Source organism: Henriciella mobilis (assembly GCF_003576315.1).
GTDB lineage: Bacteria > Pseudomonadota > Alphaproteobacteria > Caulobacterales > Hyphomonadaceae > Henriciella > Henriciella mobilis.
This window is the reverse complement of the sequence record NZ_QWFZ01000013.1, coordinates 1-52996: the sequence shown is the minus strand read 5'-3', so window position 1 is coordinate 52996 and position 52996 is coordinate 1. Positions and strand designations below refer to the sequence as shown.

At 61.2% G+C, this 52996-nt stretch carries 71 protein-coding genes and 1 tRNA gene (1 of these 72 cut by a window edge); 47 read left to right on the top strand and 25 right to left on the bottom strand.

Features of this window, described 5'->3' with window-relative positions:
* The 25 genes from rplD to rplQ form a co-directional block, all read left to right on the top strand.
* Nucleotides 1–56, top strand: partial view of a 50S ribosomal protein L4 gene (rplD, locus tag D1227_RS08090; RefSeq protein WP_119376174.1) — the final stretch only. 589 nt of this gene lie to the left of the window's left edge; 56 of the gene's 645 nt are visible here — the last part of the coding sequence; its start codon lies beyond the left edge, outside the window; it ends in the stop codon at nt 54–56.
* A gap of 3 nt (nt 57–59) precedes the next feature.
* Nucleotides 60–359 (top strand): 50S ribosomal protein L23, encoded by a 300-nt coding sequence (locus D1227_RS08085; protein ID WP_119376175.1) that lies wholly within the window; start codon nt 60–62, stop codon nt 357–359.
* A gap of 9 nt (nt 360–368) precedes the next feature.
* Nucleotides 369–1199, top strand: a complete 831-nt coding sequence (gene rplB / locus D1227_RS08080; protein WP_119404461.1) for a 50S ribosomal protein L2 — start codon at nt 369–371, stop codon at nt 1197–1199.
* A gap of 14 nt (nt 1200–1213) precedes the next feature.
* A complete protein-coding gene (gene rpsS / locus D1227_RS08075; RefSeq protein ID WP_119376177.1) occupies nt 1214–1492 on the top strand; it encodes a 30S ribosomal protein S19 in 279 nt (92 codons plus the stop codon).
* 3 nt (nt 1493–1495) lie between these two features.
* Nucleotides 1496–1885: a 50S ribosomal protein L22 gene (gene rplV / locus D1227_RS08070; protein ID WP_119376178.1), complete on the top strand. Its 390-nt coding sequence runs from the start codon at nt 1496–1498 to the stop codon at nt 1883–1885.
* The gene (gene rpsC / locus D1227_RS08065) at nt 1885–2619 is read left to right on the top strand and encodes a 30S ribosomal protein S3 (RefSeq protein ID WP_119376179.1); all 735 of its coding nucleotides are present in this window, start codon (nt 1885–1887) and stop codon (nt 2617–2619) included. The genes rplV and rpsC overlap by 1 nt, the downstream gene beginning before the upstream one ends.
* A gap of 3 nt (nt 2620–2622) precedes the next feature.
* On the top strand, nt 2623–3039 hold the full coding sequence (gene rplP / locus D1227_RS08060; protein WP_119376180.1) for a 50S ribosomal protein L16: 417 nt from the start codon (nt 2623–2625) through the stop codon (nt 3037–3039).
* Between the two features lie 2 nt (nt 3040–3041).
* On the top strand, nt 3042–3245 hold the full coding sequence (gene rpmC / locus D1227_RS08055) for a 50S ribosomal protein L29 (protein ID WP_119376181.1): 204 nt from the start codon (nt 3042–3044) through the stop codon (nt 3243–3245).
* A 10-nt stretch (nt 3246–3255) separates the two neighbouring features.
* Complete coding sequence (gene rpsQ, locus D1227_RS08050) at nt 3256–3501, top strand: 30S ribosomal protein S17 (protein ID WP_119376182.1); 246 nt, start codon at nt 3256–3258, stop codon at nt 3499–3501.
* Complete coding sequence (rplN, locus tag D1227_RS08045) at nt 3498–3866, top strand: 50S ribosomal protein L14 (RefSeq protein ID WP_119376183.1); 369 nt, start codon at nt 3498–3500, stop codon at nt 3864–3866. Before rpsQ ends, rplN begins: the two co-directional genes overlap by 4 nt.
* A gap of 2 nt (nt 3867–3868) precedes the next feature.
* Nucleotides 3869–4186: a 50S ribosomal protein L24 gene (gene rplX, locus D1227_RS08040; protein WP_119376184.1), complete on the top strand. Its 318-nt coding sequence runs from the start codon at nt 3869–3871 to the stop codon at nt 4184–4186.
* On the top strand, nt 4179–4733 hold the full coding sequence (rplE, locus tag D1227_RS08035) for a 50S ribosomal protein L5 (protein ID WP_119376185.1): 555 nt from the start codon (nt 4179–4181) through the stop codon (nt 4731–4733). The genes rplX and rplE overlap by 8 nt, the downstream gene beginning before the upstream one ends.
* 19 nt (nt 4734–4752) lie before the next feature.
* Nucleotides 4753–5058 (top strand): 30S ribosomal protein S14, encoded by a 306-nt coding sequence (gene rpsN / locus D1227_RS08030; protein WP_119376186.1) that lies wholly within the window; start codon nt 4753–4755, stop codon nt 5056–5058.
* Between the two features lie 15 nt (nt 5059–5073).
* A complete protein-coding gene (rpsH, locus tag D1227_RS08025; RefSeq protein WP_119376187.1) occupies nt 5074–5469 on the top strand; it encodes a 30S ribosomal protein S8 in 396 nt (131 codons plus the stop codon).
* A gap of 17 nt (nt 5470–5486) precedes the next feature.
* Entirely contained in the window at nt 5487–6098 is a 612-nt protein-coding gene (gene rplF / locus D1227_RS08020) for a 50S ribosomal protein L6 (RefSeq protein WP_119376188.1), read from the top strand.
* Nucleotides 6099–6103: 5 nt separating this feature from the next.
* Nucleotides 6104–6466: a 50S ribosomal protein L18 gene (gene rplR, locus D1227_RS08015; protein WP_119376189.1), complete on the top strand. Its 363-nt coding sequence runs from the start codon at nt 6104–6106 to the stop codon at nt 6464–6466.
* 9 nt (nt 6467–6475) lie between these two features.
* Nucleotides 6476–7069 carry a 30S ribosomal protein S5 gene (rpsE, locus tag D1227_RS08010; RefSeq protein WP_119376190.1) on the top strand — a complete coding sequence of 198 codons (594 nt, stop codon included), beginning with the start codon at nt 6476–6478 and terminating at the stop codon, nt 7067–7069.
* A gap of 21 nt (nt 7070–7090) precedes the next feature.
* Nucleotides 7091–7285 (top strand): 50S ribosomal protein L30, encoded by a 195-nt coding sequence (gene rpmD / locus D1227_RS08005; protein WP_119376237.1) that lies wholly within the window; start codon nt 7091–7093, stop codon nt 7283–7285.
* Nucleotides 7286–7328: 43 nt separating this feature from the next.
* Nucleotides 7329–7808, top strand: a complete 480-nt coding sequence (gene rplO, locus D1227_RS08000; RefSeq protein WP_119376191.1) for a 50S ribosomal protein L15 — start codon at nt 7329–7331, stop codon at nt 7806–7808.
* Nucleotides 7809–7894: 86 nt separating this feature from the next.
* Nucleotides 7895–9256, top strand: coding sequence for a preprotein translocase subunit SecY (gene secY, locus D1227_RS07995; RefSeq protein WP_199288206.1), 1362 nt, complete (start codon nt 7895–7897; stop codon nt 9254–9256).
* The gene (locus tag D1227_RS07990; RefSeq protein WP_119376193.1) at nt 9253–9822 is read left to right on the top strand and encodes an adenylate kinase; all 570 of its coding nucleotides are present in this window, start codon (nt 9253–9255) and stop codon (nt 9820–9822) included. Before secY ends, D1227_RS07990 begins: the two co-directional genes overlap by 4 nt.
* A 137-nt stretch (nt 9823–9959) precedes the next feature.
* Nucleotides 9960–10328: a 30S ribosomal protein S13 gene (gene rpsM / locus D1227_RS07985; protein ID WP_119376194.1), complete on the top strand. Its 369-nt coding sequence runs from the start codon at nt 9960–9962 to the stop codon at nt 10326–10328.
* Between the two features lie 11 nt (nt 10329–10339).
* Complete coding sequence (gene rpsK, locus D1227_RS07980; RefSeq protein WP_119376195.1) at nt 10340–10729, top strand: 30S ribosomal protein S11; 390 nt, start codon at nt 10340–10342, stop codon at nt 10727–10729.
* Between the two features lie 60 nt (nt 10730–10789).
* Nucleotides 10790–11809, top strand: coding sequence for a DNA-directed RNA polymerase subunit alpha (locus D1227_RS07975; protein WP_119376238.1), 1020 nt, complete (start codon nt 10790–10792; stop codon nt 11807–11809).
* Nucleotides 11810–11845: 36 nt separating this feature from the next.
* Nucleotides 11846–12268 carry a 50S ribosomal protein L17 gene (rplQ, locus tag D1227_RS07970; RefSeq protein WP_119376196.1) on the top strand — a complete coding sequence of 141 codons (423 nt, stop codon included), beginning with the start codon at nt 11846–11848 and terminating at the stop codon, nt 12266–12268.
* A gap of 57 nt (nt 12269–12325) precedes the next feature.
* On the opposite strand, the gene D1227_RS07965 is transcribed toward rplQ, so the two are convergent.
* Both D1227_RS07965 and D1227_RS07960 read right to left on the bottom strand, forming a co-directional pair.
* Nucleotides 12326–13534 carry an acyl-CoA dehydrogenase family protein gene (locus D1227_RS07965; protein ID WP_119404460.1) on the bottom strand — a complete coding sequence of 403 codons (1209 nt, stop codon included), beginning with the start codon at nt 13532–13534 and terminating at the stop codon, nt 12326–12328.
* A gap of 95 nt (nt 13535–13629) precedes the next feature.
* Nucleotides 13630–14358, bottom strand: coding sequence for an alpha/beta fold hydrolase (locus D1227_RS07960; protein ID WP_119376198.1), 729 nt, complete (start codon nt 14356–14358; stop codon nt 13630–13632).
* A 140-nt stretch (nt 14359–14498) separates the two neighbouring features.
* Here D1227_RS07960 and D1227_RS07955 point away from each other — a divergent pair, with 140 nt between their 5' ends.
* Together D1227_RS07955 and D1227_RS07950 are read left to right on the top strand one after the other, a co-directional pair.
* A complete protein-coding gene (locus D1227_RS07955; RefSeq protein ID WP_119376199.1) occupies nt 14499–15497 on the top strand; it encodes an NAD(P)H-dependent flavin oxidoreductase in 999 nt (332 codons plus the stop codon).
* A 34-nt stretch (nt 15498–15531) separates the two neighbouring features.
* Nucleotides 15532–15984 carry a hypothetical protein gene (locus tag D1227_RS07950; protein ID WP_119404459.1) on the top strand — a complete coding sequence of 151 codons (453 nt, stop codon included), beginning with the start codon at nt 15532–15534 and terminating at the stop codon, nt 15982–15984.
* Between the two features lie 7 nt (nt 15985–15991).
* On the opposite strand, the gene rnhA is transcribed toward D1227_RS07950, so the two are convergent.
* From rnhA to radC, 10 genes are all read right to left on the bottom strand, one after another.
* Nucleotides 15992–16438, bottom strand: a complete 447-nt coding sequence (gene rnhA / locus D1227_RS07945; RefSeq protein WP_119376201.1) for a ribonuclease HI — start codon at nt 16436–16438, stop codon at nt 15992–15994.
* Nucleotides 16439–16489: 51 nt separating this feature from the next.
* Complete coding sequence (locus tag D1227_RS07940) at nt 16490–17080, bottom strand: hypothetical protein (protein WP_119404458.1); 591 nt, start codon at nt 17078–17080, stop codon at nt 16490–16492.
* Between the two features lie 90 nt (nt 17081–17170).
* On the bottom strand, nt 17171–18142 hold the full coding sequence (locus D1227_RS07935) for a homoserine kinase (RefSeq protein ID WP_119404457.1): 972 nt from the start codon (nt 18140–18142) through the stop codon (nt 17171–17173).
* Nucleotides 18143–18151: 9 nt separating this feature from the next.
* Nucleotides 18152–19636 (bottom strand): spinster family MFS transporter, encoded by a 1485-nt coding sequence (locus tag D1227_RS07930; RefSeq protein WP_119376239.1) that lies wholly within the window; start codon nt 19634–19636, stop codon nt 18152–18154.
* A 183-nt stretch (nt 19637–19819) separates the two neighbouring features.
* Nucleotides 19820–21331 (bottom strand): spinster family MFS transporter, encoded by a 1512-nt coding sequence (locus tag D1227_RS07925; RefSeq protein ID WP_119404456.1) that lies wholly within the window; start codon nt 21329–21331, stop codon nt 19820–19822.
* A 139-nt stretch (nt 21332–21470) separates the two neighbouring features.
* Nucleotides 21471–22406 carry a cyclase family protein gene (locus D1227_RS07920; protein WP_119376205.1) on the bottom strand — a complete coding sequence of 312 codons (936 nt, stop codon included), beginning with the start codon at nt 22404–22406 and terminating at the stop codon, nt 21471–21473.
* 86 nt (nt 22407–22492) lie between these two features.
* Nucleotides 22493–23467, bottom strand: a complete 975-nt coding sequence (locus D1227_RS07915; protein ID WP_119376206.1) for a glutathione S-transferase family protein — start codon at nt 23465–23467, stop codon at nt 22493–22495.
* 163 nt (nt 23468–23630) lie between these two features.
* Entirely contained in the window at nt 23631–24842 is a 1212-nt protein-coding gene (locus D1227_RS07910) for an RtcB family protein (RefSeq protein WP_119404455.1), read from the bottom strand.
* Nucleotides 24843–25301: 459 nt separating this feature from the next.
* Complete coding sequence (locus D1227_RS07905) at nt 25302–27215, bottom strand: DEAD/DEAH box helicase (protein ID WP_119404454.1); 1914 nt, start codon at nt 27213–27215, stop codon at nt 25302–25304.
* A 148-nt stretch (nt 27216–27363) separates the two neighbouring features.
* The gene (gene radC / locus D1227_RS07900) at nt 27364–28098 is read right to left on the bottom strand and encodes a RadC family protein (protein WP_119376209.1); all 735 of its coding nucleotides are present in this window, start codon (nt 28096–28098) and stop codon (nt 27364–27366) included.
* Nucleotides 28099–28219: 121 nt separating this feature from the next.
* Here radC and D1227_RS07895 point away from each other — a divergent pair, with 121 nt between their 5' ends.
* Nucleotides 28220–28819: a cupin domain-containing protein gene (locus D1227_RS07895; protein ID WP_158586604.1), complete on the top strand. Its 600-nt coding sequence runs from the start codon at nt 28220–28222 to the stop codon at nt 28817–28819.
* Between the two features lie 4 nt (nt 28820–28823).
* On the opposite strand, the gene map is transcribed toward D1227_RS07895, so the two are convergent.
* The gene (map, locus tag D1227_RS07890) at nt 28824–29645 is read right to left on the bottom strand and encodes a type I methionyl aminopeptidase (protein ID WP_119404464.1); all 822 of its coding nucleotides are present in this window, start codon (nt 29643–29645) and stop codon (nt 28824–28826) included.
* A gap of 187 nt (nt 29646–29832) precedes the next feature.
* Between map and D1227_RS07885 the strand changes: the two genes are divergently transcribed.
* The 4 genes from D1227_RS07885 to D1227_RS07870 all read left to right on the top strand — a co-directional run bounded on the left by D1227_RS07885 (nt 29833) and on the right by D1227_RS07870 (nt 33525).
* Nucleotides 29833–30684: a TauD/TfdA dioxygenase family protein gene (locus D1227_RS07885; RefSeq protein ID WP_119404452.1), complete on the top strand. Its 852-nt coding sequence runs from the start codon at nt 29833–29835 to the stop codon at nt 30682–30684.
* A gap of 94 nt (nt 30685–30778) precedes the next feature.
* Nucleotides 30779–32152, top strand: coding sequence for a serine hydrolase domain-containing protein (locus tag D1227_RS07880; protein ID WP_158586603.1), 1374 nt, complete (start codon nt 30779–30781; stop codon nt 32150–32152).
* Between the two features lie 99 nt (nt 32153–32251).
* Nucleotides 32252–33019 (top strand): competence/damage-inducible protein A, encoded by a 768-nt coding sequence (locus tag D1227_RS07875; protein WP_119376213.1) that lies wholly within the window; start codon nt 32252–32254, stop codon nt 33017–33019.
* Nucleotides 33016–33525: a hypothetical protein gene (locus tag D1227_RS07870; RefSeq protein ID WP_147373284.1), complete on the top strand. Its 510-nt coding sequence runs from the start codon at nt 33016–33018 to the stop codon at nt 33523–33525. Before D1227_RS07875 ends, D1227_RS07870 begins: the two co-directional genes overlap by 4 nt.
* Here D1227_RS07870 and D1227_RS07865 read toward each other — a convergent pair.
* Nucleotides 33497–35197, bottom strand: coding sequence for an FAD-dependent oxidoreductase (locus D1227_RS07865; protein WP_119404450.1), 1701 nt, complete (start codon nt 35195–35197; stop codon nt 33497–33499). The genes D1227_RS07870 and D1227_RS07865 overlap by 29 nt on opposite strands.
* A 78-nt stretch (nt 35198–35275) precedes the next feature.
* On the opposite strand from D1227_RS07865, the gene D1227_RS07860 reads away from it, so the two are divergent.
* The 4 genes from D1227_RS07860 to D1227_RS07845 all read left to right on the top strand — a co-directional run bounded on the left by D1227_RS07860 (nt 35276) and on the right by D1227_RS07845 (nt 37944).
* Nucleotides 35276–36049: an enoyl-CoA hydratase gene (locus D1227_RS07860; protein ID WP_119404449.1), complete on the top strand. Its 774-nt coding sequence runs from the start codon at nt 35276–35278 to the stop codon at nt 36047–36049.
* 89 nt (nt 36050–36138) lie between these two features.
* A complete protein-coding gene (locus D1227_RS07855) occupies nt 36139–36501 on the top strand; it encodes a hypothetical protein (protein WP_119404448.1) in 363 nt (120 codons plus the stop codon).
* A gap of 75 nt (nt 36502–36576) precedes the next feature.
* Nucleotides 36577–37788, top strand: coding sequence for an acetyl-CoA C-acetyltransferase (locus tag D1227_RS07850; RefSeq protein ID WP_119376218.1), 1212 nt, complete (start codon nt 36577–36579; stop codon nt 37786–37788).
* Between the two features lie 69 nt (nt 37789–37857).
* Nucleotides 37858–37944 (top strand) — tRNA-Leu (locus D1227_RS07845).
* A 28-nt stretch (nt 37945–37972) separates the two neighbouring features.
* On the opposite strand, the gene D1227_RS07840 is transcribed toward D1227_RS07845, so the two are convergent.
* The 4 genes from D1227_RS07840 to D1227_RS07825 form a co-directional block, all read right to left on the bottom strand.
* Nucleotides 37973–38299, bottom strand: coding sequence for a hypothetical protein (locus D1227_RS07840; protein WP_119404447.1), 327 nt, complete (start codon nt 38297–38299; stop codon nt 37973–37975).
* A 123-nt stretch (nt 38300–38422) separates the two neighbouring features.
* Nucleotides 38423–39079 (bottom strand): hypothetical protein, encoded by a 657-nt coding sequence (locus tag D1227_RS07835; RefSeq protein ID WP_119404446.1) that lies wholly within the window; start codon nt 39077–39079, stop codon nt 38423–38425.
* 69 nt (nt 39080–39148) lie between these two features.
* Nucleotides 39149–39547 carry a hypothetical protein gene (locus D1227_RS07830; RefSeq protein WP_119376221.1) on the bottom strand — a complete coding sequence of 133 codons (399 nt, stop codon included), beginning with the start codon at nt 39545–39547 and terminating at the stop codon, nt 39149–39151.
* Between the two features lie 8 nt (nt 39548–39555).
* Nucleotides 39556–39900: a DUF883 C-terminal domain-containing protein gene (locus tag D1227_RS07825; RefSeq protein ID WP_119404445.1), complete on the bottom strand. Its 345-nt coding sequence runs from the start codon at nt 39898–39900 to the stop codon at nt 39556–39558.
* A 238-nt stretch (nt 39901–40138) separates the two neighbouring features.
* Here D1227_RS07825 and D1227_RS07820 point away from each other — a divergent pair, with 238 nt between their 5' ends.
* A complete protein-coding gene (locus D1227_RS07820) occupies nt 40139–40591 on the top strand; it encodes a hypothetical protein (protein WP_147372764.1) in 453 nt (150 codons plus the stop codon).
* Between the two features lie 26 nt (nt 40592–40617).
* On the opposite strand, the gene D1227_RS07815 is transcribed toward D1227_RS07820, so the two are convergent.
* The gene (locus tag D1227_RS07815) at nt 40618–41409 is read right to left on the bottom strand and encodes a response regulator (protein WP_119376224.1); all 792 of its coding nucleotides are present in this window, start codon (nt 41407–41409) and stop codon (nt 40618–40620) included.
* 142 nt (nt 41410–41551) lie between these two features.
* Here D1227_RS07815 and D1227_RS19780 point away from each other — a divergent pair, with 142 nt between their 5' ends.
* The 3 genes from D1227_RS19780 to D1227_RS07805 are packed head-to-tail and all read left to right on the top strand — an operon-like array spanning nt 41552 to nt 44056.
* A complete protein-coding gene (locus D1227_RS19780; RefSeq protein WP_147372766.1) occupies nt 41552–41746 on the top strand; it encodes a NepR family anti-sigma factor in 195 nt (64 codons plus the stop codon).
* Between the two features lie 8 nt (nt 41747–41754).
* A complete protein-coding gene (locus tag D1227_RS07810) occupies nt 41755–42363 on the top strand; it encodes a sigma-70 family RNA polymerase sigma factor (RefSeq protein WP_119376225.1) in 609 nt (202 codons plus the stop codon).
* Complete coding sequence (locus D1227_RS07805) at nt 42335–44056, top strand: sensor histidine kinase (RefSeq protein ID WP_119404444.1); 1722 nt, start codon at nt 42335–42337, stop codon at nt 44054–44056. The genes D1227_RS07810 and D1227_RS07805 overlap by 29 nt, the downstream gene beginning before the upstream one ends.
* Here D1227_RS07805 and D1227_RS07800 read toward each other — a convergent pair.
* The 3 genes from D1227_RS07800 to D1227_RS07790 are packed head-to-tail and all read right to left on the bottom strand — an operon-like array spanning nt 44053 to nt 45994.
* Nucleotides 44053–44877: a metallophosphoesterase family protein gene (locus D1227_RS07800; protein ID WP_119376227.1), complete on the bottom strand. Its 825-nt coding sequence runs from the start codon at nt 44875–44877 to the stop codon at nt 44053–44055. The two genes, D1227_RS07805 and D1227_RS07800, sit on opposite strands and share 4 nt — an antisense overlap.
* Nucleotides 44874–45731, bottom strand: coding sequence for a diacylglycerol/lipid kinase family protein (locus tag D1227_RS07795; RefSeq protein ID WP_158586601.1), 858 nt, complete (start codon nt 45729–45731; stop codon nt 44874–44876). The genes D1227_RS07800 and D1227_RS07795 overlap by 4 nt, the downstream gene beginning before the upstream one ends.
* Entirely contained in the window at nt 45728–45994 is a 267-nt protein-coding gene (locus D1227_RS07790; RefSeq protein ID WP_119376229.1) for a DUF7218 family protein, read from the bottom strand. The genes D1227_RS07795 and D1227_RS07790 overlap by 4 nt, the downstream gene beginning before the upstream one ends.
* 104 nt (nt 45995–46098) lie before the next feature.
* Here D1227_RS07790 and D1227_RS07785 point away from each other — a divergent pair, with 104 nt between their 5' ends.
* On the top strand, nt 46099–46353 hold the full coding sequence (locus D1227_RS07785; RefSeq protein WP_147372768.1) for a hypothetical protein: 255 nt from the start codon (nt 46099–46101) through the stop codon (nt 46351–46353).
* A gap of 121 nt (nt 46354–46474) precedes the next feature.
* Here the strand turns inward: D1227_RS07785 and D1227_RS07780 are convergent, their stop codons facing one another.
* Entirely contained in the window at nt 46475–46615 is a 141-nt protein-coding gene (locus tag D1227_RS07780) for an entericidin A/B family lipoprotein (RefSeq protein ID WP_119376241.1), read from the bottom strand.
* Between the two features lie 151 nt (nt 46616–46766).
* Between D1227_RS07780 and D1227_RS07775 the strand changes: the two genes are divergently transcribed.
* The 5 genes from D1227_RS07775 (at nt 46767) to nusG (ending at nt 49144) form a co-directional block, all read left to right on the top strand.
* Entirely contained in the window at nt 46767–46940 is a 174-nt protein-coding gene (locus D1227_RS07775; RefSeq protein ID WP_119376242.1) for a DUF1328 domain-containing protein, read from the top strand.
* A gap of 77 nt (nt 46941–47017) precedes the next feature.
* Nucleotides 47018–47212, top strand: coding sequence for a YqaE/Pmp3 family membrane protein (locus tag D1227_RS07770; protein WP_119404443.1), 195 nt, complete (start codon nt 47018–47020; stop codon nt 47210–47212).
* 181 nt (nt 47213–47393) lie between these two features.
* Entirely contained in the window at nt 47394–48227 is an 834-nt protein-coding gene (locus D1227_RS07765; RefSeq protein WP_158586600.1) for an SMP-30/gluconolactonase/LRE family protein, read from the top strand.
* A gap of 132 nt (nt 48228–48359) precedes the next feature.
* Nucleotides 48360–48575, top strand: a complete 216-nt coding sequence (gene secE, locus D1227_RS07760) for a preprotein translocase subunit SecE (protein WP_119376233.1) — start codon at nt 48360–48362, stop codon at nt 48573–48575.
* A 23-nt stretch (nt 48576–48598) separates the two neighbouring features.
* Nucleotides 48599–49144, top strand: a complete 546-nt coding sequence (gene nusG, locus D1227_RS07755) for a transcription termination/antitermination protein NusG (RefSeq protein WP_119376234.1) — start codon at nt 48599–48601, stop codon at nt 49142–49144.
* Nucleotides 49145–49243: 99 nt separating this feature from the next.
* Here nusG and pgi read toward each other — a convergent pair whose 3' ends face one another.
* Both pgi and pgl read right to left on the bottom strand, forming a co-directional pair.
* Nucleotides 49244–50791 carry a glucose-6-phosphate isomerase gene (gene pgi / locus D1227_RS07750; RefSeq protein ID WP_119404441.1) on the bottom strand — a complete coding sequence of 516 codons (1548 nt, stop codon included), beginning with the start codon at nt 50789–50791 and terminating at the stop codon, nt 49244–49246.
* A gap of 26 nt (nt 50792–50817) precedes the next feature.
* A complete protein-coding gene (gene pgl / locus D1227_RS07745; protein ID WP_119404440.1) occupies nt 50818–51522 on the bottom strand; it encodes a 6-phosphogluconolactonase in 705 nt (234 codons plus the stop codon).
* 198 nt (nt 51523–51720) lie between these two features.
* On the opposite strand from pgl, the gene tuf reads away from it, so the two are divergent.
* Entirely contained in the window at nt 51721–52911 is a 1191-nt protein-coding gene (gene tuf / locus D1227_RS07740) for an elongation factor Tu (protein ID WP_119376170.1), read from the top strand.
* Nucleotides 52912–52996: the final 85 nt, after the last annotated feature.

Sequence of the window (52996 nt, the reverse complement as noted above, 5' to 3'; positions counted from 1 at the left end):
ATGCCCTTGAAGGCATCGGCGCGCGTTTCGACGCGAAGGCCGGGGAAGGGAAGTAAGTCATGGCTGAAGTGAAAGCACAACATTACGACGCGCTCCTGGCGCCGGTGATCACCGAGAAGTCCACACTTCTGTCGGAAGAGAACAAGATCGTTTTCGAGGTTCCGCTGTCCGCCAACAAGAAGGACATCAAGGAAGCTGTTGAGTCGCTGTTCAAGGTCGACGTGACCAAGGTCAACACGATCAAGGTAAAGGGCAAGACCAAGCGCTTCCGCGGCAAGGTCGGCTTCCGCTCCGACTTCAAGAAAGCGATTGTCACCCTGAAGGACGGTCAGTCCGTCGATATCACGACCGGACTGTAGGAGAGCGAGATGGCACTCAAGACTTTCAATCCGACGTCACCCGGCCAGCGCCAGCTGGTCATCGTTGACCGTTCGGAGCTGCACAAGGGTCGCCCCGTCAAGGCGCTGACCGAAGGCCTCACCAAATCTGGCGGCCGCAACAACCGTGGCCGCGTCACGGTTCGCGGTATCGGTGGCGGTGCGAAGCGCCTGTATCGCAAGATCGACTTCAAGCGTAACCGCTGGGACGTTCCGGCGACCGTGGAGCGCCTGGAATACGATCCGAACCGCACGGCATTCATTGCGCTGATCAAGTATGAGGACGGCGACCTGTCCTACATCATCGCGCCGCAACGCCTGGCTGTCGGTGATACGGTCGTCACGTCCAGGACCGCTGACATCAAGCCGGGCAACACCCTGCCGCTGAAGAACATTCCGGTCGGCACAATCGTCCACAATGTCGAGCTGAAGCCTCAGAAGGGCGCCCAGCTCGCGCGTTCGGCCGGCACCTATGTGCAGATCGTTGGTCGCGATGCGGGCTATGCCCAGATCAAGCTGTCCTCCGGCGAGCTTCGCATGGTTCCGGACAGCTGCCTGGCCACCGTCGGCGCCGTGTCCAACCCGGACAACATGAACAGGGTTCTGTCGAAGGCTGGCCGTGCGCGCTACCTCGGCAAGCGCCCGAAAGTCCGCGGTGTTGCGATGAACCCGGTCGACCACCCGCACGGTGGTGGTGAGGGCAAGTCTTCGGGTGGCCGCCACCCGGTTACGCCCTGGGGCAAGAAAACCCGCGGTCCAAAGACCCGCAAGACGAAGGCCTCGGATCGTCTCATCATCCGTCGCCGTAATTCGAAGCGCTAGGGAGCGAAGAGAAGATGCCACGTTCCGTCTGGAAAGGCCCGTTTGTCGATGGCTACCTGCTCAAGAAGGCAGAGAAAGCCCACGCAGCCGAGCGCCGCGAAGTAATCAAGACCTGGTCGCGCCGGTCTACCATCATGCCGCAATTCGTGGGCCTGAACTTTCAGGTGCACAACGGCAACAAGTTCGTGCCGGTCCTCGTCACCGAGGAAATGGTCGGTCACAAGTTCGGCGAGTTTGCGCCGACGCGGACCTATTATGGCCACGGCGCCGACAAGAAAGCGAAGAGGAAGTAAGCCATGGGTAAGGCGAAGAATCCTCCGAAGCAGGCGTCCAACGAGTCGCGCGCAGTGCTGCGCATGTACCGTTCGAGCCCGCAGAAGCTGAACCTCCTGGCTCAGCAGATCCGCGGTCTTCCGGTCCAGCGTGCGATGGACGAGATGAAATTCTCGCGCAAGCGCGCTGCCAAGGACGTGTACAAGGTGCTCTATTCGGCCATGTCGAATGCTGAGAACAATCATGGTCTCGACATTGACAGCCTGGTCGTCGCGGAAGCGCATGTCGGCAAGAACCTGGTCATGAAGCGCATCCGCGCCCGTGCCCGTGGCCGCGCCGCGCGCATCATGAAACCTTTCTCGCAGCTCACCATCGTGCTGCGCGACACATCAGTTGAAGCGGAGGCCGCATAATGGGCCAGAAGATCAATCCCGTCGGTCTGCGTCTCGGTATCAACCGGACCTGGGACAGCCGCTGGTATGCCGATACGGCAGACTATGGCCGTCTTGTCCACGAAGACCTGAAAATCCGCAAGACGATCAAGGACCAGCTGAAGCAGGCCGGTATCTCGCGCATCGTCATCGAGCGTCCGCACAAGAAGTGCATTGTCACGATCCACACCGCCCGTCCGGGCCTTGTGATCGGCAAGAAGGGCGCCGACATCGAAGTGCTTCGCAAGAAGCTGTCGAAGATGACGGAAGATGAGGTTCGCGTGAACCTGGTCGAGATCCGTAAGCCGGAAATCGACGCCACCCTGGTCGCCGAAGACATTGCTCGCCAGCTTGAGCGCCGCGGCTCGTTCCGCCGCGCCATGAAGCGGGCGATCCAGAACTCGATGCGCCTCGGTGCGCTCGGTGTCCGCGTGATGGTTGCTGGCCGCCTTGGCGGTGCAGAAATCGCCCGGACCGAGCAGTATGCCGAAGGTTCGGTGCCGCTGCACACGCTGCGCGCCGACATCGACTACGGTACCGCCGAAGCAGAGACGACCTACGGCATCATCGGTGTGAAGGTCTGGATCTACAAAGGCGAGATCATGGAGCACGACCCGATGGCACAGGACCGCAAGGCCGAAGATTCAGGTCAGGCCCGTGCCCGTTCGACAAACCAGCGCGGCCCGGCTTCCGGTCCGCAAGGTGCAGGAGCGTAAACGATGCTGCAGCCGAAACGCACAAAATACCGCAAGGCTTTCAAGGGCCGGATCAGCAACAAGGCGAAGGGCGGCTATACGCTTTCCTTCGGCAGCTACGGCCTGAAGGCACTCGAGCCGGAGCGCGTCACCGCGCGCCAGATCGAGGCGACCCGCCGTGCCGTGACCCGCGAAATGAAGCGTCAGGGCAAGGTCTGGATCCGCGTGTTCCCGGATACGCCGGTTTCCGCGAAGCCTATCGAAGTCCGCATGGGTAAGGGCAAGGGCTCCGTCGACCGCTGGGTCGCTCGCGTGTCGCCTGGCCGTATCCTGTTCGAGATCGACGGTGTTCCGGACGCTGTGGCTCTGGAGGCTCTGCGCCTCGGCGCCGCCAAGCTGCCGATCAAGACCAAGATCATCAAGCGCATTGAGGGGATCTAGAGATGAGCATCGCTGATTTGCGTTCCAAGAGCACCGACCAGCTGCGCGACCAGCTCAAGCAGCTGAAGAAGGAACAGTTCAACCTCCGTTTCCAGCAGGCCACCGGCCAGCTGGAGAAAACGGCCCGCGTGAAGGAAGTCCGCCGCGAGATCGCGCGCGTGAAGACCCTTCTTGCCGAGCAGGCCAAGACGGAAGCCGAGGCGTAGGAGATAAGATATGCCGAAACGCGTAATGGAAGGCGTCGTGGTTTCCACCAAGCAGGACAAGACGGCTGTGGTCCGTATCGACCGCACCTTCCTGCATCCTGTTCTGAAGAAGATCGTGCGCCGCTCGAAGAAGTATCACGCCCATGACGAGACCAACTCGGCCGTCGAAGGGCAGCGTGTCACCATTCAGGAGTGCCCGCCGCGCTCCAAGCTGAAGACCTGGGAAGTCATTCCGGGCGATGGAGCTGACGCATGATCCAGATGCAATCAAATCTGCGCGTCGCCGACAATTCCGGCGCTCGCCGCGTCCAGTGCATCAAGGTGCTGGGTGGCGCGGGCCGCCGCTATGCGTCGGTTGGCGACATCATCGTGGTCTCGATCAAGGAAGCAATTCCGACCGGCCGCGTGAAGAAGGGCGACGTTCGCCGCGCTGTCGTGGTTCGCGTTGCCAAGGACATTACCCGCCCCGACGGTTCGGTCATCCGGTTCGACACCAATGCTGCTGTGCTGGTGAACAACAATGGCGAACCGATCGGAACCCGGATCTTCGGCCCGGTTCCGCGCGAGCTTCGCGCGAAGAACCACATGAAGATCGTCTCACTGGCTCCGGAGGTGCTGTAACCATGGCTGCCAAGGTGAAAAAAGGTGACCGTGTCGTCGTCACGGCCGGCCGGAACAAGGGCGCCAAGGGCGAAGTCCTGAAGGTGATCCCGGCTGAGAACCGTGTCGTCGTTCAGGGTGTGAATGTCGTGAAGCGTCACCAGAAGCCGGGTCAGATGGACCCGGGTGGTATCAAGACGTTCGAAGCGCCGATCCATGTCTCCAACGTGGCGATCATGGACCCGCGCGACGGCAAGCCGACCCGCGTCGGTTTCAAGGTAGACGAGCATGGCCGCAAGACGCGCTATGCCAAACGTTCGGGCGAGTCGATCGATGTCTGAGAATTATGAACCCCGCCTCAAGGCGAAGTACAAGAAAGAGATCCGCGAGAAGCTGCAGGAGGAGTTCAAATACTCCAACGAGATGCAGGTTCCCAAGCTCGACAAGGTCGTGATCAACATGGGTGTTGGCGAAGCTGTCGCTGACTCCAAGAAGATCAAGACGGCCCTGGCCGAGCTGGAGAAGATCTCCGGCCAGAAGCCTGTGCCGACCAAGGCCCGCAAGTCGATCGCCGGCTTCAAGCTGCGCGAAGGCATGATCATCGGTGCCAAGGTCACGCTTCGCCGCGATCGCATGTATGAGTTCCTCGATCGTCTGACCACGATGGCCCTGCCGCGTGTGAAAGACTTCCGCGGACTGAACGGCAAGAGCTTTGACGGCCGTGGCAACTACGCCATGGGTCTGAAAGAGCAGATCGTCTTCCCGGAAATCAACTATGACGACATCGAAGACATTCGCGGTATGGACATCATTGTCTGCACCACCGCCAAAACGAACGAAGAAGCCAAGGCGCTGCTTGCGCATTGTGGCTTCCCGTTCCGGAACTAGCGCTTGAGGACGAATTGTAATGGCTAAGAAAAGCGCAATTGAAAAGAATGAAAAGCGTCGCCGGATGGTCGCGAAATACGCGGCACGCCGGGCGAAGCTGAAGGCTGCGGCCATGGACGAGGACCGTCCGCTGGAAGAGCGCTTCCAGGCCCGCCTTAAGCTGGCTGAACTACCGCGCAATTCGGCTCCGAGCCGGATCCGCAACCGTTGCGAGGTTACCGGGCGTCCGCGCGGCTACTATCGCAAGATGAAGATGTCGCGCATTGCGCTTCGTGAACTTGGCTCGCTCGGCATGGTGCCGGGCCTCGTGAAGTCCAGCTGGTAGGAAAGGAGGACCAGGATGAACATCTCAGATCCCCTTGGCGATCTCCTGACCCGTATCCGCAATGCGCAGATGCGTGGCATGACGAAAGTCGTCTCGCCTTCGTCGAAACTGCGCATTCGAGTACTCGATGTGCTGCAGAGCGAGGGCTTCATCCGTGGCTACACGGAAGTCGAGAAGGACGGCCATCGCAATGTCGAGATTGAGCTGAAATATTTTGACGGTGCACCGGTCATTTCAGAGATCCGCCGGGTCTCGAAACCAGGCCGCCGTGTCTACTCGTCGGTGAATGATCTGCCACTGGTCCGCAACGGACTGGGTATTTCCATTCTCTCCACGTCCAAGGGTGTCATCTCCGACGCCGTTGCCCGTACTGAGAATGTCGGCGGTGAAATTCTCTGCCGGGTATTCTAGGACGAGGATGAACTGACATGTCCCGTATTGGAAAACTCCCGATCCCGGTCCCGAACGGCACGACAGTGACCGTCGAGGGCAACCAGGTTAAGGCGAAGGGCCCGAAGGGTGAGCTCGCTATCGTTGTCTCCGAGCTGGTTACGGCCAAGCTCGAAGATGGCGAAGTGTCGATCATGCCGCGCGAGAACTTCGTCAAGGAAGCCAATGAGCGTATCAAGGCGAACGAAGCCAAAGGTCGCAAGAAGATGACCTTTGCCGAAGCGCTTGACCCGAAAGTGCGGACCCAGTGGGGCACCGCGCGGGCCAACGCAGCGAATGTCGTCGAAGGTGCAACCAACGGTTTCACCAAGTCGCTCGAGCTCGTCGGCGTCGGTTATCGTGCGCAGATGCAGGGCAACGACCTGAAGCTGTCGCTCGGCTATTCGCATGACGTGATCTTCAAGGCTCCGGACGGCATCAAGATCGAGACGCCGAAGCCGACCGAGATCATCGTGTCCGGCGCGGACCGTCAGGCTGTCGGCCAGGCTGCCGCCGAGATCCGTCAATTCCGCAAGCCCGAGCCTTTCAAGGGCAAGGGTGTCCGTTATGCCGGCGAATATGTCCGTCGCAAGGAAGGCAAGAAGAAGTAATCGCCATGAAGACGACACGCGAAAAGACACTCCGCCGCGCCCAGCGCGTCCGGTCCAAGCTCCGCAAGATTGCCGATGGCAAGCCGCGCCTTTCGGTTGCGCGCTCGCACAAGAATATCTCGGCGCAGATCATCGATGACGAGAACGGCGTTACGGTCGCTTCCGCTTCGACGCTCGAAAAGGACCTGCGCGGCAAGCTGAAGTCGACCAGCGACACGGCTGCCGCCCAGAAGATCGGCGAGCTGATCGCCGAGCGCGCCAAGAAAGCCGGTGTCGAGGACGTTGTCTTCGATCGCGGCGGTTACATGTTCCACGGCCGGGTGAAAGCCCTGGCAGATGCCGCCCGTGAGGGCGGCCTGAAGTTCTAGGAGTCCGATATGGCAGACGAACAGGGCAGAGGTCGCGGCCGCGGACGCGGACGCCGGGATGACCGCCAGGAAGAGCAGAGCGAGATTGTCGACAAGCTGGTTGGGATCAACCGCGTCGCCAAGACCGTGAAGGGCGGCAAGAATTTCGGTTTCGCCGCGCTCGTCGTGGTGGGTGACCAGAAGGGCCGCGCCGGCTTCGGCAAGGGCAAGGCCCGCGAAGTGCCGGAAGCGATCCGCAAGGCGACCGAAGATGCCAAGCGCAACATGGTCCGCGTGCCGCTGCGCGAAGGCCGTACGCTGCACCATGACGGCAAGGGCCGCTGGGGTGCCGGCAAGGTCATCCTGCGCGCAGCGCCTCCCGGTACCGGCGTGATCGCCGGTGGCCCGATGCGCGCCGTTATGGAAGTGCTCGGCATCCAGGACGTTGTCGGCAAGTCGACCGGTTCGTCGAACCCGTACAACATGGTTCGCGCAACCTTCCAGGCGCTCAAGGAACAGGCGAGCCCGCGTTCCGTCGCTTCCAAGCGTGGCCTGAAGGTTCAGGATATCGTTGGCCGCCGCACCGATGGCGCCTCCGAAACCGGCATTTCCGAAACCGCCTGATTTTAGTGAAAGGAACTGATGATGGCGAAGAAGACAGCAGACACGATCAAGCTGCGCCAGACCGGTAGCCCGATCCGCCGCAAGCCGGCCCAGCGCGCAACGCTGGTCGGTCTCGGCCTGAACAAGATTGGCCGCGAAAGCGAGCTGAACGACACCCCGGCCGTGCGTGGCATGATCGCCAAGGTGTCCCACCTTATTGAAGTCGTAGAAGAGTAGGCGTATAGGGGCGACCCTTTCAACGCCAGTCAGGAATAGAGCGATGAAACTCAACGAACTCTCTCCCAATGCGGGCTCGACGCAGAACCGTCACCGCGTTGGCCGTGGCGTCGGCTCCGGCAAGGGCAAGACTGGCGGCCGCGGTGTCAAAGGTCAGAAGGCACGTTCGGGCGTCGCCCTGAACGGGTTCGAAGGCGGCCAGATGCCGGTCTACATGCGTCTGCCGAAGCGCGGCTTTAACGCGCTGAACTCGAAGAACCACGCCTGGGTCAATCTCGGCCGTCTCACCAAGGCGATCGAAGCCGGCAAGCTGAAGGCCGACGACATCACCGAAGAGACGCTGGTTGCGTCCGGCGTTGTCCGCCGCGTCAAGGACGGTATCCGCCTCCTCGCCAAGGGTGAAGCGCCGAAGAAGGCGAACATCACGGTGACCGGTGCCAGCAAGGCTGCGGTCGAAGCGATCGAGAAGGCCGGTGGAAAGGTGACGCTGACGGGACCCGCAGCTGCTGAAAAAGCAGAGTAAGTCGCGGCTTTTTCGTCTACACACCTTCACAAATAGCATTTCGCCGCCAATGTTGGCGGCGATTTCTTTTCCGGGAGGAGGGTCTCTTGGCCACAGCCGCTGAACAAATGGCGCGAAACATGAATTTCGGCACCTTCGCCAAGGCGAAGGACCTTCAGGCCCGAATTCTGTTCACGCTGTTCATTCTCGTTCTTTATCGCCTCGGCACGTTCATTCCTGTGCCTGGCCTCGACGCGGAAGCGTTCTCGCAATACTTCCAGCAACAGTCCGGCGGCATGCTGGGCAGCCTGAACATGTTTGCCGGCGGCGCCGTCGAGCGGATGAGTGTGTTCGCGCTGAACGTGATGCCTTACATCACCGCATCCATCATCGTTCAGATGATGACCAGCGCGGTGCCTTCGCTTGAGAAGCTCAAGAAGGAAGGGGAAGCTGGGCGCAAGCAGATCAACCAGTATACCCGCTACCTGACCGTCGGCTTCGCCTTCTTCCAGGGCTTTGGCATTTCTATGGGGCTTGCCAACTTCGCCCATGAGGGGCTCGCGCCCTGGTTCTTCGTCCTGACCTGTGTGACGACCTTTGTCGGCGGCACCATGTTCCTGATGTGGATGGGTGAGCAGATCACCGCCCGCGGCATCGGTAACGGTATTTCGCTGATCATCTTCGCCGGCATTATTGCGGAGATGCCGAAGGCGATCTTCAACCTGTTTGCCGGTGGCCGCGAGCAGGGGATCAATGTTGTCTTCGTGCTCGCCATCGTGCTGCTCGTCGTGGCGATCCTTCTGTTCATCGTCTTTATCGAACGTTCGCAGCGCCGGATCCTGATCCAGTATCCCAAGCGTCAGGTCGGCAACCAGATGCAGCAAGGGCAGTCTTCCTTCCTGCCGCTGAAGATCAACACATCCGGCGTCATCCCGCCGATCTTCGCGATCGCCATCCTGATGCTTCCGCTGACAGCGGTCGGCCTCGGCGGCGGCAGCACGGTGGACCCGCAGGGCGGCGTGACCGATCCGGGCATCCTGCAATGGCTGGCGCTCCACTTCTCGCCGGGCAGCTGGACCTACATCATCACCTACGGTGTCCTGGTCGCGTTCTTCTGCTTCTTCTACACCTCCATCATGTTCAATCCGGAGGAGACGGCGGACAATCTGCGCAAGTATGGCGGCTTCGTTCCGGGGATTCGTCCGGGCAAGAATACGGCGGCCTATCTCGACTATGTCCTGTCCCGCCTGACGACGATCGGCGCTGTCTATCTCGTCTTTGTCTGTCTCTTGCCAGAAATTCTGAGACGTTACGTACCGGAAATCCCCTTTTACATCGGTGGCACATCGCTTCTAATCGTTGTATCCGTTACGATGGATACAGTGACACAGATCCAGTCCCAGCTGATCGCTCATCAGTATGAAGGGCTGATCAAGAAATCGCGGCTGGGAGGCAAGCGTAGACGATGAACCTGATTTTGTTCGGTCCACCGGCGGCCGGTAAGGGCACGCAGGCCAAGCGGCTTGTCGAGCAGCGCGGCTATGTTCAGCTTTCAACCGGGGACATGCTGCGTGCAGCGCGCGCTTCGGGTTCGGAGCTGGGAAACCGCGTGGCCAGGATCATGGATGAGGGCGGCCTCGTTTCGGACGAGATCGTCATCGACCTGATCGACGAGCAGCTGGAAACGAACAAGTCGGCGGCGGGATTCATCTTCGATGGTTTCCCGCGCACGGTCGGCCAGGCCAAGGCCCTCGACGATCTGCTTGAAAAGCGCGGCTCGAAAGTGGATTGCGTGATCCGTCTGGTCGTCGACGAAACACAGCTGATGGAGCGCGTGACCAAGCGTTTCGCAGAGCAGGGCCGCAAGGACGACAATCCCGAAACCTTCGCGGCGCGGCTCGAGAAATACAACATGGACACCGCTCCGCTGCTGCCGTTCTACGCAGAGCGCGGAATCCTCCGCGAAGTCGACGGAATGGCGAGTATTGAAGAGGTAACAGAAGGCGTCGAACAGGCGCTGAAACAGACCGCATAAAGCCGCAATTCACCAGTTGACGCGGCGATTTGCACGTCTATAACGACGCACTTCGTTAAGAGGTCGGGTTCGCGCGCGCGAGACGTTGGGTTTCGTTTCGCGCCGAGCCCGCTTTCGGCAGTTCAGGAGAGAGGCCCGTGGCCCGTATAGCAGGCGTAAACATTCCGACGAACAAGCGTGTGGAAATCGCGCTTCGTTACATTCACGGCATTGGCCCGGCCAAAGCCCGCGAAATCACCGAGAAGATCGGCATCGAGCCGGCACGCCGCGTGTCGGATCTGACCGATGCGGAAGTGATCCAGATTCGCGAAACGATCGATGCTGACTACATGGTCGAGGGCGACCTCCGCCGTGAAGTTTCGATGAACATCAAGCGCCTGATGGACCTGGGCTGCTATCGTGGCCTTCGCCACCGCAAGCGCCTTCCGGTTCGTGGCCAACGGACCCACACCAATGCCCGCACCCGCAAGGGCCCAGCAAAGCCGATTGCTGGTAAGAAGAAGTAGGATCAGACCGAATGGCTCGTGATACGACCCGCGTTCGCCGCCGTGCCCGCAAGAACATCTCCTCAGGTGTTGTGCATGTGACGTCGAGCTTCAACAATACAATGGTGACCATTACCGACGCGCAGGGAAATGCGATTTCCTGGTCGTCCGCCGGCACGATGGGCTTCAAGGGATCGCGCAAGTCGACCCCTTATGCGGCCCAGGTCGCTGCTGAAGATGCCGCCAAGAAGGCGCAGGAGCATGGTCTCCAGACTGTCGAAGTAAATGTCCGTGGCCCGGGTTCTGGCCGTGAGAGCGCCCTGCGCGCGCTTCAGGCTGCTGGCCTGACGATCACGTCCATCCGTGACACCACCCCGATTCCGCACAATGGATGCCGCCCGCCCAAACGCCGCCGCGTCTAGGCAGCCCGCGACTCCATCAATTCAGCAAGGAGGCCTTGAATGGCCGATACCGCGACCAGTGTGAATGACCGTAACTGGAAAGAACTGATCCGCCCGAACCGTCCGAAGGTCGAGGCGGGCCGGGATCCGCGCCGTCATGCGAAGCTCGTGATCGAGCCGCTTGAGCGCGGTTTTGGTACGACTCTCGGTAACGCGCTTCGCCGCGTGCTCCTGTCCTCGCTTCAGGGCGCTGCCATTACCGGCGTGTCCATTGACGGCGTTGTGCACGAATTCTCGTCCATCCCGGGCGTTCGCGAAGACGTGACCACCATCGTCCTCAACCTCAAGCAGGTCGCCATCGACATGGTTTCGGATACGCCGAAGCGCATGATCCTGAAGGCTGACGGCAAGGGCGAGGTGAAGGCCGGTCAGATCGAGACCTCGGGCGACGTGAAGATCCTCAACCCGGATCTCGTCATCTGCACGCTCGACGACGGCGCTTCGGTCCGCATGGAATTCACGGTTGCGACCGGCAAGGGCTACGTCCCGGCCGACCAGAGCCGTCCGGAAGATGCCCCGATCGGCTTCATCCCGGTCGATGCCATCTACTCGCCGGTTCGCCGCGTAGGCTACACGGTCGAAGACACGCGTGAAGGCACCGTGCTCGACTATGACAAGCTCACGCTGACGGTTGAGACCGACGGTTCGATCACGCCGGAAGACGCCGTGGCTTATGCCGCGCGCATCCTCCAGGACCAGCTTCAGCTCTTCATCACCTTCGACGAGCCGGAAACCGAAACGACGTCCTCGAGCGAGGAAACCGATCTCGGCTTCAACCCGGTTCTTCTCAAGAAGGTCGACGAGCTCGAACTGTCTGTTCGTTCGGCGAACTGCCTGAAGAACGACAACATTGTTTACATTGGTGACCTGATCCAGAAGTCCGAGGCGGAAATGCTCCGTACCCCGAACTTCGGCCGCAAGTCGCTGAACGAGATCAAGGAAGTGCTCGCTGGCATGGGGCTGCACCTCGGCATGGAAGTGCCGGACTGGCCACCGGAAGACATCGAGGCACTTGCCAAGAAATACGACGACCACCTCTAAAAGTCCGCCCGGGAGGGCGCGCAGGAGACCAAGCAAATGGCCCACGCAATTGCACATCGCAAGCTGAACCGCACCTCATCGCACCGCAAGGCGATGTTTGCGAACATGGCCGCTTCGCTCATCGAGCACGAGCAGATCGTGACGACCCTTCCGAAGGCGAAGGAGCTGAAGCCGATCATGGACAAGCTCGTCACGCTCGCGAAGAAGGGTGACCTTTCGGCCCGCCGTCAGGCCATTTCGCAAGTCCGCAACAAGGAAGCGGTCCAGAAGCTCTTCGACGTCTTCGGCGAGCGCTACAAGGACCGCAATGGCGGCTACTGCCGTGTCCTGAAGGCCGGCTTCCGTCATGGCGACAATGCGCCGGTTGCCGTCATCGAGCTGGTTGACCGCGACGAAGACGCCAAGGGCGCAAAGGACCGCGCTCGCCACGAGGCCGAACTCGAGGCGATGGACGAGTAGGTTTCTCGAAGCAATTTAAGATCAGAAAGCCCCGTCAGTGACCTGGCGGGGCTTTTTTTACAGCCCCAGCTGACCCTTGCTGAGGATGTTGCGCTGGATTTCGTTTGAGCCGGCATAGATGGAGCCGGCGCGGTCATTGAGGTATTTGGCCGCCACGGTGACGAGGCTGTCCGGGCCGACAAGACCCTGGTTCGAGCTGTGGTGCGTCACGACCGGGCCGCCCGGGCTGGTATGTTCCGGCTGGAAGGGTTCGACATGGGCGCCGGCAATATCGAGCGCGATTTCGGTGACATGCTGGCTGAGTTCGGTGCCCTTGATCTTCATCATCGAGGCCTTGAGGCCGGGCGTCCCGCCGCCGGCCAGTTCCGACATCATCATCAGCTCTGCCGCCTCCAGGGCACCAGCCTCGATCTCCGCCGCGCTGATCCGGGCATTGAGAGCGGCATCCAGCCGGCCGAGGTCTTTCGCGACACGGCGCAGGGCGCCGAGGCGCTGCAAGAGGCGCGGGCCATAGGACGAGCCGCCGCGCTCGAATTCGAGCAGGTATTTTGCGACCGTCCAGCCCTTGTCGACCTCGCCGACAACATTGGCCTTCGGCACGCGCACATCGTCGAAGAAGACGGCGTTCTGGATATGCTCGCCAGACAGCATGATGATCGGATCGACGCGCACGCCCGGCGTTGTCATGTCGATCAGCAGGAAGGTGATACCCTGCTGCGGCTTGCCCGAGGCATCCGTGCGCACGAGGCAGAACATCATGTTCGCCTCATGGGCATGCGTGGTCCAGATCTTCGAGCCGTTGCAGATGAAGTCGTCACCATCGGCTTCGGCCGACATGGTCAGGGCGGCGAGATCCGAGCCGGCATGCGGCTCGGAATAGCCCTGGCACCAGAAGTCCTCGCCCGACAGGATGCGCGGCAGGTAGTGGGCCTTCTGCGCCTCTGAACCATGGCCGATCAGCGCCGGGCCGCACATGCCGATGCCCATCGGGCTGAGCGGCGGCGCGCCGGATTTCGCCATCTCGATATCGAAGATGTAGTGCTGGGCGACCGACCAGTCGCAGCCGCCATACTCGACGGGCCAGGACGGCGCGGCCCAGCCCTTTTCGACAAGGATGGCCTGCCATTCAAGCGCGACGTCCTTCTGGGCATAGACACTGGTCATGCGGCTCGCATACCGCTTCAGGTCCGGCGTCAGGGCTTCACTTAGAAACGTGCGCACTTCGTCGCGAAAGGATTCTTCGGCCGGGCTGAAAGTCAGGTTCATGGCGAGGGTCCTGTTGCTGGATGACGGATCATCTCATGCAGGCGCGGGGCTGCAAGGCGTGACGCTGCGTCCGCTTCTCCCAAGGGAATGCCCGCTCAGGCCCAGTGTCCCCTGAGCTTCTCTGCCAGCTGGTCGGCCTTCTCGACGACAGACCAGTGCCCGGTATCGGCATGACGGTGCAAAGGCACGCCCAGCGCCTCAGTGAACCGTTCGGCGGTTTCAACCGGGACGAACGGGTCGTCATCACCCCAGAACACCATGCCGCGCTGTGGCAGCCGGTCCATGTCCTGTGTCCACTCTTCGGCAGCATTTCGGGCCGACCGGTAGAGCTTCAGGATGGCTTTGCGCATTTCCGGCGTCCAATGAGAGACTTCCTCCCTGGCCAGGGCTTCCGGCATCCCGGCTTCGGTCAGGGCAGCGGCGAGGCGGTTCTTGCCGGTCATCGCCATGAACATCTCGCCCAGGACCGGCGTCTGCCAGATGCGGGCCGTCCGGTGCCATTTGTACTCTGGCTCGGGCAGGGCATTCGCAACCGCCCAGCTGCGCACCAGGTCCGGCCTCAGCCACGCCGCGCGGATGACGAGCAGCGCGCCCCAGTCATGCCCGACCAGGTCGACCTGTCCGCCTTCGGGGCGATGGGCTTCGATTTCGCTGACCAGCCAGTCAGCATAGGCTTCCTTGGTGCAGTCGAATCCCTCTGGAACGGGCGTGGAAAAGCCCGGCAGGGCAGGGCAGTGTGTCATGGCAGGATCAAGCCCGAGTGCCTCGATCAAAGGGGCCCACATGGCAGGCGTGTCAGGCACGCCATGAACGAAGATTTTCATGTTTTTCTCCTCCCGGTCACAATAGCTTACGCTTGGATCCGCCCCGCCTCAAATACATGGCGTCGAGCTTCCCTACAGGAATGCTTGCGCATTCTGCCGCTGTCTTGGCATTGTGTCTCCAAAGAATGGAGGTACGGACAATGAAAACAGCAATCACGGAGATGTTCGGGATCGAGCATCCGATTGTTCAGGGCGGCATGCACTATGTTGGTTTTGCGGAGATGGCCGCAGCTGTGTCGAATGCCGGCGGGCTGGGGATCATCACGGCCCTCACGCAGAAAACGCCGCAGGACCTCGCCAATGAGATCGCGCGCTGCAAGGACATGACCGACAAGCCGTTCGGGGTGAACATCACCTTCCTGCCATCCACCACGCCGCCCGATTATCCGGGCATCGTGAAGGCGGTCATCGAAGGCGGTGTGAAAGTGGTCGAGACCGCTGGCAATAATCCGCAAGCTGTCCTGCCGCATCTCAAGGATGCCGGCATCAAGGTGATCCACAAGTGCACGGCCGTCCGGCATGCTTTGAAGGCCCAATCCATTGGCTGCGACGCGGTTTCCGTCGATGGCTTCGAATGCGGCGGCCACCCGGGCGAGGACGATGTGCCGAACATGATCCTCCTGCCGCGCGCAGCGGACGAACTGGAAATTCCGTTCGTTTCCTCCGGCGGTCAGGCCGATGGCCGCTCGCTGGTTGCCTCGCTCGCCATGGGCGCTTCGGGCATGAATATGGGCACTCGCTTCATTGCGACGAAGGAGGCCCCGGTCCACCAGAATGTGAAGGACGCCATCGTTGCGGCGAGCGAACTCGACACCCGCCTCGTCATGCGCCCGCTGCGCAACACTGAGCGTGTTCTGAACAATGCCGGCGTTGAGCGCCTGCTCGAGAAGGAGAAGCGGCTCGGCTCCGACATCAAGTTCGAGGACATCATCGAAGAAGTTGCTGGCGTCTATCCGAAGATCATGGTTGAGGGCGATATGGATGCGGGCGCCTGGTCCTGCGGCATGGTCGCTGGTCTCATCCATGATATCCCGACCTGCAAGGAGCTCATCGACCGCATCATGGCCGAAGCGCATGACATCATCGAGAACCGTCTTCGCGGTTTCCTTGGCACGCGCGAGTCTGTACCGGCTGAATAGGCAAAGCCTTGTCAGCAACAGGGAGCTGAAATCCATGACGTCTTATCGAACCGCCGCCTTTCTGGCGGCCGCCATACTTTTACCTGCCGCCTGTACACAGCCAGACCCGGCCGCTAAGGACATCGCGGCCTGCACGGCCATGCTGACCGGCGATGCCGATATCGAGGCCGACCTGTCCGAATACGGTTCCAGCGTCGAAGGCTATTGCGACTGCTATGCCGCAACGCTTGCTGACAAAGGCGAGACGACCCAGGCGACTGTCCGCAAGGTCGTTTCGACGATTGTCGGACTTCGCGAGGATCGAGGCCTCGGCCTTGAAGAGGCCGCCGGGCTGATCGAGGAAGAGGTTGAAGGCCGCACGGAAGAGAAGACGGTTGATATCTCGATGGCCGAGTTCGAGATTGCCGGCGAGTTCGTCGACGGCGTTCGGCGTGATCTGCGCGATAATGAGGGTCAGTGCTCGGTTGTCGCCGGAGAGGCTGGCTGACCGGCCTCTAATCTGTGATCCGGGCCTCGGCGGTACCAAGGCGGGCGAGCTCATCTGCGCGCTCATTGCCTTCGTCGCCGTCGTGGCCCTTCACCCACCGCCACTCGATGTCGTGGCGCTTGCAGGCCTCGTCCAGTTCCTGCCATAGGTCCTTGTTCTTGACTGGCTTTTTCGAGGCGGTCTTCCAGCCATTGCGTTTCCAGCCGTGGATCCACTTGGTGAGGCCGTCCTTCACATAGACAGAATCCGTATGCAGGCGCACCTTTGAGGGCTTCTTCAGCGCGTTGAGCGCTTCGATGGCCGCCATGAGTTCCATGCGGTTATTCGTGGTCTCGGACTCTCCGCCATAGAGTTCCTTGCGGTGATCGCCCCACAACAGAACGGCGCCCCAGCCGCCCGGTCCGGGATTGCCGCTGCAGGCGCCATCAGTCCAGATTTCAATCAGTTTCGACATGGGACGCATCGCTTGCCTCGTTTGCGCCGGGCGTCAAGACATCGCATCCGCCTAGAACACATCCGCAGCAGGCAGGCTCAGCTGTTGTTTCGGCCGGACGATGGCGAGGAAAAGTGAGGCGCATAGCAGGCCCGCGGCACAGCCGATGGCAAGCCCGGTCAGCAAGGCGCCCAGGAAGGCGCCCTGATTTTCCGCCGCGACGCCGAAAATGCCTGTCGGCGCTCCAACCAGCAACGCGCCCCAGATGGCGCCCCAGCGGTAGTAGGGCGCATGTCGGAGAATGCCGCGGCGGGGAAACAGTCCGATCGAGAAGAACAGCATCACCCAGGTTACCGGGATGACGATGTAGAACACGACCCAGTTGAAACCCGCCATCATCACGGCCATGAAGGCGCCGCTCATGAAGTTGCTGCGTTCGCTGAATTCCGCGGCTGGCATGCCGAAGGCAGATGTTGCCGAACTGAAGACGAAAGCTGTGATGGCGGCAATGAGGGCGACGGAGATACTGGCGCAGATGCCACAGAGAAAGCAGGCGAGCAGCACCCGCCGGATTTTCGGCTTCTCATCGGTCAGCGCATAATCCCGGTCAGAAACGGATTCGCCCGACCCTATTGCGGCGCCATTCGGTCCGAACTTGGCCATTGCGTCCCTCCAAGGCGGCCAGCATGCCACGCGGCCTGAAGCATGCAAACGGCACAATCGGGCATGCCGAAGGCTCGCGCGTGGCAAGTTTCAGGCGCCGTATCCGTAATCTGACGCTGATACAGCCTTGCGGTGAAAGGCGAGCCGGGCCGAATAGTCGAGCGGGTTCTTGGGGCGGACAAGTGCGTCAGGCGGGGTGTCCGTCCAGTCGACGAGGCGGGTCATGAAGAAGCGCAGGGCCGCCCCGCGGCAGAGCGTCGGCAGGACGTCGCGCTCGGCTGGTTCGAGCGGACGGACCGACTCATAACCGGCAAGCAGGGCCGCGCCCTTGGAGAAGTTGTACTCACTGCCATCCTCGAAGGCCCAGGCATTCAGGCAGACAGCGATGTCATAGGCCAGCGCGTCCGTGCAGGCGAAGTAGAAGTCGATAACACCGGAGAATTCGTCGCCGATGAAGAAGGCATTGTCCGGAAAGAGATCGGCGTGGATTGTCCCGCGCGGCAAGTCCGGGCTCTGGGCGCGGGCTTTGGCGGTGGCGTCCAGATCGCTTTCGATCAGGGCGGACAGCCCGGGCTGGAGGTCTTCGGCTGTTGCGCTTCTGCCTTTCCAGAGAACAGGCCAGCTTGCCGGGCCGAGCGTGTTGCGCCGCTCCAGGGTGAAGTCCTGAAGGGCCTGGTGCATGCGGGCGAGGTTCTCGCCCAGCGCCCGGCACTGAGCGGCATTGGGGCGGTTGGGCGAAAGGCCATCCAGGAACGACACGATGACAGCCGGGCGCCCTTCAAGTTCGCGCAGGACGACACCGTCCTTGCCCTCGATGGGTTCAGGACAGGGAAAGTCTTTCTTTGCCAGGTGCTGTTTGACCGCCATGAAATAGGGCAGGTCCTTCGGGTCTGCCCGGCGCTCGAACAGGGTCAGGATGAACCGCCCCTTGTCGGTCTCGAGATAGTAGTTCGAGTTCTCGACGCCTTCTGCGATACCCTTGAAGGACACAGCCTTCCCAAGCGAATAATCGCTCAGGAAGGCTGCGAGTTTGTCGTCACTGACGCTGGTATAGACTGCCATGCCTCTCCGCTAGCTGGACTTGATCGTCAAGTCACGCAGCAAGGTCTTGCCAGCGAGAAGATAATGGATGGCAGCCCAGGCATAGAGCGAACAGAAGGCAATGATCGACCAGCGCAGGCCTTCACTGTTTGCGTTCGCGCAAGCGGCGGCCGCTTCGGCCGACAGTTCCGTGGTCACCTTGCAGGCTTCAAGTGTCAGGCCGAGGTCGTTTCCGGCGAGGAACATGCCCTTCAGCGCGGTCGACAGGAATCCGATCAGCGGCGGCCCGAGCCCGTAGCCCAGAAGGTTCACGATGAACAGGGTGATGGCCACCGAGGTCGCCCGCATGCGGCTGTCCACGACCCCGCCAACAATGGCGTACATCGGACCGAGATAGAAATAGTGTAGCGCGGCGGCGGCCATGAGCGGGGGCAGCGCAAGCCAGACGGTCGGGGCCAGGAAACCGACCGCATAGAGCGGTACCGACAGGCCCATCCCCAGCGCCGGCATCCATGACAGCGCCGTTGGATACCGCTTCGCCATCTTGTCCGCCAGGAAGCCCGACATGAAGACACCGAGCGCTGCCATCAGGCCAATGATCACGCCGAACAGGACAGCGGCTGTCTGAAGATCCAGTCCGTGCGTGCGCACGAGGAAGGAGGTTGTGAACTGGGCAACGCCGTAGCCAACAAAAGAGGCGACCGTCGCGCCAGCCACGATGTGCCAGAAGGTCGTCTTCTTCGAAAGGACCTTGAAGGCCTCGCCCATGCTGGCCCGTTCGAGCTGCTGCAACTCCGGCGGGTCGCTGTAGCCACGCGGGGGTTCCTTGATCGTCATCTTGACGATGAAAGCGAGCAGTATGCCTGGAATGCCGACGAGTATGAAGGCGACACGCCAGCCTTCGACATTCTGCCAGTCGGCCAGGCCAAGCGCCCAATTCCAGCCCCAGGCTTCGAACATCGCGGCCAGCGACGGACCGTCGAGATTGCCGACGATGAAACCGGCGAATACAGCTGCGAACATGCCGCCCAGCGGGACGCCGAGGGCGTAGATCGACACCGCTGTCGCCCGGCTGGATGGTGCGAAATAGTCGGCGATCAGAGACTGGGCAGGCGGTGTGCAGCCGGCCTCGCCGACACTCACGCCGACCCGGAACAGGAACAGGACCATGAATGACACTGCGACACCGCAGAGCGCGGTCATCAGGCTCCAGACAAAAACAGAGATCGCAATGATCCAGACCCTGTGAAAGCGTTCGGCCAACCGTGCGATCGGAATGCCTAGCATGGTATAAAGGATCGCGAACGCCGGTCCGCCGAGCAGGCCCATCTGCCAGTCTTCAACCTGGAAGCTCTGCTTGATTGGCTCTGTAAGGATGTTGATGATCGAGCGGTCGATAAAATTGAAGATATAGACCAGCAGGAGCGAGCCGAGCACGAAGCCCCGGTATCCCTTGCTTCCAAAGCCCGTATTAATGTCGCTCACTGTATCGGCAGTCGTGTCGACTGTCGCCATCTCGGCCTCCCGTCTCATTGTGTGGGTCGCTTGTCCGCCGCGACTTTTCAGCAGTTTCAACAAGGAAAGCAGATCGGGATTGCCGAGGCCAGACTTTCCGTAGGGCACAGGTGAAAAAACTTCACCTGTGAAGAAAAGGCCTGGCCACCAGAGCAGGTGGCCAGGCCCGTTTCAAGGTTCTGGCTAGACGCTCATGCCGGCAGCCGGGACGTCGCCGCGATAGCGGTCGCGCCCGAAGGACACTGCAGCCATGAAGTACGAGGCGGCTGCGAGAATCATGAACAGCACGGTGGCCGCCATGGAGTAGCGCAGCCCGTTTGCATAGGCGCGGCAGAGTTCCGGACCCGTCTCGCCGAGCGAGGTGGGATCCGTGCTGCAAAGGCGGGGATTGAAGTCCGCCGCCATGCTCGACAGGCCAGCATTGTTGATCTCCATGCCCATGAAGAAATCACTCATCGCGCCGACGAAGAGCGGCCCGATGCCATTACCGATCAGGCTGACGATGAGCAGCAGGACGGAGATAGTGGTTGCCCGCGATTTCGGGCTCACAATGGCTGTGCCGACCGTGTACTGCGCGCCGAGATAGGCATAGTGGGCGATGGCTGCCACGATCCAGAGCATGAAAGCCAGTGACAGGGTCGGCGCAAAGAAAGCGGCGATATAGAACGGGACGGAAACCAGAAGCCCCACACCGGGCAGCCAGGCAGCCACGCGCGGAAACCGGCCTTCGAGCCTTTCTGACAGGAACCCGCCGAGGAAGGTCCCGCCAGCCGCGACAGCCGCCAGCGGCGCACCGTAGAGCACCGCCGCATCGCGAACGCCGATACCGTGGACCCGCTGCAGGAAGGGCGCCTGGAAGTTGATCAGGCCATACCCGACGAAGGCAACCAAAGCGGCACCAAGGGAAAGCCACCAGAAGGTCGGCTTCTTCCCGAACTCCCGGAAGGCGTCGAAGAAGCCGGCCTTGGTCTGGCTGTCCAGCGAAGGCGGGTCGGAATAGCCGCGCGGCGGCTCCTTGATTGTCAGCAGGATGATCAGCGCAATCACGACGCCGGGCAGGCCCACAACGACGAAAGCGATTCGCCAGCCGCCGACCGTCGACCAGTCAATACCGGGGAAAAGGCCGCCGAGGCCGATCGTTCCCAGCCAGGCACCGAAGTCTTCGCCCTGAATGCCGGCAATCAGGCCGCCGAAGAGCTGCGCCAGGACACCGCCAATCGTGACCCCCATGGAATAGATGCCCAGTGCGCCGGCCCGGCTTCGCGGCGGGTAATAGTCGGTTATGAGGGAGTTGGCGGGCGGGGTGCAGCCTGCCTCACCGACAGCGACACCGACGCGGAAGATCAGGAGCCAGATAAAGCCGCTCGCGATTCCGCACAGCGCCGTCATGACGGACCAGATGATGATGCAGAGTGTGATGATGATGACGCGGTTTGCCCTGTCGGCCCACATCGCAATGGGAATGCCCATCAGCGCGTAGAACAGGGCAAAGGGCGGTCCGGACAGCAGGCCCCACTGGGTATCGTTCAGCTGAAACTCGTTGATGATCGGCTGCGCAACGACCGAGATGAGCGTGCGGTCGATGAAGTTCAGCGTGTAGACCAGCATCAGGGAAAGCAGAACATAGGTGCGGTAGCCCTTGGTCCCGAAGCCGGTGATGTGGCCCTGATGCTGTTGGGCCGTCGTATCAGTCATGTCGCAGTTCCCTCCGTGCCGCCACTCTGCGGGGCAGCTTGTATTGTTCTACTTCTTGACGCTCGCTGATGCGCTGGCAAGTCTCTGCGCCCATAGGGTGAATGGCGCCAGCGTATCCTGCTCATGTTGCATGGACCGGCTAGCGGATGGCCACCGGATTGATGATCGCCTGCACCGTGCCATTGAGACGCGGCACACCCAGCGAGAAGAAGAATTCGCTCACGCCGTCGCCTGCGAGCTCTTCCGTGACCATGCTCTCGAGGATGTAGACGCCATGCTTGGCCAGCAGCGTCTGGTGGACCTCGAAGGGACGGGCAGGGTTTTCAAACGGAATGGCCTCGAGGGCGACCGTGTCAGCGCCCACCGCGACCACGCCAAGACCGGCAAGATAATCCGCACCTTGCACGCCGAGCCCCGGATGGGTGGCCATGAGTTCGGTTGATCCTTCGTGCGCTTCCATTGCGCCGGTGTGGAAGAGGACGACGTCGCCCTTGCCGATCTCCACGCCGGCGAGCTTCGCGGCGTCCTCGATTTCGGCCTGGTTGAAGGCGGTTCCATCCGGCACCGGATCGGCATTGAAGACTTTGGTCATGTCGAGCAGGACGCCGCGCGTCGCGATGGGTGGAATGTCCTGCGTGCCGAGTTGGGTCAGGCCGGCCGGCGTCACGAAATCCGAAACGTGCAGGCCATTATAGTAGTAGTGATCGATGCCCATGTGGCCGAGGCCGTCGATCTGGCTCCCTATCCCGACGAAAGTTTGCACAAGGTCATCATTGCCGACAGCCTTGTTCTCACCCAGCGGCGTGCCAGACCCATCCGAGGGCTGCATGACATAGACATCGTAGCGGCGCGGCGGATAGGCGGGTGTCTCCCGGCTGGTGATTACGCCGAGCGCATAGGTCTTGCCCTCTGTGATAAGCTGGGCTGCCTCAGCTGTCTTTTCCGGGCTGAGATTGGCGACCGCGCCGAGGCGGTCATCCGGGCCATACTTTGAAGGGTACCAGGTGTCGGCCTCCTGAGCGCCCACTGAGCACGCCATAAGGGCCGCCGCTCCTGCAGAAGCGATCCACTTCATGATTGATTCCTCCCGTCCTCGTTTTGGGAGGAAGGTGATGCCTCACTGATTCTGAGTCCAGTGTTTTCCTTGCGGGACCCTGGCGCCTAGCTGCGACCGTGCGGTGCGTCCCAGTCGAGGTCGGGCCCGGCTGGCACGATGCGCGTCGGGTTCACCATGTCGTGGCTCTCATAGTAGTGCCGCTTGGCATGATCGGCATTGACGGTCTCGCGGATGCCCGGCCACTGGTACAGGTCACGAGCATAGGGCCAGAGGTGGGTGTAGTCGGCGAGGCGGCGGATATTGCACTTGAAGTGGCCGTGATAGACCATGTCGAAGCGATAGAGCGTCGTCCAGAGGCGCCAGTCGGCCTCTGTCGGCGTGTCCCCGTTGAGGAAGCGCGAGCGCGACAGGCGCGCATCGAGCCAGTCCAGCGATTCGAACAGGGGGTAGACGGCTTCCTCGTAGGCGGCTTGCGATGTCGCAAAGCCGGACTTGTAAACCCCATTATTCACAGTGTGATAGACGCGTTCATTGATCTCATCGATCTCGCTGCGTTTGTCTTCCGGGTAGTAGTCGCCCGGCGCTGCACCGATTCCGTCAAAGGCCGTATTGAGCATCCGGATAATGTCCGCCGACTCATTGGAGACGATGGTGCCCGTCTTCTTGTCCCAGAGTGTCGGTACGGTGACCCGGCCGGTATAGTGCGGGTCGGCCTTCAGGTAGATCTCGTACATGAATTTCGAGCCGAACAGCTTGTCCCCAACAAGGCCGTCGGGATCTTTTTCGAACGTCCAGCCATTCTCACCCATGAACCAGTGAACGACGGAGACATCGATCATGTCTTCCAGCCCTTTCAGCGTCCTGAAGATCAGGGCCCGGTGGGCCCATGGGCAGGCATAGGAAATATAGAGGTGGTAGCGGCCCGGCTCGGCCTTGAAGCCGCTGTCACCGGTCGGGCCGGCGGCGCCATCGGGCGTGATCCAGTTGCGGAACTGGCTTTCGGACCGCACGAACTTTCCGCCGGTCTTGCCGGTGTCGTACCATTTGTCCTGCCAGATGCCATTGTTCAGAAGGCCCATGCCGATGCTCCAATCGTGTCTCTGTCGATACAGCAACTAAGGCCGCGCGCGCCTCGTTCCAGCCATGGCTGGAGATAAGGCCTATTCGAGGTCTGCATGGCTCAGAAAAAAGGGCGACCCGCCGGGCCGCCCTTCTCGTTTCCGGGTCCTCTGACTTATCAGGTCAGCCTTTGACACAGACGACCTGGCGCAGCGTGTGGACGACGTCCACCAGCGAGGACTGCGCTGCCATCACGGCGTCGATGTCCTTGTAGGCCATCGGCGTTTCGTCGACGACACCGCCATCCTTGCGGCATTCGACACCATCGGTCGCGGCAATGTGGTCATCCACGGTGAAGCGCTTGCGTGCTTCGGTCCGTGACATGGCCCGGCCAGCCCCGTGCGAACAGGAGCAGAAGGAGTCCGCATGGCCCTTGCCACGCACGATGAAGGATTTTGCCCCCATCGAGCCCGGAATGATGCCTAGCTCTCCCTCGCCGGCGCGTACGGCGCCCTTGCGGGTCACCCAGACGTCGGCGCCGAAGTGGTGTTCCTTCTCCACATAGTTGTGGTGGCAGTTCACCGCGTGCTTGTCCGTCGTGAAGCTCGGGAACGTCTCCCGCAGCGCCATGAGGACGCGGGCCATCATCACCTCGCGATTGAGGCGGGCATAGTCCTGCGCCCAGCCAACGGCCTCGACATAGTCGTCGAACAGCGGTTCACCTTCGACGAAGAAGGCGAGGTCACGGTCCGGCACGTGGTAGCCGAGGACGCGGGTTTCCAGCGCGCGGCGGGCCTCTTCGATGAAGTAGGTCCCGATCCGGTTACCGGTCCCGCGCGATCCCGAGTGCAGCATCACCCACACATCACCGGCTTCGTCGAGGCACAGCTCGATGAAGTGGTTCCCGCCGCCCAGCGTGCCGAGCTGCGTGGTGTAGGTGGCGGACTTGATCTTGCCATGCCGCTCGCGAATGCGGTCGAAACGGTCCATCAGGCCGGAGTGCTTGAGCTTCGTCTCGGCCATGGCCGGGACGTGCTTGTGGCTTCCACCCTTGCCATTGCCGACCGGGATCGCCCGTTCGATGGCCCGGCGGACCGGCTTCAGCGTGTCGGGCAGGTGATCTGCCTTCAGGCTGGTCCGGATCGCCATCATGCCGCACCCGATGTCCACGCCGACGGCGGCCGGGATAATGGCCCCCTTCGTCGGGATCACCGAGCCCACGGTCGCGCCGCGCCCGAAGTGCACGTCCGGCATCACCGCCAGGTGGGAATGGACGAAGGGTAGCCCCGCCACATTCTCCAGCTGATTGCGGGCGGCCGGCTCGACCGGAACGCCCTTGACCCAAGCCTTGATCGTCCCGCCGCGCGCGGTCTCGATCACTTCAAAATCACTCATTTGTCTTGCTCGTCAGACGAGCCCTCCTTTGCTTTGGGTGTGAAGTGTGTCGCCAGAGATCATGCAAGTCATGATCTCGTTCATTGCTTGAAACGCTCCACTGGAGCGTCTCATCGCTGGCGCGACCGCACCTCACCCCTCCACGCGGCAACCTGAATGGCAGAGAAAGAAAAACCCTCCAGGCTGAAGCGCGTGGAGGGTGCGTATAAACCGGGGCTTCCCGGCTGGGCTGACAGTCAGCCCGTCATCCAACATCCTCCATGGGCATAAGTTCGCGACCCTGTGGCAGGGCGGCGGGATATGCCTTCAGATTGACCGTGCGATCTCTCATCGCTCGCTCCTGATGTTGAATGAGGCGGGGCAAATGACAGATTGCCGCATCCCGGTCAACCGGATGCAGGAAACAAATCGACCATCAGGCTCCGCTGTGACCTGGAGGGCACAGCGTCCAGTCGGCCCTCAGGATTTTGGGCGCTTGGTTTTCGGCCGCTTGGGCGGGCTCATGCCAGAGGGACCATGGCGATGCTGGTGCTTCTTTGGCTTTGACCGCTTCGCTTTGTCCCGGGGCTGGCTTTCAAGTTCTGAAGGCGGCGTGGGGCGGGGCTTTCGCGGTTTTTCTTCCGGCGACCAGTCGCCCCGGTGCGGTTTGGGCTTCTTCTTCTTTTTCGTCGTGTCGGCAGAAGTTGCGGGCGCCGCGTTTTGCCCGGAATAGGCGGCCCGGCCTGGCGGTTCGTCGCCCTCGCGCCATGCGGTGATCGATTTCTCAAGCCGGCCATCGGCGCCGATCGTGGCAAAGAATGGCTCGACACTGTCGGGTTTCAGCTCGACGCGGCTATGGGACTCCTCGATGCGGATGGCCCCGATCTGAGTGCGGTCTAGCCCTCCGGACTTGCAGAGCATCGGCAACAGCCAGCGCGGCTCGGCTCCTGATTTGCGCCCGACAGACAGGTTGATCCACACGCCATCCTCGAAATCGTCACGGGACTCCCTCGGCGCACGCTGTTCGCGCGGCTTGCGGCGGGCATCGCGATCTCCGTCTCTGGCTGGACCGCGATCCTCCGGCACGGGCATCAGGTCTTCCGGCGCTGACCGCTTCGCGCGGTGGAGTGCGACGAAGGCGGCGGCAACCTGTTCGGCGCCGTGAATGTCGATCAGGGCCTTTGCCATCTCGCTGTCGGCGGCAGAGACCGGTTCGCTGAGTGAAGGGTGGTTCAGCAGGCGCTCATCGTCGCGGCGCTGAATATCCTCAGCGCCCGGCGCCTCTGTCCAGCTTGCCTCGACCTTTGCATCGCCGAGCAGACGTTCGATCCGGCGGCGCGCCTTGAAAGGCACGATGAGCACGCTGATCCCCTTGCGCCCGGCCCGGCCCGTGCGGCCGCTGCGATGAAGCAGGCTTTCCTGGTTTGTCGGCAGGTCGGCGTGGATGACGAGATCAAGGTCCGGCAGGTCGAGCCCGCGCGCGGCGACATCGGTCGCCACGCAGACATTCGCCCGGCCATCACGCAGGGCCTGCAGGGCATGGGTGCGTTCGGTCTGGCTGAGTTCGCCCGAGAGCGCCACGACACTGAGGCCACGATTGTGGAAGCGCGCCAGAAGATGGTTCACATTCGCGCGGGTCTTGCAGAAGACGAGTGCATTCTTCGCTTCATGGAAGCGCAGCACATTGATGATCGCATTCTCGGTATCGGGCGGCGCCACGACATGCGCGCGATACTCGATATCCGCATGGTGGCTCGCTTCCGAGATCGTGTTGACGCGGACCGCGTGACGCTGGAAGTTCGCTGCGAGCCTGGCGATCGGCTTCGACACAGTGGCCGAGAAGAGCAGGGTGCGCCGTCCTTCGGGGGCTGCTTTCAGGATGGTTTCGAGTTCTTCGCGGAAGCCGAGGTTCAACATCTCGTCGGCCTCGTCGAGCACGACCACACGAATGGCGTCGAGCACCAGGCCGCCGCGATTGATATGATCGACGAGCCGTCCCGGTGTCCCGACAACGATATGCGCCCCGCGCGCAAGGGCCCGGCGCTCGTCGCGCGGATCCATGCCTCCGACACAGGAGGCGACCGAGGCGCCGGCCTCGGCGTACAGCCACTGAAGTTCCCGGTGCACCTGAACGGCAAGCTCACGGGTTGGCGCGACGACGAGCGCCAGCGGGTGGCCGGCATGGCCAAGGCGGTCTCCACCAGCCAGCAGCGAGGATGCGACTGCGATCCCGAAGGCAACTGTCTTGCCAGAGCCCGTCTGAGCGGAAACAAGAAGGTCCTGTCCCTCAATCTGCGGGTCGAGCATGGCAGCCTGGACAGGCGTGAGGCTGTCATAGCCACGGGCGGCAAGAGCCTGGCCCAGGGCGGGGGCAATGGCGGGATGGTCGGTCATTAAAAGGCTTCCGGATCGTTTTGGCCGCTCATAATCGGCGGCCTGACAGCGTTGGCGAGGATGACTGCCTCAAACCTGTCGATGCCGTTGCCTTAATGATGTTTCCTGCGCTTGGCCATCTTCGCCATCACCTGCGACTGAGGATGGCTCAGATCAGCCCCTGGGCACGGAAGCTCAGCACACCGGAGCGCGCGGCTATCAGATGGTCATGCACCGTGATCTCGAACGCATCGAGCGCGTCAATCACCTCGCGTGTCATGTCGATGTCGGCGCGAGAGGGGGTCGGGTCACCGGATGGGTGGTTGTGGACCAGGATCAGGCTGGACGCCTGAAGTTCCAGTGCGCGCCGGGCAATCTCACGCGGATAGACTGGCGCATGGTCGACCGTGCCATGGCCCATGGTTTCATCCGCGATCAGCTGGTTTTTACGGTCGAGGAATAGAACGCGGAACTGCTCGCGGCCCTCATGCTGGAGCTCGCGTTTCACATAGTCCTGAAGGGCGGTCCAGCTTGAGATAGCCGGCCGGGATTTCAGTGTTTCACGGCTCGCCCGGGCACCAATCTCTGCGGTGGCTTTGAGATAGGCGGCGACCGTTTCGCCCACGCCGGCCACTTTGGTCAGATCAGCCGGGCGGGCGGCGAGCACTCCGCTGAGCGAACCGAACCGTGCCAGCAGCGCCTTGGCAACCGGCTTCACGTCGCGGCGCGGAATGAAGGCGAAGAGCAGGGTCTCGAGAAGCTCGTAATCTTCGAGCGCATTGGCGCCGCGTTCCACCAGCCTGGTACGCAGGCGGTCGCGATGGCCTTGCCAATGGGGCTTAGGGGCCGAGATCGCCTGAGGCGCATCCAGGCCCAGCAAGGGTGCTTCTTCCACCTGCCTCATCCATACCTCCCAACCAATGCGTGTTCCTTTTATGTTCCGAATGGGGTGGTCGCGTCAAGCTTGCGCGAAGCAGGGCTTTGTGAAAACTGGCGCGCACCGAAAATGGAGTGGAGGGACGACAATGTCGACAAAATGGTTTCTTGCCGCGGCTGCATTGGCGGCGACGGCGGCGTGCGCGCATGCACTTGAACACGAAGGGGTGGCTGAAGTTGCCGACCATCCGGACAAGCTGGTCCGCGCTGAAACGGGTGAGAGCGTCGAGAATCCGTTCCATCCGATCCGCCTTCTGCTCGCCAGCGACGAGTCGGCCGGTGCGGTGACGATTTACGAATTTATCCTTCCGCCGGGCAGCCCGGGCTCGCCGCCGCACACCCATACCCATGAAGACGAATACTTCTACGTCACATCCGGTACGCTCGACGTGCTGTCCAATGGAGAAGTGCTGCGCCTCAACCCTGGTGACTTTGCGGCCCTCAATCGCGGCCATGCGCACATGTTCTGGAACGGTTCAGATGGCGAAACCGAACTGGTCATGATGACGACGGGCAGTTCGTTCGAAGCTTTCATGGAGAGTGTCAGCCCACGCATTGCGGAGGCCCGGCCCGAGTCTGCTGAAGCGGTTGGAGCCGTCATCGGCCAGCTTGCCGCCGAGCACGGGATCATGATTTCCATGGAAATGATGCCGGAGGAAGCTGCGCCCTATTACGCGCCGCCCGAGTAGCCGGTCAGAGCTTCACCGTATGCGGCGTGTGCCAGCCTTTGGGTGAGGTGGTGAACACTTCAACGCCGTCCTTGGTGACGCCGACCGAATGCTCATACTGGGCAGAGAGCTGGCGATCGCGCGTTACGGCCGTCCAGCCATCCGGCAGGATCGCCGCATCCTTGCGGCCGATATTCAGCATCGGCTCGATCGTGAAGAACATGCCGGGCTTCAGTTCCGGCCCGGTGCCGGCGCGCGCAGAGTGCACGACATTCGGCTCGTCGTGGAAGAGTTGCCCGAGGCCGTGGCCGCAGAAGTCCTCGACCACGGACAGGCGGTTCTTGGCTGCGATAGCCGAAATGGCTGCGCCAATGTCCCCGAAGCGATTGCCGGGCTTCACGGCCGCGATCCCGGCCATCAGCGCTTCGTAGGTTACGTCCATCAGCCGCTCGGCTTTGCGCTTTGGCTGGCCGGCCGCATACATGCGCGAGTGGTCGCCATGCCATCCGTCCAGGATCAGCGTGACGTCGATATTGGCGATGTCGCCATCCTTCAGCGGGCGGTCGCCCGGTATACCGTGGCAGATGACGTGGTTGAGCGAGATGCATGAGGCGTGGCGGTAGCCGCGATAGCCGATCGTGGCAGACTGGGCACGATGGTCGAGGACAAATTCGCGGATCAGATCGTCCAGATGGGCGGTCGTCACGCCGGGTTTTACCTCAGGCACGAGCATGTCGAGGCATTCGGCGACAAGCTTGCCAGCCCGGCGCATGCCCTCAAATCCTTCCTCATCGTGGATCCGGATTTCTCCGGTCCGCATAGGCATCATGAGTTCAGCTTCAGTCATGTCGGTCTGGTCCGCGCTTGGTGGGATAGGCATCGCCTTTGATTACGCAATGAATATGGCAGTGTTCGGGTTCGGATTCCACACCCGCAACTGACTCGTGCCTCCAGCGCTCTGGCGCCAGTCTTCCCGGATGGCGCGATTGGGCATAAGCTCGCAAAAAAAACAAGAACAAATGGGAGGAAATCAGATGAACGTCCATGTTGGCGCTGAAGCGTTTGCGCGTTTTGAAGCAAGGCCGCTGACACCGCGGATCGGCGCCGTCTTGCATGGGGTGGATCTGAGCGAGGCGCTCGATGACGCGCTGATCGCCGATATCCGGGCAGCGCTGCTAAAATACAAGGTCGTTTTCTTTCGCGACCAGCAGATCACGGCCGAGCAGCATATCGAGTTTGCCCGCCGCTTCGGGGAGCTGGAAATCCATCCGGCAACACCGAAGGACCAGGAAAACCCGGAGATCCTGCGGATCACCCATAATGCGAAAAATAAGGGACAGGAGAACGCCTGGCATTCTGATGTGACCTGGCGCGAAAAGCCGTCACTCGGCTCCATCCTGCGCGCCATAGATTTACCGGCCGTCGGCGGCGACACGCTTTTCTCGGATATGGTGGCAGCCTATGAGGGCCTGTCGGAGAAGATGAAGGATTTCTGCTGCGGGCTGACAGCGGTGCACGACATCGCCCGCGTATTCGCCCGGCGGCTCGGCAAGGACCCGAAAGAGCTGCACGAGAAGTATCCGCCAATGGAGCATCCGGTCATCCGCACCCATCCGGAAACCGGTGAGCGGTTGATCTATGTGAACACGGCTTTCACCAGTCACATCAAGGAGTTGTCACAAAAGGAGAGCGACTGGCTGCTTGAGCATCTCTACGCCCAGGCCGCCATTCCGGAGTATCAGTGCCGCTTCCGCTGGGCACCGGGCTCCATGGCGTTTTGGGACAATCGCGCCTGCCAGCACTATGCCGCCAGCGACTACTGGCCGGATGTGCGCGTGATGGAGCGTGTGACGATTGCAGGCGACCGGCCTTACTTCGAGCCCTGACGGGCTCTCATTTCAAATCTTCGGCAAAGTGCTTGCGGCCTTGGAGGGTGTGCTTCACGATTACCGCAATGACATAATGTCCGGGGAGGCTTCAATGATCAGACGATCGGGCGCGATGGCGGCCGCCATTGCGGTGCTGGCCGCTTGCGCAGGCTGTGTTACAGGTTCAGGCGCAAGCGCGGTATCGGCTGACTGGCCGGTTCTCGAGGCTGGCGAGTCGGCAGCATTCAGTGATGAGGGGCTGGAAGCCCTGGCAGAAAAGATGCGGGCCTATGTCGATGAGGGCCACGTCATTGGCATGCAGACCCTGCTCGTGAAAGATGGTGCGGTTGCACACTATCAGGCTTATGGCCTGCGCCAGGTTGAGCCGGAAGCACCCGTCACGGACGACACGATCTTCCGGATCTACTCCATGTCGAAACCGATCACGGGCGTCGCGCTGATGCAGCTCTATGAGCTCGATTACTTCGAGCTGGACGACCCGGTGGCCGAGTTCATTCCGGAATTCGCCGATCTCATGGTGCTGGACGGCGAGACTGAAGATGGCATTCCAGTTTTGGTCGAACCCGATCATCCACCGACGATGAAGGAACTGCTGACCCACACCGCAGGCTTTGCCTACGGACTTGGCGGGGCTGACTACGCCAATCGGCAATTCCGGGAACAGAAAGTGCTTACCTCGCCGGACATGGAGACGATGATCGACAAGGTTGCCGCCATTCCGCTCCTGAAACAGCCGGGCAACGAATGGTACTATTCCGTTGCCGTCGATATCCAGGGCTACCTGGTTGAGCACTTCTCGGGCATGCGTTTCGACGACTATCTCAAGGCAAACGTGTTTGGCCCGCTCGGTATGGAAGACACCGATTTCATCGTGCCGGATGAGAAGCGCTCCCGTTTGAGCGACCTGATGGCTTATTCCGAAGAGGAAGAACGGTTTGTGCCGAATGCGTTCCCGCCGGATTTCCTCGGTTTCGAGCTTCGCGAGGAGACGGTTGGCTTCCCGTCTGGCGGTGCTGGCCTTGCATCGACGATTTCGGACTATGCGCGCTTCTGCCAGATGATGCTGGATGGTGGTTCGTTAGGCGATGTCCAGATCATCTCTCCGGAGACGGTCGCGCTCATGACCCGCAACCACCTTCCGGAGGGCACGGGCGTGACCTTCTCGGGTACAACCGCGCTTGAAGAGGCGATGCATGATTTCGGCTTCGATTTCGGTGTCATTACCGATCCGGAAGCGATGAATGCCACTGTCGGGCCCGGCACCTATTACTGGGGCGGAGCTGCCGGCACCTGGTTCTGGATCGACCCCGCCAACGACCTTTTCTTCATCGGAATGGTGCAGCGCTTTGGCGCACTGCCCGGCGAGCCAGCCGACTTTCGCGGCGAGTCTCAAAGGCTGGTTTACGAAGCGCTGCTTCCTGCGGCAGACGGGTTGATCCAGACGGCAGTGGCATCGGCAGATTGAAGGTCACATGATGCTCCAGGGAAATGCCGGCCGCAGCAAAACCTGCCGGTTGCATATCTTGTACTGGCTGTCGGATCATGGCGGCGCTAGAGATAGGCCATGAGCACACCGACAGCCGCAATCTGCCTGATAGGCGATGAACTCCTTTCCGGTCGCACGCGCGACATCAACGTCCAGCATATTGCCGGATTTCTCGGGCCTTATGGCATCCCGGTGGAAGAAGTCCGGATCGTGCCTGATGTGCAGGCGCGCATCGTCGAGGCAGTGAATGCCCTGCGAGAGCGCTACACCTACGTCTTCACGACGGGGGGGATCGGGCCGACGCATGACGATATCACCGCTGACGCCATCGCTGCGGCGTTCGGTGTGGGGATCGGCAAGCATCCTGACGTCATGGCGATGCTGCAGGCCCGCTATGACGAGATCGGTACCGAATTTACCGAAGCGCGCCAGCGCATGGCGCGAATCCCGGACGGCGCGAGCCTGATCGAGAACCCTGTCTCTGGCGCACCGGGTTTCCAGACTGGCAATGTCTTTACGCTGGCCGGCGTGCCTTCGATCGTGCAGGGCATGCTGCAGGATATTGGCCACCGCCTCGAGCGCGGCGTGCCGGTGCGGAGCCTGACGGTGCGGTCGGCCGGCCTTCGCGAAGGCGATGTGGCCGAGAAGCTGTCACGTCTCAATGAGGAGCTGGAAGGGGTCAGTCTCGGCTCATACCCATGGTTCCGCTCTGTGACAGACCACGGCGTTGCGCTGATCGCCCGCTCGACGGATGAGGCGAAGCTCAGGGAAGCGGGAGAAAAACTGGTTGCCCTGGTCAGCGGTGTCGGCCGCGAAAGCGAAGTCATCGAGGGAGAGGCAAGTTGAGTGCATTGCTCAGGTGGCTGACTTCTGTCCCGGCCATCATAGCAAGTTTTGTTCTGATGGTGCTGATCGGCCTTAGTTTCGCGCCGGTGCAGGCGCTGATCGACGGACCGCTGCTCGACATGATCGCAACCGGTGAGGCGGCTCGGGTTCGCCTGGAGGAGATGTCTGCCGTCCAGAAAACCGCGCACTTCTGGGCAAGCGTACTCAATGATACCGCGTATCCGATCGCCTATGGCGCTTTTTTTGCCGGCCTGGCGGGACGGTTCGTGCCCGCGCGCTATCGCGGGTGGGCTATGCTCCCAGCACTCGCAGCGGCAGTTGTGGATCTCTTCGAAAACACAGTGCAGGCGCTTGCATTGTCTGGCAGCGCAGACCTGCTGGATCTGAAAAATGTGCTGACACCACTTAAGTTCGGATTTTTGGTGCTCGCCGCACTGCTGGCGCTCAGCCTGTCCCTGTTGGCGCTGATACGCTGGATCATGCGCCGCGCGGCAAAGGATCGCTAACGGCTCCCAGTTCCGCGATGGCGCGGTGGATGTCACTCACGACCACTGAGCCTTCGCCGACGCTCGAGGCGACCCGCTTGACCGAACCGATCCGGACATCGCCCACAGCGTAGACCCGGGGCCAGCTCGTCTCATAGCGGGTGGGCATGCGATCAAGCGACCAGCCTGCGCGCACAAGGTCGATATTGGCAAGATCCGGCCCGGTTTTCACGAAGCCCTTTTCGTCGCAGCTCATATGCTCTGGCAGCCAGCTCGTGAACGGTGCCGCGCCGATGAACAGGAACACGAAGGGAATCTCGACGCGCCTGCTGTCTCCAGTGGCCTTGCTGTGAAAGGTGGTTGCGATCAGCCTGTCGTCTTCGGGCGCCGCGCCGCCGAGCCCATGCAGGGCTTCGATCTCAGTCGACGGATGGAGATGGATATTCGGCGTTTCTTCCAGGCGCCGGACAAGATACTCCGACATGGTTTCGCGGATGTCTGCGCGCCGGTAGAGCAGGTGCACGGTCCTGGCCGTCTGGCTCAGGAAGACGGCGCCCTGGCCGGCGGAGTTGCCAGCCCCGACGATTGCAACATCCTGGCCGCCACAAAGCTGTGCTTCCATCGGCGTCGCGCCGTAATAGACCCCGCGTCCCTCAAAGCGAGACAGGTTCGGAATCGGTAGCTGGCGGTACTGCGCGCCGGTCGCAATCACGACTGCGCGTGCGCAGATGTTCCGCCCGTCCTCCAAGCCTACGCAATAGATCTCGCCATTCCTGTCGAGCGATATCGCTTTTACTGGCGCGGCAATGCGGGCGCCGAATTTCTGGGCCTGAATTGACGCGCGCGCGGCGAGCTCACGTCCGGACACGCCCATCGGGAAGCCTAGGTAATTCTCGATTTTGGAAGACGTGCCCGCCTGACCGCCCGGGGCGTCGGTATCGAGGGTGATCACGCTGAGACCTTCGGAGGCCGCATAAACCGACGCAGCCAGGCCCGCTGGTCCGGCACCGACCACAATGACATCGACTGTTTCTCCATCAGGCAGCAGGTCGAGGCCAAACGCCTCAGACAGCTCCGACATGCTCGGCCGGGACAGGATCCGCGAGCGCCCCCTGATGACGACGGGGAGCGAGTCGTTGGTGATTTCCCGGGCTTCCATGATCGGCTTGGCCAGCGCATCGGTGGCTGGGTCTAGCCATAGGTGCGGCACCATATGCTTCGACAGAAGGTCCCGGGCGGCGAACACGTCGCGGTCATGCGCATCACCAATGACGATGACAGACCCATGCGCGGCCTCGTGGGCGAAGGCCCGGCGCGCCGTGAGTGTGCGTACGAAGACGTCGGAGATCGCCGAATTCTCGACAAGAAGCCGCTGGAAGTCAGCATGCGCAATATGCAGGACGTCGCCTTCCTCGCCCATCTCGACGCGTGAAAGCGAGGCCTGACCCGTCAGCACCGTGATATCGCCCGCAAACTGCCCGCGCTCCATCCAGCCCATCCGTCGTTCGCCTTCCGGCGTCGAGATGAAGATGTTGGTGTGCCCGGAGAGCGTAACCAGGCAATCGCAACGAGACTCTCCCTCTTCGATGAGCAGGTCGCCCGCCTTGTGGCGGCGGACCTCGCCATAGGCCGACAACTGGTCGAGTTGTGCGTCGTCGAAGGTGTAATTCACATCGGCTGGGGGTTTGGTCATCGATTGCCTATTGGAGATGGGGTAGGGAGCAGTCTAAGTCTTGCCCGAAGAAATTAGTCATGCTGCCGGAGAAAAACCATGTCCGACCCAATTGTCCTCGTCGAAAAGGACGGTCCTGTCGCCGTCGTCACCCTGAACCGCCCGGATGCACTGAATGCGCTCAGCCGGGACCTGCGCCGCGAGATCGTGAAAACCTTTGAGGCGCTGTCGAAGGATGATGATGTCCGGGCCGTCGTACTCACCGGGTCAGGGCGGGCCTTCACCGCCGGGATCGACCTCAAGGAGGCTGGCCAGACCGGTTTCGCGCTTGGTGCCGATGGCGGCGAAATCGACCTCGGCAAGGCGCTGGCGGGCTTCCAGTGGCCGATCATCGGGGCGGTCAATGGATTTGCCATCACGGGCGGTTTTGAACTGGCGCTGATGTGCGACGTGCTGCTGGCGTCAGAGAATGCGAAGTTCGCGGATACGCATGCGCGTGTTGGTATCATGCCGGGCTGGGGGCTGAGCCAGCGCCTGTCGCGCCTGATCGGCATCAGCCGGGCGAAGGAGCTGTCGCTGACCGGCAATTTCCTTGATGCCCAGACGGCCGAGCGCTGGGGTCTGGTGAACCGCGTCTACAAGGCTGATGAATTGCTGCCTGCCGCCATCCAGATGGGACACGACATGGCCAGCTGTCAGCCAGACATGCTGCGGAAGTACAAGAAGGTCATCGACGACGGATTCGCCATCAGCTTCGGCGAGGCGATGAAGATGGAAGTTGAGCGGTCGAAGGCGCACGCCGCCGGCGTCACAGCCGATAGCGTGGAAGAGGCGCGCAAGGCTGTGACCGAACGCGGGCGCGGCCAGAATTAGAACTTCTTCATGAACGGTTATTCAGGAAGTCCAGAACACCGGGCGTGATACGATCGGGGCTACTTGCGTAGAAAACCAAGGAGCCCACCATGCCGTTCGCCAAGCCTCTTGCGACTGTCGCCCTTCCCACTGCACTGGCGCTTTCTGCCGCCGGCCAGATCGCAACCAGTAACGAAAAAGGCGCGACGGGGGCTTACAGCTCCGACGTTGAATCCTCTTTCACATCGGAGAGCCGGTTCGGGCCGCGCACGGCAATCGACGATCTGCGCGCTCATGTCGACCGCGACCGCGAGCAGATCGAGCGTGTGCGCCAGCAGCAGCTTCAGGCAACTGCGCCGCCGCCGCCAGAGAAAATTGAGCCGTTTCTGCCGGGTTCGGCAGAGAATACCGAAGCCTCCGCCCGCAATAAGCCTGCAGCCGCTTCAGAAGAAGGCGAGCCCGACGCGAGCTAGTTGCGACGTCTTCGCTCTTGCCACGGCGCTGAAACTCCAGTGTAACGCACCCCAAAACCTAAGGGAGTGCCATTCATGAGAGACGTCGTTATCTGTTCCCCGCTTCGCACGGCCGTTGGTGGTTTCGGAGGCAGTTTCAAGGACGTCCAGGCGCACGACCTCGCCTCGCATGTCCTGCGTGCGTTGATGGACAAGACACAGATCCCTGCTGAAGCGGTTGAGGATTGCGTGTTTGCGCAATGCTATCCCACAATGGAAGCGCCAGCCTTCGGTCGGATGGTCGCGCTTGATGCCGGCCTGACGATCGAGACGGCCGGTCTCCAGATTGACCGGCGCTGCGGTTCGGGCCTGCAGGCGGTCATCTACGCCATCATGCAAGTCGGGACTGGTGCCAGCGATGTGATGATTGCGGGCGGAGCAGAGAGCATGTCGAATGCCCCATTCTTCTCCAACCATATGCGCTGGCAGATCAAGGGCGACGGGCTGATGATGTACGATGCCTTGACCCGCGGCCGCTACACCGCCGGCGGCAAGAACTACCCCGTCCCCGGTGGCATGATCGAAACGGCGGAAAATCTGCGCCGCGAATACCAGATCACGCGCGAAGCCCAGGACGAGTTTGCTTACAACTCTCACCAGAAAGCGGCCGCTGCCCAGGCGTCCGGCAAGTTCGACCAAGAAATCGTCCCCTATACGATCAAGGGCCGGAAAGGCGATACGGTCGTTACGAAGGATGAGCATATCCGCGCCGATTCCACGCTCGAGAAACTCTCCAGCCTGCGGGCGATCCAGGGTCGCACCGACCCGGAGGCAACGGTTACGGCAGGCAATGCCTCCGGCCAGAATGACGGCGCAGCAGCCTGCATCGTCTGTACCCGAGAGGCGGCAGACAAATATGGCCTGAAACCCCTGGCGCGTCTCGTGTCATGGTCCGTCGCCGGTGTCGGCCCGGCCGTCATGGGGATCGGTCCCGTCCCGTCTTCGCAGAAGGCGATGGACCGTGCCGGGCTCAAGATTTCCGACATCGATGTCATCGAACTCAACGAAGCTTTTGCAGCACAGGTCCTGGCCTGCACGAAAGCGCTCGGTTTCGAGGATGGCGACTATGACCGGCTGAATCCGAACGGTTCCGGTATTTCACTCGGCCACCCGGTCGGCTGTACGGGCGTTCGTATCCTGACCACCATGCTCAACGAGATGGACCGGCGTGAAGCCCGCTATGGGCTGGAAACCATGTGTATCGGGGGTGGGCAGGGGCTGGCCGCCATCTTCGAGCGCGTAGCCTAGCGGGCGCTGGCGCTTTTCCTTGCGGCTTGCCCTGATCTTGTTATGAGGCGAATGGCTGCGAAGCTGTCGGCGGGCGTGGCGAAATTGGTAAACGCAAGGGACTTAAAATCCCTCGGCCGTATGGCCTTGCCGGTTCAAGCCCGGCCGCCCGCACCATGCTGCAGACAGGCCGGCTCCTGGCGCATCAGGAGCTACGGGTGTCCTCTGCATCGTCGCGGCGGGCGATGGCGTCTTCTACCTCGCCCTTGCATTCAGGGATGGTCCGCAGCGAAGATTCTTCGAGAATGATCGCGGAATGGACGTCGCCGCCGTCGTCAGAGACCGGCAGCGCAAATTGCCCCGTCTGGTATCCAAAGTCGGATTCGACCGGGATGAAAGGTAGTCCGAGCTCGCAAGCCTGCACCACTGTTTCGTGCTCTGCCGACGTCAGTTTCATGGAGTCCGCCTGCGCCACGCCTGTTGTGAGGGCGGCGAGGATCAATGCGGAGAAGGAAAGTCTGGAAACGGCCATTCTGACGCTCCCTTTGCTGCTGTATTCACAACAGAAAACGGGGGCCTGCGGGATTCGTTCCCGCGCCGAATCAAAAATCTTAAAAGTGGTTAACGCGGCGTTGGCGGATCCAGGTCGCCGGGATCAGGCCGTTCGGACGAGGATGAAGGCAAAGACTGAATAGAGTGCGGACAGCACGATGAATTTCGACGCGGCCGCCAGGATGAAGGGCCGCAGGTCATGCCAACTGGTTTCCCGGGCGATCCCGGCGACCTCCCTGGCGATTTCTTGAGTCATGTCATCCATTTTGTGGCCGCCAAGCGCCATCATGATCTTCGTCGTGCGTCCGGTCTCCATGCCCTTTGCCTCCGCGAGGACCTGCTCGAAGACGGTCGCAGCGACAACCTCGCTGACAGCCTTGCGTGGGCGCCAGCCATAGTCGTGCAGTTTCGACACCGCGAAACGCGCGCTCGGAAACGTGACAATCACATCGCGAATGAGGAAGATCACGATCAGCACGATCACCGTGATCGAAAATATCGTGTGGTTGTATAGGTCGAGCCGGTAGCCAAGCCATGCCGCCATCAGCAGCATGGCCTTCACGAAGACCGTCGTGACGAAGGTCGCGATGCTTTCGCGGAGATATTCTTCCGCATGCCCGCGGATGCGATGCCGCGCATCCTTCGCGGCCTGCTCGATGATCGACTTCTTTTTCTTGTTGATCGCGCCAGAGATCGCCTTGCGGCCCACGGTCACGCCAGTGGTCAGCGCAGACACGACAAGCAGGGCGGCCCTTAGCATGAGGCGACATCCTCAATTCGGCAGGGCTGGAAGTATCCGGTCTGGTTCTCAGGTTCAGGCATCTGCCTGTTAGATCATTTCATCAATGAGCTTTTGCAAGCCTTTAGCGGTCTGATCAGGATGACGGACGATCAGGTAACCGGCCGCCATCGCCAAGGTGGCCGCGCTGATAGGGCGGCGTTCCACGAGAGAGGCGACGGTGTCGAATGGCAGGTCTGCAAGGAAATCGGCTGTCACATTCTCAAAATCTTCAATTTCCTCCTCGGTCCGCTCGCGAGGCCTGAGAAAGACCACGACGCAGACAAGCGATATCGCCGTGAGCATGCTCGCAACGGCAAAGGTTGCCCAAAAAAGCCCGATCAGCGGGGCGAGCGCTATGACAGCGGCGATTGTGAACGCCGAAAGGCCGGCGAAGCCAAAAAAGGCCGCGCCGGCACCGGCCACGAGACGAAGTTTTGTGGTGTCCATCCGCCAGCCTATTTGCGGCGAAGGGCAGCGAGCAGGACGCCCGTACCAAAAGCAATGCCAACGGCAGCGAGGGGATTTTCCCGGACCTTGTTTTCAACGTAGTCTTTGCCCGTCCGGGCCTTTTCACTGGCTTCGGCGGCATATTTGCGGCCGTTTTCAAGGCCTTTGTCGATCTCGGCGGTTGAACGGCCTTTGACATATGTCGTCGAGTTTCCGGCAAGCGACTGCAGGTCCTCGCGAAGCTTGGCGATGTCGTCCTTGATGGCCTCGACGTCGTTGGCCGCGGCCTTGGCGGCATCGTCCGTCAGGTCCTTGTTCGTTCCATTTGTTCGGGTTGCTGCTTTCGTAGCCATGATTGTTGTCTCCTGAAATCCTAGTGATCCTGTGTAGAAGTAACGGCGGCCGGGCGGGCGTGTTCCATCACCGCCCGATGAATCTTCGGCGATGGTCCAGGTGCGAGTCCTGAGCTTGCGTGTGTTTCAGCCGCCTGTTCGAAGCGCTCGGCTGCAAAAAAGCTCTCTCAGCTTGATCCAGGTTAGAGCTGAAGGTGAAACACCTCGCTATGGTTGTGTGAGGTTTGGAGAATTACACGTGCGCTCGATGACCCCCTCATCAGCCGAGCGCGAGCCGCTCCTGAGACGACTCCGGCGGATCGGATTGATCCTTACGGGGGACCAGAAGCTCGCAGACGGAATCCTCAGCGATGCGTTCGTCCGCGCACGCGGCGCCATCCGGCATGCCGACGACATTGATGAAATGGATGTCTTCAAGCTGGGTTTCGATGCGTTCGAGGATGCCCTTCACAGGAAGGGCGCCGTCATCGTACTGCATCGCGCAGGCCGCGGCGACGGCTCGCTCGGCGATCGCGTTAGCCGTTTGACCTATGTCGAGCGCGTCGCCGTTTCATTGCTGGTGGTCGAGAAGCTGTCGCTCCGAGCCAGTGCCATCCTTTCGGGACGCCCGATCTCTGTTCTTGAGAACGCGCTGACCGACGCCCTGCCAAAGCTGGACGGTGATTTCGTTCAAGGCGAGGGACGGCCCTGAATTCGGACCGGGCCAACGCCGCCGCATCAAGCGGCGGCGACTGATTTTTCCGATGGATGGAAGAACAGGGCCTGGCCGATCGCGGCCTTGACGGTATTCTCCTGGAACGGCTTCGGGATCAGGTAGGTCGGTTCCGGACGCTCACCTGTCAGCAAGCGTTCCGGGAACGCGGTGATAAAGATAACGGGCACGTCGATTTCCTTGAGGATATCGTGCGCGGCATCGATACCTGACGAATTGTCAGCCAGCTGGATGTCGCAGAGCACCAGTCCCGGGGGATTGGCCTTTGCCATGGCAACAGCTTCCGAATGCGTGGTCGCGTTTCCGGTGACTTCGTGACCAAGTTCTTCAACGAGGCTTTCAAGGTCTGCGGCAATAATCGGCTCATCCTCAATGATCAGCACTTTTGTCTTGAGGGTCGATTCAATGTCGCGGTGCGCTTGCGCGATAAGAGACTCGACCTCTTCGACGGTCGTGTCGAGGATCGTCGCCGCCTCGCTCAGCTGAAAGCCTTCGAGCGCGGTCAGCAGGAACGCCTGACGCTCGATCGGAGCAAGGGATTGCAGTCGGGCATCCGGCGAAACCGTGCCATCGTCCATCTTTTCAAGCCGTGCGCCGGTGGTGCCCCAGATCGCATGGAAGAAGCGGTACAAGGCCTGACGGGGAGGCAGATCTTCACTGACCTGGCCTGGATCTTCTGCCAGCGCTGTCAGGGATGCCCTGATATAGGAGTCACCACTTTCCTGACTGCCCGTCAGGGCGCGCGCGTAACGGCGCAGGTAAGGAAGATGCGGACCAAATTTTTCGACGAGACTCATCGCTACCCTCGTAATTGTCTTCACACCAATAACTTGTCTCCTGACATTTGGTTGCAAGGGTGTGCAGTTTTTTTTTGGCAGGATGGAACTTTAGTGTCGGTCGGCGCTTTAATGGGCTGTACGACGACAAATCCAGGGATCCATGAGTTATCGAGCACAGAATATGGGTAGTAAGGAAGTCAAGCCGGACGCCGAGGCAGATCGGTCGCGCCGCGTACGTCAAAAGCGCATCGGTGATCAACTCCGGCGGCTTTATGATGACGTGACAAGCGAGCCCGTTCCCGACGAGTTTCTCAACTTGCTTGAGCAGGCCGACAAATCCAGCGAAAAGAAATAGAGACTGATTTGACCAAGCCGACACTTGATGATCAGGCGTTCAAGGCTGAACTCTCTGATCTCATTCCCCATCTCCGCGCTTTTGCGCGCAGCTTATGCGGTAACGCGACAGCGGCCGACGACCTCGCTCAGGAGGCGATGCTGAAGGCCTGGAAGGCGAGAGAGAGCTATCAAGCCGGCACCAATCTGAAAGCCTGGACGTTCACAATCCTGCGCAATCTCTTCTATTCGGAAAAGCGCCGCAGCTGGCGCCGCCAACAGCTTGATCCGGAAGTTGCAGAAGCAACGCTCGTCGCCAGCGACAATACGTCTTCGGCGCTGGACCTTCTGGCATTGCGAAATGCTCTGGGTGTACTACCCGAAGACCAGCGCGAGGCACTTGTCCTCGTCGGCGCCGGCGGATTGTCCTATGAGGAAACTGCTGAAATCTGCGGCTGTGCAGTCGGCACGATCAAGAGCCGCGTCAGCCGGGCCCGCAAGGCACTGGTTGAAATCATCGACAGCAATCAGGCAAGGTTCTCTGGTGACTCGGAGCTCAGTGCGTCCGAGGCTTTTGAAGACATCATGAGACAGGCGGACGAGCTCTCGCGTGACATCCCGGCAGACGCCAACAACTGACGAGAAGTCGAAGCGGGGTTCGCTCCGGCTGCGTCTTCTGTTTACGATCGCAGCAGCGCTGACGCCGATCCTGATCTTTGCTGGCTTCAGATCGTATCTCAATGCTCAGGACAGCATGGCTGAGCGGCGCAATCAGCTGATTGAAATCGCTGACCGCGCCATCGACGAGATCGAACAAGTCCTGTCGACGGTCGACACGCTCGAACAGATCTACCTCCCTAACCTTGCGCGCGGTGAATGCAGCGCGGTCTATGAAACGCTGGCGCCGCGCATTCCACAGCTTTCGAATATTGTTGCCTTCGATGCCGGTGGCAAAGTCACCTGTTCGGCCGTCGGCCAATCCTCCGGCACAGTTGCCCAGCCGTCCGCTTTCGCCGAACTCAAGGCTGGCAAGCCATCTGTAAGAACGGATGCGTTTTTCGGTCCGCGCAGCCAGGCATGGCTTTTTTCAGTGCTACGCCGGATTGATGACGAGAATGGCGAGTTCGCCGGCGCGGTGGCTTTTCCGCTCAGGACGGACGAGCTGGTGCGAACCATCCGCTTGACGAACCTTCCGGAAGATGTCGAGCTTGCCATTTCCGATGGCGACGGGCAGGTCTTCGGCAGCGCCCGCATCGTTGCGGTCAACGAAGACTGGATCGAGCAGTCGACAGGCGATCCGGATGGCGTCCTCTTCGTGACACCGACGCGCCAGTTCGGGTCACTCGATGTCGTTGTGCGATCGATTGTGGATGACCGCATGTATGCGATCATTTCCCGCCCTTCGCCGGGCCTTTTCAGTGAGTTTTCGCTACAGCCCATCGAGTCCGTCGGTATCCCGTTGCTGTCTTTTTCTCTCGCCCTGCTAGCCGCATGGCTGGCGGTTGACGGCTTGGTGCTGAAATGGCTGGCCCGCCTGCGACGCCTGGCGCTGATCTATGGCGAGGGTCACTACAATTTCCGCATCGGCAATGAGTTTGAGAACGCGCCGGACGAGATTGCCGATTTCGCGCACAGCTTCGATCGCATGGCAAACCGGATTTCGGAGCGCGATGCGTCGCTTCGCGCCGCCATCACGACGCGCGACGCGGCCGTGAAGGAAATCCACCACCGGGTGAAGAACAATCTTCAGATTGTTGCGAGCTTCCTGAATCTGCAGCGCCGGCAGGTCAAGGATAGCGCAGCGCGGGAAGTCATCTCCGCAGCCCGGCACAGGATCGACGCGCTCTCGATCGTCCACCAGACGCTTTACCAGCATGAACGGCTGGAAACTGTCCACATGCAGCCCTTCCTGGAAGCACTCCTGTCCCACTTGGCCGGAGCGCTCGGCATGGATGAAACCGGTGTGCGAATTGACAGCGAGATCGCCGAGATCGACCGGCCAGCGGATGACGCGATCCCGATAGCGCTTTTCATTCTCGAAGCCGTCACCAATGCGACGAAGTATGCTTTCAGCGGCCATGGCGGTGTCATCACGATCCGCCTCTATGAAGACGCAGACGAGATCGTACTCGATGTGATCGACGATGGTGACGGTGTTGATCTGGACGCGTCAGCGGACAATGGATCCACGGGGCTCGGGTCGCGGCTCATGACCGCTTTCGCCAAGCAGCTTCGAGGCTCGATCAAGACGAGTTCCAAGCCGGGGGAGGGGTTCCGTGTCGAGCTGAGAATGCCGGCGCTTCCTCCCGAGAAGAAAGAAACGAACTTCTAGTCCGATTGCGCCGTGACCCTGACATGGGACTCAGGCTGGCCGAAATGCGGGGCCAGCGTATGTGGTTTGGCCGGGACGAAGCGATCACCGTGCAGGTTGTGAACGGTCACGCGGCAAGCGTCCGCGGCCAGGTCGATAACGTTGAAACTGGCCGGATGTTCACGCAGCCGCGTTGAAAGCGTTCCGGACGAGACGGCAACGTAAGCGTCGTCCTTGTGGTCCACGACGGTCACAGAAGGGGCATGGACGTGTCCGGTCAGCAGAAAGCCCACCTTGCTTTGCGTCAGCCGGCGGCTGGCGCGCCTGCCTCGCTTGGTGGCTGTCCGTAGCGGTGCATCCGGCGGCGAGAGGAAAGGGTGGTGGCAGATAAGGAACGAGGTCTTGCCAGCCATTTCCGGAGCATGGGCGTCGGCAATCGCCGATTCCAGATCTTCCAAATTGACGGATCCTTCCGCCCAGTTGCTGCGCGTCTGCCAGCCGCGGGCTGTGTTCATGCCAACAAGGATGGCGCTATCCAGTTCGACCGGGCCGGACAGGTCGGCGAAATAATCGTCATGCCGGTCAAATGGCGAGACCACACGCTCATACAGGTTCAGGAGCGGAGTATCGTGATTGCCTGCAACCACGAGCTTCGGCAGATCAAAACGGTCCAGCCAGTCACGCGCTGCGCGAAATTCCGAACGCTTGCCGCGTTGGGTGAGATCGCCGCAAATGGCGAGAGCACTCGCGCCAAGCTCCGAAATCGATTCCTCGAAGGCCTCGAGCGCGACGGGATTCTCCGTTCCAAAGTGGATATCAGCTATCTGGACGATGCGTGTCATTCATACCCGGCAGATATGGCGCGACCTGCTTTCGCAATACGGTGAAACTCCGTGCCTGACTTAAGTCGCGCAGGTTCCCCGTCCAATGTAAGACGCAGGTCGTAGCCCTTGGAGTCCTCAAGCCGGATGCGAGGTGCTTTCAGCGTGGTAACGCCATTCGCCTCTCTCCAATCGGAAATGAGCGCACCAATGCCAGCCGATGCCAGCTCGAGCGTGTTGTCGGGGTTGATGAAAGCAAATTCGAACTCGCTGTCGCGCTGCGTGCCTACAAATATTGCGGCGGCGGTCGCAACCCCGGACGCCTCCGCGCCTTGGGCATCCTTCATTTTGAACTGCATCGCGTGCGTGAAGTCCAGGACATCTGCACCGGCCAGCCTTTCCACCGCTTCGAACACCCGCCCGCCGCGAAGCGCCTCGCGCGGGCCGGCTAGATCTGTCAGCTTGCCCGCCATGGCTGCGACGTAGAAGCGCCGATCGCCTGCACAGCCGGCTGGAACATCGATTTGCTGTCCTTGTTTCAGGCTTTTCTCCAGACACTCTCGCCAGTCTAGGGCATCGCCGTGAATCTGTTTGTGGAAGAGGTTCATCGTACCGCCCGGCAGCGGCAGGATCGGCGGACCATCGGCGCCCGCGCGTTCAAGAGCGCAGGCGACGGTGCCGTCCCCACTCCAGACGATCACAGCGTCCGGGCGGGTGTCGTAGCATTCGTCGATCGGCTGGCAGATATCCTCCTGGTCGAGAAGCTGGAACTCGGCGGACTCCCCAAGCTCTTCCAGTGCGTGGCGCAATTGGCTTTCCGCGTCGGCTGGAACACTGCCGGACCGTGGATTGATCAGGACCGCCAGGCGACTCATCGGCTGTCCCGGAGTGCTGAAATCAGCTCGCTCTTGTTCATCTTCGAACGTCCATTGATATCCAGTTCCGCAGCCCGGTCGTAAAGCTCGTCGCGGGTCCATTCTTCATATGGTGGATGCTTGCCGCCTTTGCGTCCGGGATGCATGGACGGATTTGCCTCGGCGTTGGCGATACGCGCTGCCGTGCCTTTGGAGTACCCCTCCTCGCGGAGCGCGTCATATACATCGTCATCCTTGATCGAGGGGCCATGTTTGCTGCCCATGAAACAGCCTTTCGAGATTAACCTAGATGCAGACTTTAACGCCGCCACAGAAAAACCGTTCCGACGCCGGGAACTTGCCGCCGACTGGAGCGTATAAGATCGGCATGGCTCAGAGGTTAACCCATCTTAAGCGTCACTACGTCCCGGCGGTTGGGCCGCTCGGGGACCTTGAACGCAGCTTCCGCCGGCTTGGCGGCATGTCCAGGCTGGACGTGGTCTTTTCGATGGTGAGCGTGGCCTGCGTGGCGATCTGGACCTGCCTCCATATTGGCAAGCGCAAGGCCGTCAGGGCATCAATAAAACCCGCCGTCTACCTTCTGACCTACATCCCGTCCGAAAAGCCAACGGAAACCGCCTGAACCCAGGCGGTACGTCAGGAGCCACGCCGCCCACGGCCCAGCTTGGCTTACGCTCAAACAAAAAAGTGCGGCCTTCCAACAGGAAGACCGCACATCGTATCTACTAGCCTGGCTGAATGCCTCAGGAGGCGTCTTCAGCAGCCTGGTCGATTGCGTCACCGGTGGCTTCGACGTCTTCGCCGGCACCTTCAATCGTGTTGCAGGCAGCGGCCATCAGAGCGAGCAGTCCGAGACCAGCGACGAGGAACGGGTTCTTCTTCATGGGGAAGTCCTTTCTTGATGAATAGTGCTGCTTGAACGAAGCCGCCCCGGGAAATGTTCCAAGAATATTTTCGGGAACCCGAAAGACCATGTGGCCGTTTACCAAGCATCGGCGAAAGGCCGACTCATACATACCTCAGAAGGAGTTTATCATGCTTGGTTGGGCACTCACCTTTTTCATTCTTGCAGTCATCGCTGCAGTCTTCGGCTTCGGCGGTATCGCTGGCGCTTCTGCCAGTATCGCGCAGATCCTGTTCTTCGTCTTCCTCGCACTTCTCGTGCTGAGCTTCGTGGCGAGAGCTGTGCGCGGCCGAAGCGTATTGTAGGCCAGCGACGCACATCGTTTCAGACTGGGGCGGCGGTCGAAAGGGCGCCGCCCCATTTCAATTCAATGGAGATAGACATGGCTACTTCCGATACAGCGCCCGCTTCGGGCAGCATACTTGTTATCCTTCTCTCGATCCTCCTGCCGCCGCTCGGTGTGGCGCTGTCGCGCGGGATCGGGACGCAATTCCTCATCAACATCCTGCTGACCATCCTCGGTTATGTGCCGGGTCTGGTGCATGCCGTCTGGCTTGCGGCGCGCCCGGCGCCCTAGTGCGGGCTGATCGCTTCGCCTCAGGATGTGCGGGCGCAGGAAATTTCATCAATTGATGACGAAATCGACTTAGGGCAAAAGCCGGTCCGCAGGGGACCGGCTTTTACTGTCGGGCATCGCGCCTTATGGAGTGTGGATGAGCCTTTACGAGCCACAGTGCGTTGCGCCAACAAGTTGCCTCTTGGGCCAGAGCCCCGTGTGGAGCCCGAGCGAGGGTCTGCTCTGGTGGGTCGACCCCAAGCGCGCCAAGCTTCACCGCTACAACCCGAAGACCACCAATGCCCGGCGATACGACCTGCCGCTCAAGGCCAGTGTCATAACCCTTTCGCAAGGCGAATTGCTGATGGCCGGGGATCTCGAGCTTGGCTTCTTCGACCCGTCGACGGAAGAGTATACGCGCCTCATCACACTGGAGGGGGAGCCGGAGGGCAACAAGATCAACTGCGGCGGCGTGGCGCCCGACAACAGCTTCTGGTTTGCCACCATGGATGGCGACGAGGCTGATGCGAAGAGCGCCTGGTACCGGCTCGCCCCGGACCGGGCGATCGAACCGCTGAACGCGCCGCGCGTGATTATTCCGTCTTCTGTGTGCTTCTCGCCGGATGGGCAGACTTTCTATACCTGCGACGTCACCGAGCAGGAAATCATGGCCTTTGACCATGAAGATACGCGAACCTTGTCAAACCGGCGTGTTTTCGCGACGACGAGCGCCGGGGCGGGCTATCCCGATGGATCGGCCATTGATGAAGAGGGCTGCCTCTGGAATGCCGAGTGGGATGGCAGCCGCCTGGTGCGCTACCGGCCGGACGGGGCCGTTGATCGGATCGTCAAGCTGCCCACCTCGCGTCCGACCGGCTGCTGCTTCGGCGGCAAGGACCTGAAAACCCTTTATGTGACCACCGCCCGGACCGGGCTGACGGCCTGGCAGATGGACGCCCAGCCCTTTGCGGGCAGCCTGTTTGCGCTGCAGGTCGAAACGCCGGGCCTTGCCGGCCGGGAATGGTCAGGCCACTGATGCTGCGCGATAAACTGCTTGTTGCCCGGACTTCCTGCACCCACATGACTTCACATTGAGACCAATGCGGAGTATGGCGTTGCCGGATAGGGCTAAGGCCGATACACACCCCCGACTTTCAGGAATCGTTTGATGGCCGATAAGGACAAGAAAAAAAGCGTGGACCCGGTGACGTTTGTACGTCAGGTCGAGGCAGAAGGCCGCAAGGTCACCTGGACCTCGCCGAGCGAGACTATACAGGCGACGATCATGGTCGTGATCATGTCGATCCTTGTCGCGCTTTTCCTGTTCATGGCTGACCAGATCATCGGCGTGCTGATCCGCATGCTCACCGGTCTGGGCGCATAAAATATTCAAGGAGTGCCACGCACATGGCCGAGGCCAAATGGTATATCGTTCACGCTTATTCGAACTTCGAAAAGAAGGTCGCCCAGGCCATCCGCGATCAGGCTGACCTGAAGAACCTGTCCGGACTGATCGAAGAGATCGAAGTCCCGACTGAAGAGGTTGTCGAAGTCGTCCGCGGCAAGAAGAAGACCGTGGAAAAGCGCTACTTTCCCGGCTACGTGCTGCTGAAGGCCGAGCTGACGGACGATGTTTACCACCTTGTGCGCGACACGCCGAAAGTTTCAGGCTTTCTTGGTGCAGAAGGCGGCAAGCGTCCGCTGCCGGTCCCGCAGCGCGAGGTTGACCGCATTCTGGGCACCGCTGACGAGCCGGCATCCGAGCGCGCCCGTCCGCAAGTCTCCTTCGAGATCGGTGAGCAGGTCCGGGTCAATGAAGGCGCTTTCCAGGGCTTCGAAGGCGGCGTCGAGGAAATCGACGAAGCCAATGGCCGCCTGAAAGTGTCTGTTTCGATTTTTGGCCGCGCCACGCCGGTCGATCTCGACTTCACGCAGGTCGACAAGATCAGTTAAGGCCCGCTGCGAGGCTCGCCATCCCAACAGGAAACCCGGCCATGAGCGTGGCCGGGTTTTTTTTAGTTGCTGGCCCGGCGCAGCGGGCGGCTAAGTCATCTAGTCGTTGAGGTGGGCAATCAGCGAAGCGGTTACGGGATCGTCGGCCTTTTCGCCGCCGGAAAGGGCGGTCTTGAGGCGGCCGGCCATGGTCTTGCCGCGTTCTACGCCCCACTGGTCGAAGCTGTTCACGCCCCAAAGGATGCCCGCAAGGTATGTTCGGTGCTCGAACAGTGCGATCAGGCTGCCGAGCCGGTAGGGATCCAGCGATGGGGCATGCAGGAAGGTCGACGGACGACCACCGGCATGAACCTTTTGCGCGGCGATTTCGATCGGTAGCTCCGGCTCTTCGGCGCGTACTTCTTCGAGGGTGCGGCCATTGGCCAGCACTTCAGCCTGTGCAAGCGCATGCGCCGTCAGGCCGGTGACCCCTTCGGCATCATCTGTTGCGCCCGGCGCCAATACGAACTCCGTCGGCATGATGGCCGGGCTCTGGTGGAGCCATTGATGGTAGGAATGCTGGCCAATCGTGCCTTCGCCGCCCCAGAGAAGCGGAGCGGTTTCCATCCCGACGGATTCGCCGTCTGGTCCCACAGATTTGCCGTTTGATTCCATTTCCAGCTGCTGCAGGTACGCCGGCAGAAGTTTCAGGCGCCGTGAATAGGCGAGTAGCGCTCGCGCCCCGAACCCCATGAAAGAGCTGTTCCAATAGTCGAGTAGCGCGAGGCGGATGGCGAGGTTTTCGCCCATTGGCGCTGTCTGGACATGCGCGTCCATGTCGGCTGCGCCAGCACGGAACGCATCCATGACATCGGATTCCAGGGCGATCGAGCAGGCGACCGAGCCGGCCGACCAGATCGAGAAACGTCCGCCAACTGTTTCAGGAAGGTCAAGAATGGTGCCGTCATCGGTGCCCAGCCAGGCTATCGCACGCGGCGGATTGGCCGTGACCAGGACGAAGTGATGGGCCCACTTGTCGCCGACCGCCGCTTTCACCCACGCGCGCGCCCGCGACAGGTTGTAGAGCGTCTCCTCCGTGCCGAATGATTTGGACACGCCGACAATCAGCGTGCGCGTTGGATCGAGGCCCTCCAGCGCGAGGTCGAGATCCAGCGGATCGAGATTGGCGCAATAGCGAAGCTCCAGCTTCGGCAGCCGCTGGTCATGAAACGCGTCGGCGACGAGACGCGGGCCGAAATCTGACCCGCCAATGCCGATATGGACAATGGCCGAGAAGGGTTTGCCGGAGGGTGTGGTCGCATGACCGTCGGCGATCCTGGCGGCGAAGGCGTCGGCAGTCTTCACCGAATCCCGAACCGCGCTGGCCGCCTCGAAGGCCGGCGCTTTTGCGCGCAGCGCCCAGTGCAGTGCCGCGCGGCCCTCAGACGGGTTCACCGTCTCGCCCGCGAACAGCCTCTCGATTGCTCCGCCCAAATCCTTTTCTGCAGCCGCCTTTGCCAGTTCGGTTTCGGCGGCCTCATCGAGGTAATGTCTCGACAGGTCAGCCTGCCAGCCGGGCGCGCTGACCATGGCTTTGCCGGCCCGGGCTTTCACAAGGGTTTCGAAGGATTCGGCTTTCAGCCGGTCTGCATGGTGCTTGAGTGACATTGAATGGCCTGCCTTTGGAACGTGTGTCAGGAACGGTAGAAGACCGTCAGGGCCTTGCCGGCGGCGCGGCGCATCAGGGAAACAGGATGCTCGGGATTGGCGGCCTCGAAGACGGATTTCTTCTTGTCCCCCGACATCAGGAGCAGGATGTTCCGCGCCTTGCCTACGACGGGATAGGTGAGCGTCATGCGCTCGGTGATTTCACCGGTCACTTTCGACTTTGGCGCGTCGATGGCGGCGACTGAGAGCATATTGCCCGGATCTGTGGCCGCGCCGAGCCCTTTGGCGTTGGCAAACCAGGACAAGGTGTGGCCGTCCTCACCCATGCCGAGCACCAGGACGTCGATGACGCCGGCCGCCTCGCCATAGGTGCGCTCGAGCGCTGCTTCAGCGCCGAATGCGCTGTTGTCCTCGGTCTTCATGGGCAGGAAGGTCGCCGCTTCGGCCTTGTCTTTCAGCAAGGTCCGGCGGACGAGCGCCGCATTGGACGCTTCATGGGTTTCATCGACCCAGCGCTCATCAGCCAGTCCGATCGTCACGTGTTCCCAATCGAGGTTCAGCCCGGAAAGTGCTTCGTAAATTGGGCCCGGCGTGGAGCCGCCGGAGCAGAAGAGGGTGGCCTTCCCGCGCCGGGACAGGGCGTCCTCAAGGCGGGCTTCAATCCAGTCTGCGGCTTCGGTCTCGAAGGTCTCCTTCGTGCCGAAAGCGTGAAATTCTGCTGCACTTGTCATGAGGTTGCAGGGACACGCGGCAGTGCCTGCTGTCAAGTGCGAGGCGGGCTCTTGTGCGTGCGAATTGCGATGGACGCTTGAAAGCACGCGCGCGCGTGTGTATGTCGCCCGCTTCAACGGGAATCAAAGGCCCGCTGTATGGGAAACCCACGAACTGTCCGGCGGGCCGGACTGCAAACAGTTAAGAGGAAGCCATAAATGGCCAAGGCAAAGTTTGAGCGCAACAAGCCTCACGTGAACATTGGTACGATTGGGCACGTGGACCACGGCAAGACGACGCTGACGGCGGCGATCACGATGACGCTGGCGGAAGTTTATGGTGGTGCGGCGAAGTCCTATGCGGACATCGACAACGCGCCTGAAGAGAAGGCCCGCGGGATCACGATCAACACCGCGCACGTTGAGTATGAGACCGACAAGCGCCACTATGCGCACGTCGACTGCCCCGGCCACGCGGACTATGTGAAGAACATGATCACGGGTGCGGCGCAGATGGACGGCGCGATCCTGGTTGTGAACGCGGCTGACGGCCCGATGCCGCAGACGCGCGAGCACATCCTGCTGGCCCGCCAGGTTGGCGTTCCGGCGCTGGTCGTGTTCCTGAACAAGGTCGACCAGGTCGATGACGAGGAGCTGCTCGAGCTGGTCGAGATGGAAGTTCGCGAACTTCTGTCTTCCTATGACTTCCCGGGCGACGACATTCCGATCATTGCCGGTTCGGCGCTGGCGGCTGTCGAAGGCCGTGACGAAGAGATCGGCAAGAAGAAGATCCTGGAGCTGATGGAAGCGGTCGACGAGTACATCCCGACCCCTGAGCGTCCGCTGGACAAGCCGTTCCTGATGCCGGTCGAGGACGTGTTCTCGATCTCCGGTCGCGGTACGGTTGTGACCGGCCGTGTCGAGACGGGCGTCATCAAGGTTGGCGAGGAAGTCGAGATCGTCGGCATCCGCCCGACGCAGAAGACGACGGTGACCGGTGTGGAGATGTTCCGCAAGCTGCTCGACCAGGGCCAGGCTGGCGACAACATTGGCGCGCTGATCCGCGGTATCGACCGTGAGGGCGTCGAGCGCGGCCAGGTTCTCTGCAAGCCGGGCTCGATCACGCCGCACGCGAAGTTCGAGGCCGAGGCCTACATCCTGACCAAGGAAGAGGGTGGCCGTCACACGCCGTTCTTCACGAACTATCGTCCGCAATTCTACTTCCGGACCACGGACGTGACGGGTGTTGTCACGCTTCCGGCAGACAAGGAAATGGTCCTGCCGGGCGACAACGTGAAGATGGACGTCGAGCTGATCACGCCGATCGCAATGGACCAGGGCCTGCGCTTCGCCATCCGCGAAGGCGGCCGCACCGTCGGCGCCGGCGTCGTCTCGGCGGTCAAGGAATAAGCATCGGACAGGTGCTTGTCGCCCCGCAAGGGGCTGACACAAGACATCAAGGGCCGTTCCTCCGGGAGCGGCCCTTTTTTGTTGA

Coding starts and splice junctions, on each gene's coding strand:
- D1227_RS08085 (WP_119376175.1), top strand. CDS start 60: ATGGCTGAAGTGAAAGCACAACATTACGACGCGCTCCTGGCGCCGGTG.
- rplB (WP_119404461.1), top strand. CDS start 369: ATGGCACTCAAGACTTTCAATCCGACGTCACCCGGCCAGCGCCAGCTG.
- rpsS (WP_119376177.1), top strand. CDS start 1,214: ATGCCACGTTCCGTCTGGAAAGGCCCGTTTGTCGATGGCTACCTGCTC.
- rplV (WP_119376178.1), top strand. CDS start 1,496: ATGGGTAAGGCGAAGAATCCTCCGAAGCAGGCGTCCAACGAGTCGCGC.
- rpsC (WP_119376179.1), top strand. CDS start 1,885: ATGGGCCAGAAGATCAATCCCGTCGGTCTGCGTCTCGGTATCAACCGG.
- rplP (WP_119376180.1), top strand. CDS start 2,623: ATGCTGCAGCCGAAACGCACAAAATACCGCAAGGCTTTCAAGGGCCGG.
- rpmC (WP_119376181.1), top strand. CDS start 3,042: ATGAGCATCGCTGATTTGCGTTCCAAGAGCACCGACCAGCTGCGCGAC.
- rpsQ (WP_119376182.1), top strand. CDS start 3,256: ATGCCGAAACGCGTAATGGAAGGCGTCGTGGTTTCCACCAAGCAGGAC.
- rplN (WP_119376183.1), top strand. CDS start 3,498: ATGATCCAGATGCAATCAAATCTGCGCGTCGCCGACAATTCCGGCGCT.
- rplX (WP_119376184.1), top strand. CDS start 3,869: ATGGCTGCCAAGGTGAAAAAAGGTGACCGTGTCGTCGTCACGGCCGGC.
- rplE (WP_119376185.1), top strand. CDS start 4,179: ATGTCTGAGAATTATGAACCCCGCCTCAAGGCGAAGTACAAGAAAGAG.
- rpsN (WP_119376186.1), top strand. CDS start 4,753: ATGGCTAAGAAAAGCGCAATTGAAAAGAATGAAAAGCGTCGCCGGATG.
- rpsH (WP_119376187.1), top strand. CDS start 5,074: ATGAACATCTCAGATCCCCTTGGCGATCTCCTGACCCGTATCCGCAAT.
- rplF (WP_119376188.1), top strand. CDS start 5,487: ATGTCCCGTATTGGAAAACTCCCGATCCCGGTCCCGAACGGCACGACA.
- rplR (WP_119376189.1), top strand. CDS start 6,104: ATGAAGACGACACGCGAAAAGACACTCCGCCGCGCCCAGCGCGTCCGG.
- rpsE (WP_119376190.1), top strand. CDS start 6,476: ATGGCAGACGAACAGGGCAGAGGTCGCGGCCGCGGACGCGGACGCCGG.
- rpmD (WP_119376237.1), top strand. CDS start 7,091: ATGGCGAAGAAGACAGCAGACACGATCAAGCTGCGCCAGACCGGTAGC.
- rplO (WP_119376191.1), top strand. CDS start 7,329: ATGAAACTCAACGAACTCTCTCCCAATGCGGGCTCGACGCAGAACCGT.
- D1227_RS07990 (WP_119376193.1), top strand. CDS start 9,253: ATGAACCTGATTTTGTTCGGTCCACCGGCGGCCGGTAAGGGCACGCAG.
- rpsK (WP_119376195.1), top strand. CDS start 10,340: ATGGCTCGTGATACGACCCGCGTTCGCCGCCGTGCCCGCAAGAACATC.
- rplQ (WP_119376196.1), top strand. CDS start 11,846: ATGGCCCACGCAATTGCACATCGCAAGCTGAACCGCACCTCATCGCAC.
- D1227_RS07965 (WP_119404460.1), bottom strand. CDS start 13,534: ATGAACCTGACTTTCAGCCCGGCCGAAGAATCCTTTCGCGACGAAGTG.
- D1227_RS07960 (WP_119376198.1), bottom strand. CDS start 14,358: ATGAAAATCTTCGTTCATGGCGTGCCTGACACGCCTGCCATGTGGGCC.
- D1227_RS07955 (WP_119376199.1), top strand. CDS start 14,499: ATGAAAACAGCAATCACGGAGATGTTCGGGATCGAGCATCCGATTGTT.
- D1227_RS07950 (WP_119404459.1), top strand. CDS start 15,532: ATGACGTCTTATCGAACCGCCGCCTTTCTGGCGGCCGCCATACTTTTA.
- rnhA (WP_119376201.1), bottom strand. CDS start 16,438: ATGTCGAAACTGATTGAAATCTGGACTGATGGCGCCTGCAGCGGCAAT.
- D1227_RS07940 (WP_119404458.1), bottom strand. CDS start 17,080: ATGGCCAAGTTCGGACCGAATGGCGCCGCAATAGGGTCGGGCGAATCC.
- D1227_RS07935 (WP_119404457.1), bottom strand. CDS start 18,142: ATGGCAGTCTATACCAGCGTCAGTGACGACAAACTCGCAGCCTTCCTG.
- D1227_RS07930 (WP_119376239.1), bottom strand. CDS start 19,636: ATGGCGACAGTCGACACGACTGCCGATACAGTGAGCGACATTAATACG.
- D1227_RS07925 (WP_119404456.1), bottom strand. CDS start 21,331: ATGACTGATACGACGGCCCAACAGCATCAGGGCCACATCACCGGCTTC.
- D1227_RS07920 (WP_119376205.1), bottom strand. CDS start 22,406: ATGAAGTGGATCGCTTCTGCAGGAGCGGCGGCCCTTATGGCGTGCTCA.
- D1227_RS07915 (WP_119376206.1), bottom strand. CDS start 23,467: ATGGGCCTTCTGAACAATGGCATCTGGCAGGACAAATGGTACGACACC.
- D1227_RS07910 (WP_119404455.1), bottom strand. CDS start 24,842: ATGAGTGATTTTGAAGTGATCGAGACCGCGCGCGGCGGGACGATCAAG.
- D1227_RS07905 (WP_119404454.1), bottom strand. CDS start 27,215: ATGACCGACCATCCCGCCATTGCCCCCGCCCTGGGCCAGGCTCTTGCC.
- radC (WP_119376209.1), bottom strand. CDS start 28,098: ATGAGGCAGGTGGAAGAAGCACCCTTGCTGGGCCTGGATGCGCCTCAG.
- D1227_RS07895 (WP_158586604.1), top strand. CDS start 28,220: ATGTCGACAAAATGGTTTCTTGCCGCGGCTGCATTGGCGGCGACGGCG.
- map (WP_119404464.1), bottom strand. CDS start 29,645: ATGACTGAAGCTGAACTCATGATGCCTATGCGGACCGGAGAAATCCGG.
- D1227_RS07885 (WP_119404452.1), top strand. CDS start 29,833: ATGAACGTCCATGTTGGCGCTGAAGCGTTTGCGCGTTTTGAAGCAAGG.
- D1227_RS07880 (WP_158586603.1), top strand. CDS start 30,779: ATGATCAGACGATCGGGCGCGATGGCGGCCGCCATTGCGGTGCTGGCC.
- D1227_RS07875 (WP_119376213.1), top strand. CDS start 32,252: ATGAGCACACCGACAGCCGCAATCTGCCTGATAGGCGATGAACTCCTT.
- D1227_RS07865 (WP_119404450.1), bottom strand. CDS start 35,197: ATGACCAAACCCCCAGCCGATGTGAATTACACCTTCGACGACGCACAA.
- D1227_RS07860 (WP_119404449.1), top strand. CDS start 35,276: ATGTCCGACCCAATTGTCCTCGTCGAAAAGGACGGTCCTGTCGCCGTC.
- D1227_RS07855 (WP_119404448.1), top strand. CDS start 36,139: ATGCCGTTCGCCAAGCCTCTTGCGACTGTCGCCCTTCCCACTGCACTG.
- D1227_RS07850 (WP_119376218.1), top strand. CDS start 36,577: ATGAGAGACGTCGTTATCTGTTCCCCGCTTCGCACGGCCGTTGGTGGT.
- D1227_RS07840 (WP_119404447.1), bottom strand. CDS start 38,299: ATGGCCGTTTCCAGACTTTCCTTCTCCGCATTGATCCTCGCCGCCCTC.
- D1227_RS07835 (WP_119404446.1), bottom strand. CDS start 39,079: ATGCTAAGGGCCGCCCTGCTTGTCGTGTCTGCGCTGACCACTGGCGTG.
- D1227_RS07830 (WP_119376221.1), bottom strand. CDS start 39,547: ATGGACACCACAAAACTTCGTCTCGTGGCCGGTGCCGGCGCGGCCTTT.
- D1227_RS07825 (WP_119404445.1), bottom strand. CDS start 39,900: ATGGCTACGAAAGCAGCAACCCGAACAAATGGAACGAACAAGGACCTG.
- D1227_RS07815 (WP_119376224.1), bottom strand. CDS start 41,409: ATGAGTCTCGTCGAAAAATTTGGTCCGCATCTTCCTTACCTGCGCCGT.
- D1227_RS19780 (WP_147372766.1), top strand. CDS start 41,552: ATGAGTTATCGAGCACAGAATATGGGTAGTAAGGAAGTCAAGCCGGAC.
- D1227_RS07800 (WP_119376227.1), bottom strand. CDS start 44,877: ATGACACGCATCGTCCAGATAGCTGATATCCACTTTGGAACGGAGAAT.
- D1227_RS07795 (WP_158586601.1), bottom strand. CDS start 45,731: ATGAGTCGCCTGGCGGTCCTGATCAATCCACGGTCCGGCAGTGTTCCA.
- D1227_RS07790 (WP_119376229.1), bottom strand. CDS start 45,994: ATGGGCAGCAAACATGGCCCCTCGATCAAGGATGACGATGTATATGAC.
- D1227_RS07785 (WP_147372768.1), top strand. CDS start 46,099: ATGGCTCAGAGGTTAACCCATCTTAAGCGTCACTACGTCCCGGCGGTT.
- D1227_RS07780 (WP_119376241.1), bottom strand. CDS start 46,615: ATGAAGAAGAACCCGTTCCTCGTCGCTGGTCTCGGACTGCTCGCTCTG.
- D1227_RS07775 (WP_119376242.1), top strand. CDS start 46,767: ATGCTTGGTTGGGCACTCACCTTTTTCATTCTTGCAGTCATCGCTGCA.
- D1227_RS07770 (WP_119404443.1), top strand. CDS start 47,018: ATGGCTACTTCCGATACAGCGCCCGCTTCGGGCAGCATACTTGTTATC.
- secE (WP_119376233.1), top strand. CDS start 48,360: ATGGCCGATAAGGACAAGAAAAAAAGCGTGGACCCGGTGACGTTTGTA.
- nusG (WP_119376234.1), top strand. CDS start 48,599: ATGGCCGAGGCCAAATGGTATATCGTTCACGCTTATTCGAACTTCGAA.
- pgi (WP_119404441.1), bottom strand. CDS start 50,791: ATGTCACTCAAGCACCATGCAGACCGGCTGAAAGCCGAATCCTTCGAA.
- pgl (WP_119404440.1), bottom strand. CDS start 51,522: ATGACAAGTGCAGCAGAATTTCACGCTTTCGGCACGAAGGAGACCTTC.
- tuf (WP_119376170.1), top strand. CDS start 51,721: ATGGCCAAGGCAAAGTTTGAGCGCAACAAGCCTCACGTGAACATTGGT.